The sequence below is a fragment of the Haloleucobacter ellipsoideus genome (genome assembly GCF_052491725.1).
Genome location: NZ_JBQWAR010000018.1, coordinates 394,312 through 449,360, shown reverse-complemented (window position 1 = coordinate 449,360; position 55,049 = coordinate 394,312). Strand labels below are relative to the sequence as shown.

The following is a 55,049-nucleotide window of genomic DNA, read 5'->3' as shown; positions in this document are numbered from 1 at the left end:
GCACCGGAACTGACACTGATATGGGCAAGATCCAGCGCGATCACCAGTGTTTCCGCCCGCACATTCTCGAAAGCGATGAGTGTTGTATTCGCCAGCCGCTCCGCATCATGGCCGATGACATGAGAGCCGGATACGGTTTCAAGAATAGCACGTTCCAGCCGGTCACGCAGCGAGCACAAGCGCGCAGCCTCACTCTCCCGGCTTTCAAGCGCCCGTTTTGCCGCCGCGCCGAAAGCGGCGATCGCGGGCACATTCTCGGTGCCGCCGCGCCGCCCCCTCTCCTGCCCGCCACCGGCCAGAAGCGCCGGCAGACGGTGGGTGGCCTCGGCAGAAACAAGCGCGCCCGCCCCCTGCAATCCGCCAATCTTGTGGGCCGAGAGCGCCAGAAAATCGACATCCAGCGCCTTGATGTCCAGATTCACGCGACCGGCAGCCTGCACCGCATCACACAGCACCACCGCACCATGCCGGTGCGCCAGCCGGGCGGCCTCGGCCACGGGCTGGAGAACCCCGGTTTCATTGTTCGCGGCCATAATGGCAACCAGAGCCCGCCGGCCTGCCGCCGCATGGCGCTCCAATGCCTCTTCAAGCGCATCGGGAACCAGCCGGCCCGAAGCATCGACCTCAATGGTTTCCATGTCCGCAAAACGATGGCCGCGCAACACGGCTGGATGCTCCACCGCGCTGGCCAGCAATATATCACAGTGAACCGGCTTCCCCGCCAGCTCCATATCCGGCTGAAGGGCCAGCGCCAGCGCCTCGGTTGCGCCGGAGGTGAACACGACATTGCGACCCGGCGCACCCACGAGCCGGGCAACTTCACCGCGGGCCTTCTCCACCACAGCGCGCGCGGCACGGCCCTGGGCATGGATGGAGGAGGCATTGCACGGCCCATCCATACAGGCCAGCGCGGCGGCGCGCGCCTGCGGATGCAAGGGCGCGGTTGCATTATGATCCAGATATACCCGCCTGCGGCCGGACCCGTCCTTGTCTTGAAGATCCATGCGCTTCAGATCCAAACCCGCCGGCCGCACAGGCCATGCCGGCAAGACGCCAGATGCCACCGGCCCCAGCCGGGCAGATGAGGCGCGGCCCCCTCATGCGGCCGGAAAACCGGCTTTTGCTTGCATTTGCCTTGAATAAAAGGCATATGTGACATTCCACCTATTTCCGTTACGCAACGTAACTTGCCTTCACATGCCTGCCGGAAACATCATGCAATATATCGTTGAGCGATAGGTTGCACCTGTCTTGAAGTCAAGGCATGGCCGGGTTCAGCAGAGTGTATCGGTCAGGCTGAACGTTGCGTCGGCACCGGCGTTTCTTTTGTCAGATCAGCTGTAAGACCGGCAAGATCTTTCTTCATCGCCCGTGGCATTGCTACACAGAGGTTGCGGATTCTCATGCCTGAAGTCATTTTTCCTGGAGAAAAAGGGCGGCTCGAAGGCCGTTACCAGCCCGCCAAGACCCGCAATGCACCTATCGCCATCATTCTTCATCCGCATCCGCAGTTTGGCGGCACGATGAACAATCCGGTGGTCTATAATCTGTACTACCAGTTTGTGAACCGCGGCTTTTCGGTGCTTCGTTTCAACTTCCGTGGCGTGGGTCGCTCGCAGGGCTCCTTCGACCATGGAACGGGCGAGCTCTCCGATGCCGCCGCCGCGCTGGACTGGGCGCAGTCCATCAATCCCGATGCCCGTGCCTGCTGGATCGCCGGCTTCTCCTTTGGCGCATGGATCGGCATGCAGCTGCTGATGCGCCGGCCGGAGGTGGAGGGCTTCATCTCCGTGGCCGCGCCCGCGAACCTGTATGACTTCTCCTTCCTTGCCCCCTGCCCTTCCTCCGGCATTTTCGTGCATGGGGACAAGGACTCGGTGGTGCCCACCTCGGCCGTCGCCACGCTTGTGGAGAAGCTGAAGACACAAAAGGGCATCGTCATCGAGCAGCAGGTTGTTGAAGGGGCCAACCACTTCTTCGATGGCCGCACGGATGAGCTGATGGGTGTCATCGGCACCTATCTGGACAAGCGCCTGCCCGGCTCCCGCAAGGTCGATGCCGAGGGGTGAGTGTCGAAGGCTGATCCCTGCCGGGAGAATGCCTGACAGCATCAAGGGCCGGAGCTTTTCCGGCCCTTTTTCATGCCCTGCCCCTCCAGTGGAGAAGAAGTGATGCCGCTCATCCGTCAGGCCGCGCTGGAAGATCTGGAGGCCCTTGTCCCGCTTCTGGATGCCTATCGCCAGTTTTATGGGCAACCGGGCGACCTGGCCGGTGCGCGCGCCTTTTTGAAGGCCCGGTTCGAGCATGGCCAGTCCGTGCTGTTTCTGGCCGAAGAGAAGGGCGAGACCGTCGGCTTCACCCAGCTTTTCCCCACCTTCTCATCCGTACTGATGCGGCGCGTCTTTGTGCTGAATGACCTGTTCGTGGCACCACAGGCCCGCCGCACCGGAACGGGACGCGCTTTGCTGGAAGCTGCCGCGCGCCATGCCCGCACACTGGGCGCGGCAAGGCTCTCACTTATCACGGCGGTTGATAATCTGCCCGGGCAGGCCCTCTATGAAAGCTGTGGCTGGGTGCGGGAGCAAAAGTTTTTCACCTATCACCTGCACCTCGACAACTGAGCTATGGACGGAAGCAGACCCCGCCACTGAGCGGTTCCGGCACGCCTGTTGTGCTGGGGAAAGTCAGCGGCAGACCGCGCAGGCTGCGTGCGGCCAGAAAGCCGAAAGCGTGCGCCTCCAGCGCATCCGCAGACCAGCCGACGCTTTCGGCCGGCTCCACCTTCACCCCCAGCCGCGTGCCCAGCATGGCGCACAAGGTGGGATTGCGGGCGCCACCGCCGGCAATGATCCAGCGCCGAGGCGCCTGTGGCAGATGATCCACAAACCGTGCAACCGTTGCGGCGGTCAGCGCCGTCAGCGTCGCCGCGCCATCTTCCAGCGAGAGGTGGTCCGTGCTTCCACGGCTGGCAATGAATGCACGAAACGCATTGCGATCCAGCGATTTCGGCGCGCCCTGGCCAAAGAAGGAGTGGTCCAGCCACAGCGCCAGCAAGGCTTCATCCACCTGCCCGCGCGCAGCCATTGCGCCATCTTCATCATAGGGACGGCCCGTGCGGGCCATCATGAAATCATCCAGCAGCGCATTGCCGGGGCCGGTATCACAGGCCACCGGCGATGTATCCGGGGAAAGAACGGTGACATTCGCCACCCCGCCAACATTCAGCACCGCCAGGGGCCAGCGCCCCTCGCCTCCCAACGCCGCTGCCAGCGCGGCATGGAACACCGGCACCAGCGGCGCGCCCTGCCCACCTGCCGCGACATCCGCCGCACGGAAATCCGCCACCACCGGCACGCCAAGAGCGGAAGCCAGCCTCTGGCCCTCACCGATCTGGACCGTCAGGCGCACATCCGGGCGGTGAATCACCGTCTGGCCATGGAAGCCCACGGCATCGATATCGGCGGGGGAAAGGCGCAGTGAGGCCAGCAAGGCCCGCACGGCCTCCTCATGCACATCGGTCATGCGCTGCTCGGCTCCGGCCAGCGCCCCGGGCCTGCTGGTGCGCTCGTTCACGCCCTGTGCATCCTCCATGGCCTGTACAAGCAAAGCGCGGGTTTGCGCATCATAAGGCAGGGTGATGGAAGGGCCGAGCCAGAACACCGCTTCACCATCCGTATCGATCAGCGCCGCATCCACCCCATCCATGGAGGTGCCGCTCATGAGCCCGATGACACGCATTTCTCCGCCCCGCTTCTTGGCCGATGCATTCTTGTGCATGACCTGATAAACCAGCACATCTTTCCGCTTTACAACCCACCCGCTGCACGGCCGAAAAGAGAACGATGACCTCTCCTGCCTTCCGCTCAGAATTCATGCGCACGCTCCATGAGCGCGGCTATATTCACCAGTGCTCGGACCTTGAGGCACTCGACGCCAAGGCAGCGGCCGGCCCGATCACCGCCTATATCGGCTTTGATGCCACCGCTTCCAGCCTGCATGCCGGCCATCTGCTCTCCATCATGATGCTGCGCACCCTGCAGCGCACGGGGCATAACCCCATTGCACTCATGGGCGGCGGCACCACCAAGATCGGCGATCCTTCCGGCAAGGATGAAGCGCGCAAGATGCTCACCGAAGAGCAGATCAACGCCAATATCGCCTCCATCCGCCGGGTGTTTGAAACCTTCCTTGATTTCAATGCCGGCGCCCAGCTCGTCAACAATGCCGATTGGCTGGACGAGTTGAAATATATCGCCATGCTGCGCGAGGTGGGGCCGCATTTCACCATCAACCGCATGCTCACCTTCGATTCCGTGAAGCTGCGGCTGGAGCGTGAGCAGCCGCTCACCTTCCTCGAATTCAACTACATGATCCTTCAGGCCTATGATTTCGTGGAGCTGAACAAGCGCCATGGCTGCGTGCTGCAGATGGGCGGATCGGACCAGTGGGGCAACATCATCAACGGGCTGGAGCTGGGCCGGCGCATGCATGGGCTGGAGCTGTATGGCCTCACCACCCCGCTGCTCACCACCTCTTCCGGCGCGAAAATGGGCAAGACCGCTGGCGGGGCGGTGTGGCTGGATGCTGACCTGCTCGCCCCATATGAATACTGGCAGTATTTCCGCAATACGGGTGATGCCGATGTGGAGCGCTTCCTCAAGCTCTTCACCGAGCTGCCGCTGGATGAGATTGCCCGCCTTGCAGCCCTTCAGGGGCAAGAGATCAATGCGGCCAAGGAGGTTCTGGCCACCGAGGCGACCGCCATTCTGCACGGACGCGCGGCTGCCGAGCAGGCCCGGGAAACCGCCCGCACCACCTTTGCGGAAGGGGCTCTGGCCGTGAACCTGCCCACCATCGAGGTGCCGCAGGCCGAGCTTGAGGCTGGCCTTGGTGTGGCCAATGCCTTTGTGCTGGCATCCCTTGTCGCCTCCACCAGCGAGGCGCGCCGGCAGATCAAGGGCGGCGGGCTGAAGGTGAATGATGCAACCGTGAGCGATGAAAAGGCCCAGCTTTCTGCCCGCGACCTGACAGCGGAAGGCGTCATCAAGCTCTCCCTGGGCAAGAAGAAGCACGTCCTTCTCAAGCCCGTGTGAGGCGCGGACACGATTTGCGGGAAAGCCGGCCTCAATGGGCCGGCTTTTCCGCCCGGCCATCCCTGCACCGGGCCTGCACTGCACAGTGCCCATGTTCAGGCATGGACTGACAGAAAAATTGCCAGAACGGAAACCGGATATGCGCTCCAGCCGGGACCAGAAACCTGAATCTTATGAGTATCTCATCAGCCTCGGGCAATTCTGCGTGACCCGCTACCAGATCACACGGCATCTGGAATCCCTGCACATCCGGCCGCCCGGCACCTTCCTGTTTGACTGGCAGGTCACCCCGCCGGAAGCGTTGCTCACCTATTTCCGAGAGGATTTCCGCGGCGTTTTCGAGCTGGAGGATCTGGAAATCGGCCCGGAGGGCTGTGCCCGTCACAAGCATCTGCTCACCTCGCACCCGCACCAGTTCGGTGAGCATGTCTATGATCTGACACCCGAAAGAATGGTGGAGCTTTACCCCATCGCCCGCCAGCGGTTCGATTATCTCGCCGGGAAGTTTCGCACCCAGTTGCGCACCCGCAACATGCCCACCCTCTATGTCATCTCCCGTTTTCTGGATGATGACCAGACCGAGCGGCTGGTGCAGGCACTGGGCCGCTACCACCGGCAATGGCATGTGGCGATGATCTCCCCGGAAGGGGAGCCGCCCTCCCCCCGCCCGGAGATCACCACCATCGCGATCGACCCGGATATTCCCGGCGGCTGGCGCTGGGAAGGGCATGATGCGGAATGGACACGCGCCCTTTCCCGCTTCCCCGTCAAAAGCCCGCCCAAGCGCTCCGGTCTCGGGCGATGGTTCCACAGGGTGCGGAACCGGGTGCGCTGAAAACGGCCATCAACGGGTCTGGTTGCCGGAATTGTCGCGGAACTCGAACAGTTTGCGCAAGAAGCCCGGCGCCACCGCGGAAATGGGGTTGATGCGCAAGGTCGGCCCGCGGCTCATGGAGCCGACGACCTCGAAGGTCACCCCCAGCAGCCCCTCATTTGGCCCGCCCCCCAGAAACATGCCCAGAACCGGCACCTTCGAGAAAATATTGTTGAGCGCATAGGCCGGCACGAATGTACCGCGAATGGCAATCTGGTCTGTTGCGAAATTCAGGCTGCCATCAAAAGTCGCGCCAACCGAAGGCCCCCAGATCGCACCATCGCTGATCGCCAGCTTGCCCGGCGAGCGCACGAAACTGGCCTGCGCCTTTTCGAAAGGTGCGGTACCGCCGACAATATTGCCGGAAGCATCGCGCGCCGCCGTGGAGAGCTGCTGAAGGGCCGGCTCATCCTGAATGGCGAAATTGCGCACATTGATGATGCCCCCCTGCGGACGATTATCACTGCGCGGGGGGTCGACGACAAGCTCCGCCTCACCACCGCGCACCTTCGCATAAAGATCCAGAAAGCGCATGATGGCGCCGGCATCGGCGGTGGAAACCTCAAGCACCTTCCGGCGATCGGGGAGAGTGCGCATGCCGCCGCTCAGCGCGGAATCGCGCCCCACCCGCGCCTTCAGGCGAAAATCGGTCACCGCCACACCGCGCCGCGCCACGAACAGGCTGAACTGGCGTAGGATTTCCCCATGGTTCCCCGTCAGCGCGCCGATCTGGGCATCCAGATCGACATCCAGCATCTTCTGGCTGCCGCCCCCTGAATCACTGGGAGAGCCCATCAGGCTGTCGAGGATGCGACGGGCATCCATCACCTCCCCGTTGATCTGGATCTTGAGCACGCTGCCGCTCTTGTCCGCCTTCAGCGTGGCCTTGTCGCCATCGGAGAGCTGGAAGACAGGGAAGGAGGCGTTGAGCAGGTCTCCGCCATCGGTCATTTCCACATTGCCACGCAGCAGAATACCCGAGCCTTCCACCACCAGATCCTTCAGGCGGACATTCGGGCCGGAATCATCCATGGTGAAGCGCGCCTTGAGCGGACGCCCAACCCGCTTGCTCAGGCCGGGCAGCAGGTCTGTCAGCCCGGCATTGGTCAGGTCCAGCTCGGTCTGCGCCTTCGTGTCCTTGTTGTTGGTGGTGCCCACAAGGCTCACTCCCACCACGCCGGAAAGGCCGGGGATAGACATGCCCAGCCGCTTGCGCGCGGCTTCATCCAGCCTTGCATTCACACTGATGCTGGCGTCAGCGACCTCTTTCTTCTTGTCATAGTCAAAGGCCAGGGGCGCACCCGCCAGCCGCCCGTCTCCACGCAGGACAATGCCGGCGGGCGAGGCGAAGGCCTTCACTGTCGCCCCCTCCAGACGCTGCTGCTTGAAGACATTGGCCACGCCAAAATCGGTCAGCGTGGCTTCCAGCGAATAGTCCAGATCCTCCGGACGCATGATCTTGCGAAAGATGACATTGAGCTGCAGCAGCGCGGAGAAATGCCCCTGCGTGGTGGAGGGATCAAAGGCCGCCCCTGTCGGGCCCTTCAAGGGCTCCATCCCCAGAATCTCGACCGCGCCATCGGCAGGGCCGTCAAATTTCACGCTGATCTGCGCGGCTGGCTCACGCGGGAAATAATCAGGCATGAACATCACGCCATCCCGCACGGCAATGCGCTGGTTGCGGGGGGTCACCATCGTGCCTTCCGGCATGTCGATCCGCACGGTGCGGCCGGTGACGAGAATATTCAGCCTTGAATCCACCACCGGCGGCAGGCCCTTCACCGGGCGCAGGCTCACCCCCTCGCCACGGATGGTGAAGCGCACCGCATCCTCCGGCAGGGGCACATCCTTCTGGCCGATGAGATTGAGCGGGATGTTCACGGCCAGCGTGATGCCATCTGCCGTACCGCCGGAAACATTCTGGATGGTGAAATCACGTGCACCCGGGGCGATGTTCACCGGCCAGATGCGCTTCACCGTGGCAACCGGCATGGGAGAGGCCACCCCATCCAGCTTCAGATAGGGCACCTGCGCCCCGAAATCGATGAACAGCGTGAAATCGAAGCTGCCTGTGTCACTGCCCAGAAAGCCGTTCTGGACCATGAGCTGCCTGGTGAGCGGGTTGAAATCCCCCGCCATGCGGAAGCGGTTGATATGCAGGGGCGGCTCTTCCATCTCATCGCCCTGAAACACCACTTCCATGGGCGAGAGTTCGAACTTCCACGGGTCCCGCGCCTGGGCCGGCACCTGAATTTGCCCCCGCAGCTCCACCTTGTTCTGGTTTTTCTGCGCAATCAGCGGGGAAACCATGATGACCCGCTTTTCAGGATCAAGACGCGCCCCCAGACGCGCATAATCGATGACGAACCGCTCCTGCTTGTGCTCGCCATTGCCGAAGGAGCCGGCACCAAGGTCCACCTGTGCCGTGGCTTCCTTCACCTCTCCTGCGGGGCCAATGCGGGCCCTGAGCGCCGCATTGAGCGGGGTATCCATGTAGAAGCGGCGGTGATCCTTGGTGAAAGCCTGCACCAGATCCCGCGTGGAAACATCACGTATGGTGAGCTTCACCTCACGCTCACCCTCCCGCATCGGCCCGATCTGGGCAAGCGCCGTCGCCACCCCATGCGGGCCCTGCGAGGTGAAGGTCAGGTCTGCCCCACCGCCGACCGGGCGGGCCAGGCGCATGCTGATATGCCGGAAGATGATGCGACGCCCGGAGCTTTCATTCTCGACAATGAGGGTGCCATTGCGCAGCCCCACATCCGCCAGCGCATTGCCGTCAAAGCCGGCCTTGTCCATGGCATCCGCCCAGTGGGCCAGCGCGGTGAGATGGAGCGGGTCCGCCGCGCCGATGGCCTCGGCGATCGGTGCGGGGATCAGGGAACCGGACCCCTCCGGCTCGTGGCGCTCCACCTCAAGCGGAGGCTCGGCGCTGTTGTCCTCGATGGCGGCAGGCGGGGTGCTGGCGGTGCCGGCGGCAACCTCCACATGGCCTGACGCGCTGATCCGGATGATCATTTCCGCGCCGATCAGATCCACCCGCCGCGCCTTGGGCATGGGCGAAAGCAGAGAGCCATCCAGCTCCACGGCCGCGCTGGGCGCATTGACGATGAGCTGCCCATCGGGCCCGGTCACGCGGATATCGTGCACCACCACCGCGAAGGCGCCATCCTTCGAGGTTTCGAGCGAGGTTTCGCCAATGGTGACCTTGTGCCCCTTGCCGATCCGCTCGGCCAAAGCCTGCTCGATATATGGCGTGGCGATATTGGCCGTGACAGCGCCGGAGGCGATGAGACCGTAAAGGATGAGAGCGGCCAGGGAGCCCAGGGCGATCAGGCTGAGACAGATGCCGACAAAGACCCGGCCCGCACGCCCACGCGGCACCATGGCGCCCATGATTCCGCGCACGCGCGCGCGGCGTGGTTCACGAGGCATCGGTGCCGGATTCGGCGTCCCCTGCTGCATGCCGGCCATTTCCTCCCGCAAAGACGCGTACGGCCTGAACGCGCTCCTACATGTCGCCCCGGTAATCAGGGATGCGATTCGCTACCATGGCACACTGCCCATGCTGCACCCGCGGCGTAAAGATGCGGGAAAGACCATTTTGCGGGATACCACATGTCTTGCAGACGGGCGTATCCTGCATCCCCGGTCCGGCCCGGCGCGCGCCGAAAGGCAGCGCCTGTGCCACAGGGTATTCACGGCCCGTGAGCACCCCCATACTCATCACTCCGTTAAGCCCTATGACGCGGAACACGTCGAAAGGAAGGCGAATGACGAATATTCCCGAAACTGGCACGAAAGCACCCCCCTTTCGCCTCAAGCGGGATGGAGAGGGCGAGGTTGCGCTGTCGGACTTCGCAGGGCGCAAGCTGGTGCTTTATTTCTACCCCAAGGCCAGCACCCCCGGCTGCACACAGGAGGCCATTGCCTTCAATGGCCTGCGCGCGCAGTTCGAGGCGGCGGATACGGCCATTCTCGGCGTCTCGGCCGACCCTGTGAAGGCCCAGGACAAGTTCCGCGACAAGAACGCGCTGGCATTCCCCCTCGGCTCGGATGAAAGCCACGAGATGCTGGAAGCCTATGGGGTGTGGGGTGAAAAAAGCCTGTATGGGCGCAAGTTCATGGGGATCACCCGCACGACTTTCCTCATCGACCGCGAAGGACATATCGCTCAGGTCTGGCCCAAAGTGAAAGTGGCCGGGCATGCCGAAGCCGTGCTGAAAGCTGCACAGGAGCTGCCCTGAACCGGCCAATGAAAGGGGCGAGCGGATAATCCGGGCCGCCCCTTTCCTGTCTCTCCGGCCTCAGGCGGGGCCGGACGGATGGCGGATATTCTGGGGCAGCACATAGGGCCCGGCCGGGGGCACCCCCACGCGTACGGATACACCGAATGCCCGCTCGATCACCTCATCACAGATGACGTCCTCGACCGTGCCATCCGCCACGATCTCTCCCCTGGCCAGAACGACGATCCGGTCTGCAACCATCGCCGCAAGATTGAGATCATGCAGCACGGCCAGAACCCCGCCGCCCTTGTCCGCATGCGCACGCGCAAGGCGCAGCACCACGAACTGATGGGCGAGATCCAGACTGGCTGTCGGCTCATCCAGAAACAGATAGCTCGGCTTGTCGGCATGGCCGCATTCCAGCTGCGCCAGAACGCGGGCAAGCTGCACCCGCTGGCGCTCGCCACCGGAAAGGCTGTCATAACGCCGCCCGGCAAAGCCGGGCAGATCCACCGCGTCCAGAAGGCGCGTCACCCGCGCGCTCTCCCGCTTGCCGGCCCCCATGACCCCCACGGTGATGACCTCGGCCACCGTAAAGGCAAAGGCCACCTCCACGGACTGGGGCAGAACGGCCCGTCGCCGCGCCATATCCATCGGCGAGAGATCGGATATGGATATGCCATCGAGGCTCACACGCCCGCCGGCAAGCCTGTGCTCCCCGGAAAGCGCCTTGAGCAGCGTGGACTTGCCCGCCCCGTTCGGCCCGACCAGAACCGTGATCTGTCCCTCGCGAAGCTGAAGATCCACGCCATTCAGCAGGGTGCGGCCATTCATGACCACGCGAACATCTTTTCCTTCGTACATCATCACCCCACGAAGGCTCGGCGGCGCAGAAGCAGCCACAGGAAGAAGGGCGCACCCACCAGCGCGGTGACGATGCCGATCGGAACCTCGGCCGGGGGAGCCGCCATGCGCGCGAATATATCCGCACTCAGCAGCACCGCCGCCCCCAGAAGCGCGGAGGCCGGCAACAGGGCGCGATGGGATGGCCCAAGCGCAAGACGGGCCAGATGCGGCACCATGAGGCCGATGAAGCCCACCACGCCCGCGGCCGCGACAGAAGCGCCAACACCTGCCGCAACGCCAATAATGGCCACCCATTTCAGCTTCTGCACCGGAATGCCCACATGGAAGGCTTCCGCCTCGCCCAGTGCCATCGCATCCAGCCCCCGCGCCATGAAGGGGGCAAGCACCAGAAGCGCGAGAACAAGAGGCGCCGCGATGGCAACCTTGATCCAGGTGGCGCCGGCAAGGCTGCCCATGGTCCAGAACAGCAGCTCACGGGTTTGCTGCTCGGTGGCGATGAAGACCAGAATGCCGGTTCCTGCCGCCGCCATCGCGCCGATGGCCAGACCGGCGAACAGCAGCGTGGCAACCGAGGTCCGCCCATCCTTGGTCGCCAGACGGCTGATCACAAGGGTGGTGACAAGGCCGCCCAGAAAGGCCGCGATCGGCAGGCCCATCACCTGAAAGAAATCCGGCAGATGCACAAGATAGGATGAGCCGATCACCATCCACGCCACAGCGGCAAGCCCGGCCCCCGGCGCAACGCCGATAAGGCCCGGATCTGCCAGAGGATTGCGGAAAATGCCCTGCATGATGGCCCCGGCAACCGCGGTGCCCGCCCCCACCAGAATGCCGAGAACCGCACGCGGAAAACGCACATCCATCACCACCACACGTTCACGCAGCATGGCGCTCGTATGGGTTTCAACCCCGTTCCACGCTTCCCACATCACCGCCAGAATGCGGCTGGGGGGAATCGAAAACGGGCCGATCGCCAGCGCACAGACAAAGGCCACGACAGCCAGAACCCCGAACAGGACCAGCCCCGCCAGCACCGGGCGGGCCGCATCTCGCTCAGCCGTCAGCGGCAGCGAGGAGTTTTCAACACTCATTGAGCCAGCTCCGTATGCCACGGACGCGCGGGCAATTCGGGAATCTCCAGGCCGGGATGCAGGGCCACCGCCAGATCACGCACCGCAAAAGGCGCGCGCGGGCCAAAGCCCAGAAGATAGGAGCCGGGATAGGTCAGCAGCTTGCGGTCCCGTGCCGCAGGCGTACCCATAAAGGTGGGAAGCGCGAAAATGGTATCGGCATCCAGCTTCTGCCCGCCATCGCGCATCACAATCACGGCGTCGGGCTCGGAGATCATCGCCGCCTCGTCCTGCGCCGGCTTGTACCCCTTGATGGCGGACATCGCATTGGTAACCCGTGCCAGACGGAACATGGCATCCGCACTGGTATCCGAGCCACCCACGACCGCCGCGCCGCCGGAGGCGGACATGACGAAGACCGCGCGCGGCTCATCCTTCACCTGCTCCAGCGCCTTGGCCACCACCTCGAAATCTGCCCGGACAGCTTCAGCGAGAGCACGTCCCTTTTCAGGCTCGCCGACAGCCGCCGCGATCAGCTCGATCTTGCGCACCACGCCATCGGCATCATGCGCCTCGGGAATCATGACAACGGGAATCGAGGCGTGCTCCAGCACATCAATAGTGGTGCGCGGGCCGGCCCCGTCGGTGGCGAGAATCAGGCTGGGCCCGACCGAAAGGACGCCCTCCGGCGAAAGGGTGCGCGCATAGCCGACATCAGGCTTGGCCTTCACCTCAAGGGGGAAGGTGCTGGTCTGGTCCACCGCGATGACCCGGTCACCCAGCCCCATCGCATAGAGAATCTCTGTCACCGCACCGCCAATGGAGGCAATGCGGGATGCATCGGTGATCACAACCTCCCGGTTACGGGCATCGGTCACCTTGTAAGATGCGGCAGGGGTTTTCGCTGATTGTGTCTCCGCAGCCATGGCGGCACCCGCCACACCGTATAGCCCGGCGGCATACGTGATGGAGAGAGCAAGGAGCAGGCTCTTGATCACTTTAAAACAGCTCCATCTTTGAATATCTCCAAACAACCCTGTTAAAATGGCGCATGAATCAAGCAAATCAAATGCCTTGATGCCCATTCCCGGGGGCGTATTTTCGAGATACAGTTTTGAATAGCTCCACTTCCGGGGAGCGTATTGACGATTACTTGACTATATGTAGGCAGAACGATAGTCAAACTGCGGCAGGCTTGAGGCGCCTGCGGCACGCCACGTCCATTTTCTGGGCGGTAGCCAGCCTGATCGATCTGGAGATGGTTATGGCTCAACGGCGGTTTTTCTCGTCTTTTTCAATGCATTTTCAGGACACCCTTTTGCGTGGTGTAGCGGTTGGCGCGCTGGTTATTGCATCCAGTTCGGCGGTTTTCGCCCAGACCCAACCTCCGGCCCAGAGGCAGGCCCAAGGACAGGCCCCAGCCAGCGATACGGCCCGCGCCGCATCATCCGGCACGGATGAGATTGCACTTGATACCATGACAGTTGTCGCCACCCGCAGCCAGGCCGAGCGCGCTGTCGATGCGCTGGCCGGCGTGAGCGTGGTGACCCAGCGCGAATTGCATGACTATATGCCCTCCACGGTGCAGGAGGTGTTCTTCGGAATGCCCGGCACCACCGTGCTGCAGAATGGCAATTCCACCCAGGCCTCGATCAATATCCGTGGCCTGCAGGATTTCGGCCGTGTTGCCGTGACGATTGACGGCGCGCGCCAGAACTTTACGCAGATCGGCCATAATGATGGCGCCGGCTCCTTCTTCCTTGAGCCCTCCCTGCTGACGAATGTCGAGGTCATCCGCGGCCCGGTCGCCAATATCTATGGCTCGGGCGCCATCGGTGGCGTGGTCAACTTCCGCACCAAGGATGCCAGCGACCTGCTGAAGGACAGCCAGCTCTGGGCCATGGAGGCCAATGGCGAATTCGGATCGAATGGCCCGGAAGGGTTCGGCTCCCTGTTTGGCGCGGCGCGGGTTGGCCAGAATGTGGACCTGTTCCTCGGCTTCACCAAGCGGGCCCGGTCCAATTATGAGGATGGTGATGGCAATGTCGTCCCCAACACCAACAATGAGACTTGGACCGGCATCGCAAAGGCCACGTTCCGCCCTGCCGAATTCCACGAGATCAAGCTCGAAGGCCTGAACTTCGACAGCACATACACCACCTATAACAGCGCCCTTGTCGATGGCCAGATCCCGGCATCGGCCACGCAGTACCAGACGGATGTCACCAACCGTACCGCGACCATCAGCTACAATTACAGCAATCCGGACAACAACCTGATCGACTGGCGCTCCAGCGCCTACTGGAACCAGGTCAAGCAGGATCAGGTGAAGGTGGCCGGCACCTGCAACACCACCACAGGCTGCCTTGGCGACCCGCGACAGTTCAAGATCGACACGCTCGGCTTTGATATCAACAACAGCTCGCGCTTCAATGTCGGGTCGATCAGCAATGTCATCACGCTGGGTGGCGACTATTTCCATGATGACGTGAAGAACGAGGACAATTTCGGCTTCGGCGCCGGCTACAACCCTTCGGGCAAGCGCTCGGTGGGCGGCGCCTTCGCCCAGTGGAAGGGCAACTGGACCAGCTGGCTCGAAACCATCGCCGCGGTGCGCTGGGACAGCTATGACCTGAAGGGTGAATATACGGACGGCACCAGCGGGGATCGCATCTCCCCCAAGATCACCGTCGCGATCACCCCGGTGGAATGGCTGACGGTCTATGGCACCTATGCCGAAGGCTATCGCGCGCCTTCCGTGACTGAATCCCTGGTGGATGGCGAGCACCCCCGTGTCAGCCCCTTCTTCTCCTTCGGCTTCCTGCCCAACCCCGACCTGAAGGCGGAAATCGGCAAGAACAAGGAAATCGGCGTCAATCTGAAGTATGATGACCTGTTCACCGGCGGCGACAAGATCCGTGCGAAGGCCAACTACTATCGCAATGATGTCGATGACTTCATCAATACGGTCTATATGACCGGCTCGAGCCCCATCTGCCGCGCCACCGGCTGGATGATGTGCTATCAGTACCAGAATGTGTCATCCGCCAAGCTCGAGGGTTTCGAGTTCGAGGGCATGTATGACGCCGGCCAGTGGTTCATCGGCTTCAACGCCACCGTCTCTTCCGGCAAGAACAAGGAAGACAACGAGCCGCTGACCACGGTGATGCCCAACACCGTGGCCACTACCATCGGCACGCGCCTGTTCGACAGCCGGCTGACGGCCTCCGTGCGCTGGCAGTGGGTTGCCGCCAAGACCGCAAGCGACCTGCCCTCCGACCTTTCCGCCAGCTCCCTGGCCGCCCTGGAGACAGACAGCTTCAACCTTGTGAACGCCTATCTCTCCTATCAGGCGAATGAGTGGGTCACCGCCTCCTTCGCACTGGAGAACCTGCTGAACGAGCAGTATACTCAGTATCAGCAGTTCCTCCCCAGCGCGGGGCTCACCTTCAAGGCGGGCCTGCGGGTAACCCTTGGGGGCGATGTGATCGCAGCCGCGGCCCCCTCCCCCTATATCAAGTGATGTCCTGAGGGACAGAGCAGTTCAAACGGAGTGAAACCCATGTTCATTGCCACCAACCGTTTCAAGGTAAAACACGGTTCGGAAGCCGAATTCGAGCGCGTCTGGCGCGAGCGCGACAGCTATATCGCCGAAGTGCCGGGCTTTGTGGAATTCGATCTGTGCAAGGGTCCCGTCCGCGAGGATCACACGCTCTATATCTCCCACACCATCTGGAAGGAGAAGGCGGATTTCGAGGCCTGGACAAAGTCCGAGGCTTTCCGCCAGGCGCACAAGGATGCGGGGGCCAACAGCAACCGCGTCAATTATATTGGCGGCCCGGAATTCGAAGGCTTCGAGTCCGTGCTCTCGCTCCGGCTGGACAACAAGGCGGCCTGAGTTTCAGGCGTCCGTTTCTGACGCCATATGTTTGACCTCCTCGCACCCCGGCGCAGTCCTGCGTCGGGGCTTTTTTATGGGTGTCACCGGGAGTTCTGCTTTTTCCTGCCCTGTTGAGGACTTAGCCTGATCGCTCCGGCCCCTCGCGATTCCCGTACAGGATACAGCCATGACCGCCTATGCCGATTTGAGCGCGCATTTTGCCCGCGCTTCCGCTCTTTCCAATGCCATCGGCATTCTGCACTGGGATGTGGAAACCATGATGCCGAAAGGGGCGGCAGGAAGCCGCGCCGAAAGCATTGCACTGCTGCGCGTGCTGCACCACGACATGGTGACCGACACCCGGATCGGGGAATGGCTCGCCGCGGCGGACAGTGATGGGAATCTGGGAGAATGGGAGCGCGCCAACCTGCGCGAGATCCGTCGCTTGTGGACGGCTGAAACCGCTTTGCCTGCGGATCTTGTGGAGGCTTTCAGCCGGGCTGTTTCCAATAGCGAGATAGCCTGGCGACAGGCCCGGGCCGATGCCGATTTCGCCGCCCTGCGCCCGGCCCTCGAAGAGGTTCTGCGCCTGAAACGCGAGATGGGAGTGGCGAAAGGAGAGAAGCTGGGGCTTTCTCCCTATGATGCCCTGCTGAACGACTATGAGCCCGGCGGCAGCTCGGAACGCATTGATGTGCTGTTCGATGATCTGGCCGCTTTTCTGCCCGCCTTCACGGTGGAGGTTCTGGAAAAACAGGCCCGTCGCCCGCAGACTCCAGCCCCCGAGGGGCCTTTTCCGGTGGAGCGGCAACGGGCACTGGGTCTGGAGATGATGAAGGTGCTGGGCTTCGATTTTAATCGCGGCCGCCTCGATATCTCCACCCACCCCTTCTGCGGCGGTGCAGACCATGATGTGCGGATCACGACCCGCTATGATGAAAGCGACTTTTCCAGCGCTCTGATGGGTGTGCTGCATGAAACCGGCCATGCCTTGTATGAACAGGGCCGCCCTTCCGCCTGTTTTGAACAGCCTGTGGGGCAGGCCCGCTCCATGAGCATTCATGAGAGCCAGTCCCTGCTCATGGAGATGCAGGCATGCAGAAGCCGCCAGTTCCTGACCTTCGCCGCGCCCCGGATGCGCGAGACATTTGGCGGCTCCGGCCCGGCATGGGCGGAAGATGCCATGTGGCGGAGCTATACCCGCGTCTCCCGCGGTTTCATCCGGGTCGATGCGGATGAGGTGACCTATCCGGCCCATGTCATTCTGCGCTACCGGCTGGAAAAGGCGATGATTGCCGGGGATTTGCCCCTCGCCGAACTGCCGGAGGCATGGGCCCGGCAGATGGATGCCCTGCTCGGCATCACACCGCCGGATGACCGGCTGGGCTGCCTTCAGGATATTCACTGGCCCAGCGGCGGCTGGGGCTATTTCCCCACCTATACATTGGGCGCCATGACCGCCGCGCAGCTTTTCGATGCCGCATGCCGCGCGGATGCAGACATTCTGCCGGGCATTGCGCGCGGAGATTTCCAGCCATTGCTCCTCTGGCTGCGCGCCCATATCCACGCCAAGGGCAGCCTGCTGGAAACGGATGAGCTGGTGCGGCAGGCAAGCGGACAGCCGCTCAATGCCGCTATCTTCAAGGCGCATCTCAAGCGGCGCTATCTGGAAGAGACCCACTGACAGAGGCAGGACAAGGACAGGCGGGGCCAGCCCCGTTTCATTCTTCCGCTTCCCGCATATGCGCCCGCACCAGCATCATGGCGGCATGTCCTGCTGCCGCCATGTAGCCCGGGTCGCGATGCAGGAGGACAACCGAGAAACACCCGTCCAGCAGCACCATGATCTGTTGTGCCAGAAGACGGGCTTGTACCGTGTCTCCCGCTTCTTCCAGCATGCCGGCGAACCAGTTCTCAACGCGCTTCTTGTGCTCCCGCCCGCGCACCAGAGCCGGGTGGCCGGGTAGGTTTATCAGCTCCACCGATGTCCGCAGGAAGCCGCACCCCTTCCATTCCGGTTTCCGGGCCCGTTCCGCAAGCTTGAGAAAGATCGCCCCGACCTTATCGGCGACATCCCCCGGCGCAGCCTCGAACCAGCGCTGGAACGCGGCAAGGTTGGGCAGATCACGCCTCTCCAGATAGGCGGCGATCAGATCATCCTTGCTGCGGAAATGGTAATAGAGAGTGCGCTTGGTCACCCCTGCGCGGGCGGCCACGGCATCCATGCTCACGGCACGAATGCCTTCCGCGTGAAACAGCCCGCTGGCAGCCTCAACAATGCGCTCGGATGTGGAAGGCTGGGGCTTGTCCATGGGTTCATATATACTGACCAGTGAATATACATGAGCATGATATGTGCTTATCTTCAAGCCATGAAACCGGCTGCTTCACACCCCCCGCATGAAGATGCGCACATCACCCTCACCTGCCACGATGGTGTGATGCTGGGCGCACAGCTTTTTCCCGCCACGGGCCAGCCCCTGAAGGGAAAGGTCATCATCAATCCCGCCACGGGCGTTCTGGCAAGATACTACCACAGATATGCCCGTTTTCTGGCGCGCCACGGCTTCGAGGTGCTGACCTATGACTATCGCGGCATCGGCCAGTCTCGCCCCGCGCGTCTGCGCGGATGCGGCTATCGGTGGCGGGATTGGGGGGAAAGGGATTTTGAGGCCGCGCTGCGCTTCATGAAGCAGCATCCGGGCAAGGCGCCTCTCATGGTTATCGGGCACAGCATTGGCGGCTTTCTGCCGGGGCTGGCCGAAAGCTGCGGTGATATCGACCGCATGCTGACCATGGGCGCGCAATATGCATGGTGTGGAGATTATGCCCGCGAACGTCGCCTGCGCCTTTTGCTGAAATGGCATGTGGCCATGCCCATGGCGACAGCGTTGTGGGGCTATTTTCCTGGGCGCAAATTCGGATGGCTGGAAGACCTGCCCGCCGGGGTGGCCCATGAGTGGAGCTTCCGCAGGAAGCGCTTTGAACTCAGCCACCCGGAGCCGGAGAGAGAAAAGGTGCTGGCCGGAATGTCCTCATTCCGCGCCCCCATTCTGGCTGTAGCCATGTCGGATGACGAACTGGGAACGGTGCGCGCCATCCGTCGCACCCTGTCCTATTATGCACAGGCGCCGCGGACAGCCGTTCTTCTTCACCCCGGGGATTATGGGCGGGAGCAGATCGGCCACTTCAACCTGTTCCATGCCAGCCATGAAAGCGGTTTCTGGACAGACACGCTCAGCTGGCTGGCAGAGGGACGCAATCCCTGGCCGGACCATATACTGGGCTGAGACATGCTCGCCCGGCGCACCATAGGCCGACGCGCCGGGCCCCGCATCACTCATGCAGGCAAAGCATGTTCCATGCGCTCTTCCACCGCTTCCACGGCCGCCTCATCTTCCTCTGCCGCACGCTGGCGGTTCCAGAGGTCCGCATACAATCCGCCACGGGCCAGAAGCTGCGCATGGGTGCCCCGCTCCGCCACCTGCCCGGCAGCCAGAACGAGAATCTCATCGGCATTCACCACCGTTGAGAGGCGATGCGCGATGACCAGCGTTGTCCGTCCTGCACTGACCTGATCCAAGGCGCCCTGAATTTCCCGCTCGGTATGGCTGTCGAGTGCAGAGGTCGCCTCATCCAGAACCAGAATGGGTGGCGCCTTCAGAATGGTGCGTGCAATGGCGACGCGCTGCTTCTCACCCCCCGAAAGCTTCAGGCCGCGCTCTCCCACCTGTGTCTTGTATCCATCCGGGGTGGAGCGAATAAAACTGTCGATCTGCGCCAGACGTGCGGCTTCCTCAACTTCGGCATCGCTCGCATCCATCCGGCCATAGCGGATATTATAGGCGATCGTGTCGTTGAACAGCACAGTATCCTGCGGCACCATACCAATAACAGCGCGCAGGGATTCCTGCGTCACATCACGGATATCCTGACCGTCGATCAGGATGCGACCGGAACTGACATCATAAAAGCGGAAAAGCAGACGCGACAATGTCGACTTTCCTGCCCCCGAAGCGCCGACAATGGCGAGGGTGCGCCCGGCCGGAACCTCGAAGGAAACGCCCTTCAGAATTTCCCGCCCGCCAGCATCATAGGAAAAGCGCACATTCTCAAACCGCACCTCCCCTCCTGAAACCACCAGATTGCGGGCATCGGCGCGGTCTGTGATTTCAGGCTTCTGCGCCAGAATGCCAAACATCGTCTCGATATCCAGCATGGCCTGCTTGATCTCGCGATAGATGAAACCGAGAAAATTGAGCGGCACATAAAGCTGGATCATCATGGCATTCACCATGACAAAAGACCCCACGGTCTGCCGTCCGGCCCGGATATCGAACACACACATGACCATGATGGCTGTAAGGCCAATCGTATAAATGACCGCCTGTCCCGCATTCAGCCATGCCAGAGAGGTGAAGGTGGTCACCGTCGCCTTCTCATAGCGCGCCATGGAGCGGTCATAGCGCTGGTTTTCCCAGTTATCGGCATTGAAATACTTGACCGTCTCATAATTGAGAAGACTATCAACGGCCTTCGTATTGGCATCCGTATCGCTGTCATTCATTTCCTTGCGAACGGAAAGACGATACTCGCTCATCTTGTATGTAAAGAGAGCATAGGCGGCCACCGTTATCACCACCACCGCCACATAGCGCCAGTCGAAGGCGAACAGCAGCACGCCGAGCACCATGATGAACTCGACAATGGTGGGGGCGAGTTGCAGCAACAGCATGCGGACGATGGTTTCAATACCATTGCGCGCCCGCTCCAGCACACGTGTCAGCCCGCCCGTCTTGCGTTCCAGATGAAAGCGCAGCGAGAGCATGTGCATGTGCCGGAAGGTCTGGATCGCCAGTTTGCGCACTGCATGTAGCGCCACCTTGGCAAAAATGCCGTCACGCACCTGCGTCACAGCCGCCATGATGATGCGCGCGCCACCATAGGCCAGTGTCAAAAGCACCGGAATGGCAAGGATATAGCCCCAGTTCTCATCCAGGCGCGACATCGCGTCGGGCTGGCCGGCCAGCGCATCTGTCGCCCATTTGAACACGAAGGGGACCACCATGGTCGCGCCCTTCGAGGCAAACAGGAGAACCATGGTGATGATGACGCGCATGCGCAGATCCGCGCGATCATGGGGCCACAGATAGGGCCACAGGGCCGCCATCGTCGCTCCCATATTGCCGGGTTCACGCGTACGGGAAGCGGGGGCGCCAGTTGCGGGAGGCGCGCTCGCGGAGGTCTTCGATGTGGAGGACATGAAAGCCTGACTGCCTGTTCTATTCACTCTGCCCGTCTGTCGGCTCAAGCTCGGCAAAGAGGGCGTCCATTTCTGCGCGCAATGTCAAAATGGCATCGCGATCAATCTGATAATGTGTGCGCTGGCCTTCCGGCGCGCATTTCAGCAGCCCGGCCTCAACAAGCACCTTGAGATGCTGGGAAACCGTGGACTGCGCTTTCGGCAAATCGCGCACGATCTCGCCACAGGGGCAGCGCTCCCGGCGGGCGAGGCGCACCAGCACCTTCAGGCGCACGGCGTGCGACAAGGCCCGCAGGCGCTCGGCCAGATCATCATAATCCAGCTCATCCGGCCCGATCGGGGACATGGTGCAGGGGGAATTCTTACTCATCGTTCATCGTCGATATACGATGATGATGACAGGATCAAGGCACCCGCCGGATGGGCCACGCCTGCCTTTTCGATTATGAAAGAAGGGCATGCAGCCTGCCCTCGACACCCCCAACTGATTGAGAGGTCGTAATTCCTTCACGCCCGCAGTATCCAATTCGCCCGAAAATGCTCTAAGGAAACAGCATGGCAAGAATCAGAAATGTCTGCGTCTATTGCGGCTCTTCCCCCGGCACCGATCCTGTCTTTGTGCAGGAGGCCCGGCGTTTTGGCGCATTGCTGGCCTACCATGGCGTCCGCCTCGTCTATGGTGGCGGCGGCATCGGGCTGATGGGAGAAGTGGCGAGCGCGTCCGCGATGGCCGGCGGGGCTGTCACCGGCATCATCCCGGATTTCCTGCGTGTGCGCGAGCGCGAATTCGCCCATGAAGCCGAGATCATCGTGGTCGAGGACATGCATGAGCGCAAACGGCTCATGTTCGAGCATGCGGATGCTTTCGTCGCCCTTCCCGGTGGCGTTGGCACGCTGGAGGAGCTGGTCGAGCAGCTCACCTGGGCGCAGCTTGGCCAGCACCGCAAGCCCATTCTCCTCGCCAATATTGCCGGCTTCTGGGACCCGTTTCTGACCCTGATGGAGCATATGCGGGCCACAGGCTTCATCCGCTCCCATTACCCGGTGGATTTCCTCACGGCGGATCGGGCGGAGGATATCCTGCCAGCTCTTCAGGCGGCGGCGGATGACATGCAGCATCTGGAAACCGCGGATGCCGACCTTGTGAACCGGATGTGAGAATGCGCCATGAACGGGGGCTCAGGCCCCCGTATATTCCGCCACGGACATGGGGGTCTCATATACCCGCACCGCCGCAAGCATGGGCATGCCGGGCTTGAGGCGATCCCATATCCAGATGGCGATCAATTCGGCTGTCGGGTTTTCCAGCCCCTCGACCTCATTCAGGCAATGATGGTCCAGCCGCTCCATCAGCGGGGCGAAGGCCGCTTCCAGATCGAAGAAGTCCACCACGAATCCGGTTTTCGGGTCCACGGGCCCCTCAAGGGTCAGGTCGACCCGATAGGAATGGCCATGCATGCGGCGGCACCGATGGGTTTCGGGCACATGGGGAAGGAAATGGGCTGCCTCGAAGGTGAAGCCCTGCGTAATCCGCACATTGGTCATGGAATACCGATCACTTTATGGGTCTGGAGAGAGAGCCGCCATTGCGGGTGCTCCAGACAGTAATTCACAACGGCCTCTGTATTGCCCAGTCGATCCGGCCCGTCCATAGGCTGGAGAAAGAAGTGGGTAAAATCCAGATGAGCCAGCCCGGCCGGGTCCAGCTCCACCTGCGGATAAACCAGCTTCAGCTCCTGCCCGCTGCGCTGCACGAGGGGGGCTGAGCCCTTGGGGCTCACTGTCAGCCAGTCGATTCCGGGGGGGGCTGCAAGGGTGCCATTGGTTTCCACCGAGATCTCGAAGCCGCGCGCATGAACTTCATCAATCAGGGCAGGATCAAGCTGAAGCAGGGGCTCGCCGCCGGTAAACACCACGAAACGCCGGGCCCGCTCAGGCCCCCAGACCCGCTCAAGGGCATCAACCAGCGCCTCAGGGCTGGCAAAGCGCCCGCCGCCCGGGCCATCCATGCCCACGAAATCGGTATCGCAGAAGCGGCACACCGCTCCTGCCCGGTCGGCTTCGCGACCAGTCCACAAATTGCAGCCGGCAAACCGGCAGAACACCGCGGCACGCCCCGCCTGGGCACCTTCGCCCTGGAGGGTCCGGAACATTTCTTTAACAGCATAGGCCATGATGGAAATGCTTTAGACTGAAGACGTACAGCAGGGAAGCATTACAAATGCAGAGCTGCCCGCCGTCCTCTGCGAAATGCGGGGGTGGATGGCCTGCGCACGGGCGCGGCGGTGCGGATTTCGCTCTTGCGAAACATTCCTATAATGCACCAATGTGCCCGTGTTTTTCAGTGGACCCGACATTTCATGAGCAACATTGATCTGGACATATGTTTTGATGCCCGCGAATTGCGCAATGCCCTTGGTCGGTTCGCCACAGGTATTGCCGTTGTCATGGCCCAGGATGAAGAGGGCCTTCTTGGTGTCACCGTCAATTCCTTTTCCGCCGTTTCGCTGGATCCGCCGCTGGTCTCCTTCTGCATGGCGCGGACCCTGTCCTCCCTGCGCCGGCTGGAAGCGGCAACCTCCTATTCCGTGAACATCCTGCTGGAGCACCAGAGCGAGATTTCCCACCGCTTCTCACGCCCGGGCACAGACAAGTTTGCCAATATCGCATGGGAGATCGGCCCTTCCGGCGCGCCCCGCCTCAAACATATCCATGCCTGTTTCGAGTGCGTGCCCTATGCGCATTATGACGGGGGGGATCATGTGATCTTTGTCGGCCGTGTCGTCCATCTGCTTGCGGAGGGGGATGACAGGCCCCTGCTGTTCTATCGCGGCCGCTATCACCGCCTTCACCCCACGCCTCCCTGAGATATACAGCCATTGCGCGCAGGCGCCGCACCGGTTCTCCTGTTCCGGGGCGCGGAGCTGACTTAGAGTAAGGCTACGATTCGACAGGCCGCCTGTCACGCATGTCGCGAGGAAAACCATGGTGCAGAATATCAAGAGCGTGCTGATCGGCATGACCGAGGAAGGGCTGGACGAGCCCTCCTCGGCCCTGGGCTATGGCATATCCCTCGCCCGCCAGGCGAATGCGCATGCAACCATTCAGGCATCATCCCTCAAGGTGGTCATGGGCAGCGCCTTTGTCAGCGGCGTTGCAAGAGGCCTGCTGAACGACCACAACCGCCGCCTGCGCCAGCTCGCCGAGGAATGGGCGGAACGGGCGCGCGGGGATGCAGAAGCTGCCGGCGTCACCTGTTCGACCGAGACACCGCATCTGGCCTATAGCGATCTCATCAATGCGTTCGTCACACAGGCACGGGTGCATGACCTTTCCGTGCTCGACGCCGAGACGGCAACCATCAATGCGGACCGCGGCCTCATCGAGGCTCTGGTGTTCAACAGCGGTCGCCCGGTCATCGTGGTGCCGCCGGAAGTGGACACATTCCGCTGCGAGCACATCATCATTGCCTGGGATGCCGGCGCCCGTGCGGCGCGCGCCGTGAACGATGCCCTGCCCCTGCTCAAGGCTGCGCGAACAGTGGAGATCATCTCCGTCGGCAATGAGCAGGATCTGGAAAGCCAGATTCCGGGGGCCGAGCTTGCACCGCACCTGGCCCGCCATGGGGTCAATGTTTCCGTGAAGAATCTGGTGGTGCGCGAGGGCGGAATTGCCGGAACCCTTCAGGAGCAGGCCATGATGACCAATACCGATCTCATCGTCATGGGCGCATTCAACCGCTCCATCCTGCGTGAATGGATACTGGGCGGCGTCACCCAGTCCTTCCTGCGCGAGAGCAAGGTGCCGCTGTTCATGTCCTACTGAACGGGCTTTGGGATCAGGAAAGGTCTCGGGCGGCCCTTCCTGATCCGCAACGGTTGCGACCGCAAAGCAGAGCTCCTGCCGTTACGGAATGGCCTAGCTGACGGCCTGCCACTTGCCATCGGCACCCTGGCAGGCCATGCCCCGCGCAATCTGCGGGCGGCCGGACACATAGATGGTGTGCGAATAGTCGCGGCAGTTCTGGAAACCCGCCCGCCTGTAGGCTGGCCCGGCAATCACCGTGCCACGCGGCCCGCCTTCCACACTCCAGCCCACGGGATAGCCGGGGCTGCCATTGTCCAGAGCCGAAACTTCGGCATCATATGCCTTCTGGCGCTCCTCCGCGCTCAGCCCCTGCCCCATATTGCCGGAGATGAAACCGCCGGAAACCGCGCGCGGTTGAGCGAGCGAACCTGCATCCGGGCCAGACATGCCTGTGCTGACACACCCGGACACGCCTCCCCCGAGGAAGACCGCCACCATCAGGGATGCTGGTTTCATACGCACGAACATTGACCCGAACTCTCGACGCAATTGCCTTGAGGGCGTGAAACTGTGACAGAAAGGCCACTCTAGAACAGGGGTAGCCGAACTTCTCTTATACCATCGGCCCTGCGCTTCAACTGGTCTTGGGGGCCATACAGAGAATGACACGGAAACAGTGCTATAACCGCCACAGAGACAGGCCTCAGCCGGGCCCTGCATCCCGTCCGGCCCGCACGGCGGCGATCTGCGCCATCTCCCCCTGCCGAGCCAGCAGGTAGAGCGCGACCGATACGGCCAGCACCGCCAGAGCCATCACCCATCCGGGAATATCCCCCGCCAGCATGAAGAGATGGGAGAGGCGCGATGAGGCGGCCTGCATCTGGTCCATGATGCCAATGAGCGCTGCCGGAACGCCCAGAGACATGGCCAGCATGCGCGTTGCCGCCGATGTCCGCGCCACCACATCGCCTTCCTGCCGCAGCGTGCGGGCCGAGAGGGTGGCGCGCGCCGCATTCACCGGCCGCGGGCCTGCTGTCGCCAGCCGTGCCGCCACAGTCCCATCCAGAACCCCGGTGACCGGCAGCCCCACGGTCGCCTGAAAAGCAGAAATGCCGGCAATGGTGCGCGGACCCCAAATGCCATCCACCCGTCCGGTCTCTGCATAACCCAGATCCCGCAGACGCTGCTGGACAGAACGGATTTCAGCCGCGGAAAGACCATCGGCAACATTCACCGCGGCAAGCCCCGCCGGTGGATCGAAGGTGAGAGTTGAATCCAGTTCCAGCAGGCGTTTCATCAGCGGTGCAATGCCAAGCTGCCGGTCAATCGTGGTCGCCGACCATTTTCCATCCGCAACATATTTGCCCCGGACATATTGGTCAGATCCGCTCCACAGATAGGCACTGGCCACCCCACGCATGCGATATCCGAACCCGTTGAAGCGCTCCCCTTCATACAGACATCGGATGATGGACCAGACAGGCGCGCCGGGGCGGAACCCCTTGAGGGCAAGCGCATCACATGCGGCCTCTTCCCATGTGGCGAACGGTCCGCGTCCCTTCGGCACCAGCCCAGTCTTGCGCCCGGTGCCGAGTATCTTCTCCCCGTTATGGAGGACGCCCCTGAAATCGCAGGCACTTTCGCGATAATGCAGAACACCGATAAAAGCCCATGGCACGCCGGTCATGGCCTCCACCTTCCGGTAGAGTGCCTTTCCGCCCATGATCCGGCGCGCGGCGCTGTCGATGGCGGCGCGTTTGGCGTCGTGAATGCGCATTCCGTTCCAGCGCTGCACATAATCGGCCTGTATCCGCTCAAAAGCGAAGCGGGTCATCCCTCTCTCCTTCCAGACAAAAGAAAAGCCCGGAAAGCTTGAGCTCTCCGGGCATCATGGCGCCAAGGCGCATCAGCAGCGCATCGCTTCAGAATGAGAACATCCGGCTGGGTGTCTGCGGGCGGATCTCATCCGCCCCGAAATCGGGTGCCGTTTCGTCCAGCCCCCACCACAGCAGGTTGATGTGCCAGCCGGGCAATGCCGTGCGGGGGCTATCCTCACCCGCATCCTCCGGCATCGGCGCATGAATGATGCCCACCTCATCAAGGTCAAAACGTTCGCCCTGCCATGTGCCCATGGTGGGCAGAAGGCCGCCATCTTCCATCACCCCATGCCCCAGCACCGCCTGAAGCCGGGCAAGTGCGGCCGGACGCCCGGCAAACCGCAGATAGATCGTCCTCATGCCCATGTCCTTGCCTGCTCCTGAATCGCCGCCGCAGAGCCCTTCACCGGCCAGATCACCAGTTCGTCGATATGCGTGACTCCGCTTGAGCTGAACCCGTGCGGCTGCGGAATATCGCTTCCCGCCTGGGAAGATCTGGCCGCATGGCCGTTCTGCGAGAGGGTGCGCTCACGTCCGCTCCACCCGAAGCACACGGCAAATTCATCATCAGGAGTGGAGACATCCGGCACCAGAACAGGGCTCTGGTTCATGAAAACATGATTGGAGCCTGCCCTCGTCCGCCCCAGAACACCCGGCGCGATGACATCGGGATTCAGCGTTTCGGCGCTGCGGAACCGCAGGGCGATGGTGACGGGGCCGGCAGAAGAGACAAGCGCCCTTGCAGCCGCACTCCATGCCAGCTGATCCGCCACCCGTGTCACGGCCGAAGCCCCGGTTGCGATATAGGAAGAGGGATATGTCCCCACCTCCATCTGCGCGCCATGATGGATATAGAGTCCACCCGCGCCATCCCCCGCGAATGCATTGCCGGCGACAGGATCGCGCACCCAGACGGTCATCCGCGTACTGCCGCTCACATCCGCTGCCGTGCGCGCGCAGATCCAGCAGCGCCAGATACCCCCGCCAACAGGCTCCATTCCCGCCGTGATGCCCGGGCCCATGCCACTCACCTGTCCCGAGGCCAGATCATAGATGGCAATGGGCTGGAGGCCGGCTTCCCATTGGGTGACCACTCCGGCAAGCGAGAGACGGGCCTGTGCATACTCCCCCGCTCTCAGAAAGATGCTGGCGACATAGGAGGTGGCGGCGGAAATGGGGATGAAGCTCCCCGGCTGCGCATAATGCATGGTATTTGTCGTACCCGGCACCATCTTGAAGGCCGCCCCTTCAGGCGTGATGGACACATCCTGCATGGCCCAGCCTGTGAAGCCGGCAGAATGCAGCATGAGATTGGTTGCCGCCCCTTCCACCAGAAGCCGCCGCCGTCCGCCATTCTGCTCGAAGGCGAGCCGGTTCCCCGGCACCGTGCCCAGTTCCCCGTTCACGCCCGCAACCTGCTTTGCCCCACCTGAGCGGACAAACAGGTCCTGCGCGGTGCGATACTCTCCATTCAGCACATAGCGCTCGCGCGAAAGGTCTGCCGCAAGAACCGGCATATGGCCATCCAGAAGAAAGGAAGGCCCGCGCCACCACAGCTCATCCCCGGTGGAAACACCGGCGACCGGACACAGGAAATAATGGATGGCGACCCGCACCAGCCCGCCCGAAAAGGCTCCGCCATTGGCGCTCAGGCGCACGGGCGTGGGGGAATAATAGGCTGTGGGGCCGATGACACCCTCATTTGAAGAGCCACGCCCGATACCGAGCATTCCGCCAAACTTGCTCCGCTCACCCGGCACGCCGCAATCATAGGAGGAAGCCCCCGTGACTGCGGTCAGCGTGCGGGTGGAAACCGCAAAGACAATGGCGCGGGCCGGGATGACGCATTGCGTTTGCGTATAATCCCCGCTGAGGGGAACATCCTCCTCCACAACATGGGCCTCGATCGCGGCCCGGTTCCGGGTGGCCGCGAGGGGTGAAACCCAGCCCTGCCCGTCAAACACCCCCACCCGCCACTCATCCCGGATGAAGGCCAGGCAACCGACGGGAACCGGCAGGAATTCGAGACTTCCAGCCTCGAAACTGGCCAGTTGTCCGTCATGGCCCGAGAACACGCCGGTTGCGCCCGCTGGGACGAACCAGCACGCGCCCTCCGCAGGTTCGGCGGGCGGCTCCGCCGCACGCACGCTTTCGAGTGTGAGCTGCACCAGCGCATCCAGCCTGCGCAGGCTTTCATTATGCGTCACATGTTTCTGCGCCTGGGCCGCTGCCAGATAAGGCAGCCCCAGCCGCGCCGAGCTTTCGGACATCTGATTTTCCTGCTTGAAAGAGAAGGCTCACACCAGCACGCTGGCAAACAGGGCATCACCTGCCCCAACACTCTGGGAGAGCTGCATCACACGAAAGGACAGGCGGCGCCGGGGGCTGCCGAAATCGGCCACTTCATCTTCCGCCCGATACAGGAAGAAGGGTGTATCGCTCTCCAGCACCCGCACCACCGTCTCACCGTGCAGAATATCCAGCCGGTAGCGCTCCTGTGCCTCGCCGAGCGGCACCTCCAGTGCATCCCAGCCATCCCCGTCCACCCGCGTGCGCCGAATGAAGGAAACCGCAACACCATTCGTCCCGCGCCGCGCACGCAGATGCACGGGAGAAAGCGGACGCAAGGCCCGCCCTCCCACATCAGCCCGGCGTTCCGTCACATTCTCCCCGCCATGGTCCTCCCGCACCGGACCGACGCGATAGACATAGCTGCACCCCAGTTCACCCACTCCGCGCGCCACGGGCAGAAGGCTGGCATCCAGCCGCACCAGTCTGGTGCCCTCCGGCCATGGCTGCCCACCCGCGGCCTCTGTCCCGCCCACGCCCCGCAACAGGCCGGAGAGGCGGTAGCTGCGCGCATCCACCAGTTCCGCCTCGGTGAACTGGATGATTTCCGCCTCACGCCCCGCAGCCAGCAGCGCCAGTGCATTGGCGCCGGCCAGAACCTCCGCGAGGCTGGCGGAATGCAGGGCGGAACGCTCCAGCTGCACCAGCAGGGTGTTGAAACTGTCGAAACGCCACAGGGGGCCGGGCTTCAGCGGTTCCATCAGCGTGCCGAAAACCGCGCTGCTGGTGATGGGGGCCACGGCCTCAAAACTGCCCCCATCAAGAGAGCGCCACACCGCCAATGTCCCCGGCCAGGGCGAAACCGCTGCGGCCACATATTGCAGCGGCACCGGCTCTTGCGCCGTCAGGGCCGGCAGGTCCAGCACCTCCACCTCCGGCGGGCCAAGATCCTGCGGCAGCATCGGCTTGCCACCCTCCATCGGCGCCAGAGGCGCATCGAACACTTCCGGCTCGATGCTCCGGGCGGAAATGATGCGCGCCTCGGCCTCCTCCACGCGGGTGATTTCCAGCAGGCGCCCCCTTCCATCTGCCGACAGGCGCAGCACATCTCCCGGTGTGAGCGCGAGAGAGGAAGGCGGCAGGGTGAACTGCACATTCTCGCGCCCGGCCCACAGATCCTGAAGCCACACATCGGCCGCGCGCGCCATCACATTGGCCGGCGCCACAACGGCAAGGGCGGCATGGGCCGCATGGTGGCTTCCCCCGGCCAGCCGCCGCGAGGACACGCTGGCCTGCCGGTAATCCTGCAAGGGGTCGATGAAGCTGACACTCACCTGTGCCGGCAGTTCGCTCTCCTGCGCGCGGGTCATGCTGAGCAGGGGCTCGCCATCCACCTGCACAAGACCGGCTTCCGCAATCTCCACCACCGCACCCGTGCCGCGCGGACGAAAAGCCATCCGGCCATCTTCCTCATTGGCCTCGAAGGCGAAGGCCCGTGCCAGCGGCTCCAGCGCCGCGCGGGCTGTCATGGGCTCCTGCACCACATAGCCCTCGACAACGCCCTCCAGCATGGAACTCTCGACATCCGGAACACCGAAATCAGCGCACAGGGTCTCCACCAGCCCATCCAGCGGGGCGGAGCCCAGCCGGCCATTCAGCCAATGGCCGGTATGCCAGTTCGCGCTATCGCCCCACACATCCTCCAGCAGGGGAAACTGCGGATAGGGGCGCGCATCCCATGTCCACAGATAGACACAGCCTTCCTCCACCATGCGCCCGCCATAGAGCGGGGCGGGTGGATTATCCTGCTCATCCGCTCCGGCGGCCGGGTCGAATGTTGCCAGAATAGCCTCATTGCAGCGACGCAGAACGGTGTCGTCCCGCAGGCCGCTGGAGAAGGGCGGCAAGGCGTTTTCAGATGATTTCGGGTCCGGAAAGGCACTGGGGCGGTTGGGCCCCTTGTCCACGGCGGCGCATCCTGCCTCCATCAGGCGGATGGGCTTGGACCCGGGCCTGTAGGCGGTCGGCGCATCGTCCCGCACCCCGGCGCGGCGCGGATGATGCGCCATGGCCCACCATGACCATATATCCTTCTGCCGGTAGAGCCATGGCTCGCCATGGGCACCATCGGTAATCGGCAGGCGCTGCTGCGCGGCGCGGGCGGCCTCATCGGCATAATACCAGTCATATGCCTCGCCGGCCCGTGTGCGGCTCTTCAGATAGGCCGGATCATGCAGCACGCGCGCCAGTTCCAGATCGAGATGGTTCACCCCATCGCGCCAGTCCGAAAGCGGCGGATAATAATCGATGCCGATGAAATCCACCGCGGGGCTGGCCCACAACTCATCCAGCGGAAAGGCGACATCCCCATTCCCGAAGCTCTGCGCCCCATATTCCGTCCAGTCCGCCCCATAGGAAACGCGCACATCCGGGCCAACAATGGCCTTTACGTCAGCAGCCAGACGCGCCAGCTCCTCTGCCGCCGGGAAGCGCCCCTCCTCATCGCGCAGACGCGTCAACGCGACCATTTCAGAGCCAATGAGAATGGATTCCACCCCGCCCGCAACCACAGCCAGATGCGCATAATGCAGCACCATGCGGCGCAGGCTCCATTCGGCGGGGCCGTAATAGAGCACCATCTGACCCATGCGCATGAAATGCGCGCCCTGCGCCTTGCCGAACAGCGCCTGGACCTGCGCCCGGCATTGCGCCGTGCCATCCACGGTTCCCGGCCTGCCCGGCGCAGGGTCACACACAATACGCCCCCGCCAGGGATAGGGCGGCTGGCGGTCGGCCCCCGTCCATGGGTCGGGGTGCGCATTCTCCTCATGGATATCCATCATCACGAAGGGGTTGAGCGCCACCTTCAGCCCTGCCGCATTCATCCGCCGGACAGCCTGAATGATGCTGAGATCAGATGGCGTGCCGCCATAGGCCGCCCGGCCGCCATGCTGTGAAACAGCCGGCACCGCAAGGCGCGTGAGCCCGCCCACGGACCATTCCAGCGGCACGGTCGCCCTGAAAAGCTTCTCGCAACGCGGCTGCACCTTGCAATGCCCGGCGCGCAGATCATCGCCGAACCATGACACCACCAGAGACACCCGCTCCACATTGGGGCAGGTGGCGCGCAACTGGTCGAGCGCGGCATTGAAATCGCTGGAAGCGTTCGTCACATGCCGGTTTTCGGCGCCATAGCTGGCCGGGCCATAAAGCTGGCTCACCGTTTGCGTGGCATAGCCGAACTCGGTCGAGCCGGGGATCATGGTCACCGCCCGCACCTGCCGCTCGAGCCGGCCCACTGCCCGCTCCACCTCCACGGTAATCTGCGGCAGGCGATTGCCGAAGCGGGTAAGATCGAGATTTTCAAACATCACATAGGCAATGCCGCGATAGGCCGGCGCACCCTCGCCGCCCTGCCGGGCCTCGATCAGCGGATCGGGCATCTGGTCCGGCCCACCCAAATGGAAACGCACCATGTTCTGCCGCGTATCCAGCAGCTTGCCATCCGCCCAGATGCGGCCGATGCGCGAGATGGGGCCCTCGCACAGAGCCACGGCGAAATTGGCATAATAGCTATAGGTGACACTGCTGGCCTTCGCGGCCATGCTGCTGCCCTTGCCGCCGACAGACTGGGTCTGTGTCGTGGCCACTTCCCTCAGCCTCGTCGCCCAGATGACCTGCCCGGAAAGCCGCGCCCGACCATACAGGCGGGGAATACCGGCCCCCTCGGTGGAGGCCATAACATCCAGATCGGACACACGCGGGCCATGGCTGGTGCTGGTGCGGCTTGCGCCAAACAGGGTCTGGTCCACCACCGCGCCACCCAGCGCACCAAGAGCGCGCCCGGCCACCGCGCCGATGGGGCCGAACAATGCGCCACCCACCAGCCCGCCAGCCGTGCCCAGAAGCAAGGTCGCCATGGAAATCCTCACACAATCAGAGAAATGAACGGCCCCGGGGCGTCGCTACACGTGCCCCACACCGGGAAAGGCGAAGGCGGCAACGGTACGCCTTCGCCACCAGGGGCCCAGATGCCCCTCGCACACGCTCACGCCGTCATAGGCATGTATGATGCGCATATCTTCCGCCAGAATGGCCACATGCTTGGCCGGTAGATGCGCGCGAAAACGAAACAGCAGCACATCTCCCGGCAGGGCCTGTGCAACCGGCACCTCCCGCAGATACTTTGCGGCCGTTTCCGCCAGCGTTTCCCGTCGCCCGGCCTCTGCCCAGTCCGGGGCATAGGGGGCAAGCGGCTCCGGCTCCGGCCCAATGAGCGCGCGCCACACGCCCCGCACCAGCCCCAGACAATCGGCCCCCTGTCCCTTCAGCGAAGCGCGATGGCAATATGGTGTGCCGATCCAGCTGCGCGCCTCGTCCAGAATGGCCGCACGGGAAAGAGCAGGGCCTTGCCGCTGCGCCATCATCTCAGGCTCCCGTCATATCCGCCCTCGCCCGGCACGGCGACGGAGATGATGGCATCATTGCCCGGCATGTGCGGAAAACCACGAAAATTGAGAGCATTGCGGAAACGGTCGCGACAGGTGGAGAAGCGCTTGTCACATCCCGCGCTCACCCGCACCCGTTCACCTTCCTGCACATGCATTGGCGGGCGCTGCCACAGGCGCACAATGGCGCTTTCCCCCGCCCGTTCGTGGGCCTTCACCTCGGTGACGAAACCGGCATTGGCCCCGCCCAGAAACTCCAGCCGGCCGCGCGCGAACGTCTCGGCGGGGAACGCCTCCAGCCCCTCGATGCGCAGCCGCAAGGCTCCCTCTATCGCGCGCACGATCCCCTCGCCCGAAAAGGATGCCTGATCGAGCCGCACACCACAGCGCGCATCCCCCAGCGTCGCATCGCAGCCTGCGCTGAAGATGCGGCCATGTGTCTGGTTCAGCGCATCGCTCAAGGCGCGGATTTCGGCGGTGAAGGTGCCATCGGCGCAGCGCACCTCGCCAATCACGCCCTTGCGCAGCAACACATGCTGTTCGGGGGCCGCCCAGTTGATGAGGAACAGCTCAATATCCGCCCCGTCATAAAGCCCGGCGGCCAGATCATCCGTGCCCAGCGCATCGTGGGAAAGCGCCCCGGAAAGCTCTGCGCCTGTCACGGCCAGCCCCTGCGCACTGGCATGTTCGGAACCGGAGATGCCGGATGCCGCCTTCAGCACCACATGTTGGAGCACCAGGTCGCGGTCATGGTCTGTAAAGCCCATCACCACGCCATCACGCCGCACCAGTCGCCAGCCATGGCACAAGGTGGTGACGCCGCCGGCAAGATGCGCCGCCAGCGCTTCATCGATCTTTCGCATGGATCTGTCCTTGCAGCTTTCAGGGGCGGATTTCGATCAGCGGAATGCGCGGAATGTCACCGGCCGCGAATGCCGAGAGGTTCACCTCAAGAAAATCCGTATCGAACCGCACCGGCACATCGAACATGAACCCTGCGGTGACCATGGCCCCCTCCGGCGGGGCGCGCTCTTCGGCAAACAGCACCGTGCCTGTCGTGTAATCCACGGTGAAATCGGTTCCGGCCACCTGCTCCACCTCTTCCACGGCAATACGGACAGAGCCCTGCACCGGCTTGGAAATGGGCCGCACATAGGGGGCATGCATGCCGCCATAGGTCTTGCTCAGCGAAAAGCTGCGCCGTGCGCCATCCCCATGGCCAATATGCTGGTCGCGCGGTGAAATCTGCACGGCAGGTGGAGCCGAGGAATGATCGAGCCTGTCCCGCCAGCGAAAACCATATAAACGTCCGCGCCTTTCCTCAAAGAATGCAACCACTTCGGAGAGTGCGGCAAGGTTTTTCACGCCATATCCCGCATCCCATCTGCGTCGTGAATCCGCCAGCCTGGTATTGCGTTCCTCCCGGCCGGAAGCCGTTGTCACCACCTGCGTTACCCGCTCCGGCCCGCCGGCAGCACCCAAAGCAATATCGAGAGGAAATAAAATCTCATGGAATGCAGACATATGGCCTCCATTGCCCCTGTTGCTCCAACAAACCAGTAGAAACCATGTTGACTTCAATGAAAGGGATGTTTTCACTTCCCTCATCTGTGATGTGGAGGGAGTGATGACATGCCCGCGAAGCCCGCTCGAACAGCCGCCGGCAAGACAAAAGCCAGGCGCCCCGACAGCGCCCACCCTCTCATCAAGGCGGAAGCGGCCAGCAGCACCCGCCCGAAGGCAGCCTCATCCAAGGCCGCACACGCCGGGATGAGCGGTTCTGGCGCCGGGGCGAAAAGCCCGGCGCGACATGGCTCGCCGGCATGCATGCGCACAAAGGCAGAGGCTGTGGCCCTGTCCCGCCCCAAGGCGGCATCATGGAAAGCCATCCGCGCCACTGCTCGGGCATGACGCACCACCCGGAACACCCGGAGCGCCGGGCTTTCAACCGCTCAAGGGGCTCCGCCAGCCAGCGGAATATCCATGGAAAACGGTCCTAGCCGCTCCTTCGCGCGCGCATCACGGCCCGCCCCACAAGCCCGGAAAGATAAGCCTCGGAGCGGTGGAATGCCGCCAGATCGGGCGTGCTCACATTCACGGTTACCTGGGCCGCGCCTGCACCGGCCATGCGCACCCCCAGATTGCCGTCACTGCCCCGGGCAAGCGGCATGATGGCTTCCGCCCCCTTCTCTCCCATCAGGCCAATACTGGCCCCGCCCCCACTCATGGGAAAATAGGTGGGGGCCGCCACCACACCGCCACGGGCGAAGGGCTGCACCTGCCCATTCTGGAACACCCCGCCATGGGCAAAGGCCTGCCCACCCGTGAAGCCGGACAACAGTGAAGACAAGCCGCTCTCCAGAGGTTTCAGCGCGGCTGTCAGGGCAAGATTGGAGAGGCGGCCGGCCAGTTGCTGGATCACGCTGGAAAAATCCTTCCCCTGCACCACCAGCCCGGTAAAGGCAGAGGACATGGCCCGCGCCACGCCCTGTGTGGAAACCTCCATGTCCTCAAGAGCCGCCATGGCCTGCCGCGTATCCACGGCGATGGCGATATCAACTGTCTCGGTCATCGGGAAAACGCTCCATCAGCTTTTCAAGCCCGCTTCTGCGCAGGGCGAGGTCCGGAGCCGGCGCATATGCTCCAAGCGCACAAGCCAGCTCGCGCGGGGTCATGCGCCAGAACTGTTCGGGGGGCAGCCGCAAAAGGCCAAGACCCGCCGCCATCGCGGCATCCCACGGAAAGGCAGGAGGCGATGGCGCGGCCTGTGTCAGTCCTTCTGCGGCAGTTCCGGGGGGCGCGGCGCCGTCTCCCCTGTAGGGGCGGCGAATGTTGCGCCCAGAAGATCCGTGACGATGCGGGCGAAGCCGGCTGCCCCGCCATCCGCCCGCATGCGCTCCACCTCTTCCAGTGTCACATCCGCTCCCGCCCCCCGCAGACCGGCATGGATGATGCGCGCGGCATCCCGGGCCGAAAGCCGCCCGCGTCCAAACCGCTCGGCCAGCGCCATCAGGTCATCCGCACCGAATGCGCTTTCCAGTTCCGCCAGCGCGCCCAATGTCAGCACCAGTGTGCGTGTCTGCCCATCCAGCACCGCGCCGATCTCACCGCGCCGCGCATTCACGCTGCCCTGCCCCATCACAGCACCTCGAACAGCAGTTCGCCCGCACTTTCCAGCGTCAGGTCAAAGGTCACCTCCCGGTCATGATCCGCGCCAATCTCCAGCGCGGTGATCTGGAACGGGCCGCTCACCATGCCGAAATCCGGGATGATGACCTGCATGCGCACCAGAGCGCCGGCAAAGAATGCCTGGCGCATCAGCGCATCGGATTGCGCATCCTTGAAGATGCCCGAGCCGGAGATGGAGGCGCGCTTGACGCCTGCTCCTTCCAGCAGCTCACGCCAGCGGCCGGCGGATTCAGAGTGGGTCACATCCACGCTCTGGGCATTGAAGGAGAGGGTGCGTGCGCGCAGGCCCGCCACCGTCACCAGCCCCGCGCCGGAATCCATTTTCAACAGCAGGTCACGGCCCTTCTGCGCACTCATGTCTTTCTCCATGCTTTCAGGATGTTGAGGCCACTTCCGTTACGGCGCGAAACCGCACGAGGGCATGAAAGGTGCGCCCGTCCTTCTCGCGCACCACCTCCGATGTCGTGGCCCGCAGATTGGCGAGGCGATGGCCGGAAAGCTCCAGTGGCGCGTCATGCAGCGCCTGATGCACACAGGCCGCCAGCGCGAACGCCTCTGCCCGCCCGCCGCTGCGGGAGAAGATGTGCAGGGTCAGGGCATGTTCCGTGCCCGCCTCCGTAGCGGTGGACCAGTCACTCACCACCGCCTCGCCAAGCGCAACATAGGGAAAGGCGGCATTATTGGGCGGCACATCATAAATGCGCGGGCCGCCCAGAAGCGCCAGCAAGGCCGCATCCTGCGTCAGCGCGGCATGAAGTGCCCGCCGCAGGCTCAGCACCGGGCTGTTCAGGGCCATGGTCATGCGCCAGCCCTCCGCTTGCGACGCTGGAAATCCATGCGGATGCGATCCAGAACCGGGTCTGCCTCCACCCCGGCCTCTCCGCGCATGCGGGCCAGAAGTTCCTCATCCCGCACCTGCACGATCGGGCGTGCGGCAGCCCCGCTGATCTGCGCCCGTGTCCCGGTTTCATCCGCAATCATCTGTCCCAGCTCCTGCGCGCCCTGCGTGGCGGCGGCTTCCACTGCCGGTGTCAGGGCGGCCACGCGCAGCCGTCGCGCCAGCCCGGAAAGGCTGCGCGTGGATATGTTCACCCTCATGGCTGTTCCTCCCGGCACCGGCAGCGCTGGAAGCGCCCCCAGCCATCGCCCTCGTTCACGGCCTCCACATGGAAGATCCGCCCGCTTGCCAACAGCCTGTCACCCGGCGTGATGGCCGATGGCGCGCGCACGGTGATGCGCCAGAGATGGCTGGCCCGCGCGCGCTCTTCGGCAATGGCATGGTCTGCCGAAACATGATCGAGCCGCCCCCAAAGGCGCCCCACATCCACATAGTGTCGCGCCACGCCGCCCGCGCCATCGGGCACATCCACGAATGTCTGGTGAACCAGCCGGCGGCGCAGCGTGCCCAGGGCAATCACCTGCGCGCTCACAGCCGCACCAGCCGGTAAGGCGCCAGCAGCGTCCTCACCACCTCCGGCAGGCGGGTTGCATCTCCCGCCCCTTCGCGATGTTCATAGAAATGCGCCGCCAGCAGGCGCACGGCCTGCACCAGATCCGCCGGCACATCGGCGGCATCGGCGCCATAGCCGGCCTCCACAATGATGGAAACGGCATCGCGTCCCATGGCCTGTGGCACATGCAAGAGGTTCACATGGATCAGCCCGCCGCCGCCGCGCCCCACCATCAGCGCCTCTTCCGGCACCGCAATGTCCTGCCCATCCAGCCCGCGCACCTGCGCCGCCAGAATGGCGCGCACCGGAGCCACGGGGGAAACCAGCACCCCGCTGCCCGGCCAGCCATCCCGGGTCAGCCTCCAGCTCTGGGCCATCAGCACCCGGCCTGTATGGGCTTCCACAAACCGGCGGGCCGCGCTGATGAGCGCATCAACCAGCCCATCCTCATCATCATGGTCGATCCGCAGGAAGTCCTTCACCTGCGCGCGCGTCAGCGGCTCGGCCACAGGGCCGGCAACAAGTTCTGCCATCACAAGGCTCCATTCGGGAATAGGCCGCCGCAGGGGCGGAGGAACGGGCAGGGTCATGCCTGCCGGGGGGGGGGGGGTCAGCCATACCGCCACACAGGGGCATGGCCATGCCTTCCTTGCCGCGCCCTGCCCGCCGCCACAGCCTCGGGAAGGGCGTTGCGGACACGGCGCAGGAATATCCACCATGGGTGTCAGTCAGTGGATTGACGTGTCTTCAAGGCAGCGGCACAACCAAGGGCATGAAGCGCTCCTGCACCCTTGCCGCCGCACTGGCCCTTGCCGCCGGCCTCGCCCTGTCCAGCCCCGCACAGGCCATTGTTGGCGGGCGGGCGGCTTCGGCCGAGATTGCGGCACACAGCGTGCTCATCGTCTCCACACGCGGCGCCTCCTGCACCGGCACGGTTCTCGCGCCAGACCTGCTGCTCACGGCAGCCCATTGCGTGGGGCCGGCGGCGGATTATGCCGTGGCGCTGGTGGATGAAAACCCGCCACGCCTCATTCCGGCCACCCGCATAGCCCTGCACCCGCGCTTTGATCCCGGCCAGTTCCGCAGCCGGACACCGACGCCGGATCTGGCTCTGGTGAAGCTGGCGGAGCCTCTGCCCGCGCGCCTGCGCCCGGCGCGGCTCGCATCAGATGGCATTCCGCCCAAGGGCTCCTCCCTGCTCCTTGCCGGCTATGGCATGACAAGTGATGGCGCGGAGCAGACAGCCGGCCAGTTGCGCGCTGTTTCCCTGCCCTCCATTGGCACAACGGGCGGCATCATGGTGCGCCTGTCCAAGGGGGGCGGCGCGGGGGCCTGCACGGGGGATTCCGGCGGCCCCGCCTTTCGCAATGGCGCGCTCGCCGGGGTCACCAGCTGGGTGACAGCCGCAGGCGGAAAGCGCGGATGCGGCGGGGTCACGGGTGTCACACTCGTTTCACTGCATCGGGACTGGATTACAAGCACGGCCCGCAATCTCGGCAGTCCGATCGGAGAATGATCCATGGCCAACGGCTTGCTCCTCTTTTTCAGATCAGCGCGCCGGGCCATGACAGCCTTGGCGCTTGGCGCCACATGCCTGGCCGGCGCGGCCTTCACCAGCCCGGCCGCAGCGCAGAAGGATGAGGGCTTCGACCACGCCATCTGCCGCCTCATCGATGAGGCTGCCAAAAAGGAGGGGCTGCCCACACCCTTCTTCACCCGCCTCATCTGGCGGGAAAGTTCATTTCGTCCGCATGTGGTGAGCCATGCCGGGGCGCAGGGCATCGCCCAGTTCATGCCCGCCACCGCCAGGGCGCGCGGGCTGGACAATCCGTTTGATCCGGCCAGCGCCATTCCCGCATCCGCCGCCCTGCTGGCAGACCATCTGAAGGAATTCGGCAATCTCGGCCTTGCCGCGGCCGCCTACAATGCCGGGCCAGGCCGGGTGAACCGCTTTCTCGCCGGCAGCGGTCTGCCGCAGGAAACGCGGGATTATGTGCGCTTCATCACCGGCCGCAGCGCCGAGCAATGGGGCGCGCTGAAGCGGCGGGAACTGGTCTCCCTCGCAACACCGGAAGATCTGGGAGAAGCCGCGCCCCGGAAAGGCGCGGCGGAGGAAAGCCCCCCTCCCCTTGTGGCAGACCCGACGGGGGCGGCCCTGTTTCCCGCGGAATCCTGCATGGTCACACTGGCCTCCATCCGCAAGGGTCATCCCGGCCCGGATGATGAGATGAGCCAGCTTTTCGCCCCCTGGGGGGTGCAGGTCTCGGGCAATCACTCCCGGTCAGTCGCGCTTGCATCCTATCGTCGCGTGGCGGCCCGCCATCGCGCCGTGCTGGGAGATCAGCGCCCCATGATCATCGCAACCCGCCTTGGCGGACGCGGAAACCGCACTTTCTATCGGGTTCGCCTGCCGGCGGAAACGCGCGCGCAAGCCAATGCCCTGTGCAATCGCTTGCGCAATGCGGGCGGTGCCTGCATCGTCATGCCGAACTGAGGGCCATCCGCGCCCATCCCTCCACGCCCGGCCATATCATGCAGAAGCATGCTGCCGAACCACAACATGGCCCGGCAGAGCTTCATGGATTGTCCCCACGAGCAACCGCATGGACATATGGAACTTCTTTCACCGCGTCATCTCGCGATGGGGCACCACGGAGCAGCCCTTCCTGCCCGGCATGATCTGGATTTTCACCCTGCTTCTCGGGCTGGCCTATCTGGACAAGGAGAATATCGGCCTGCTCCTCATCCCGCCCTTTGCCGCAAGCATGACCGTCATTCTCTATCTTCCGCAATCTCCAACCGCCCAGCCCTTCGCGGTGGTGTTCGGCGCCACCATCGGCACCATGATCGGAACCGCGGCCTGCCAGATATTCGGCACCGGCCCCCTCATTGCCGCCGCATCGGCCTTCGTGGCGCTCACAGCCCTGCCCAAGATGCGGGCCTATCATCCGCCCGGTGTGGCTCTTGCGCTGTTTCCGCCGCTTTTTCACACCAGCATCTGGTTCCCCATCACCATCGTCCTGCCTTTCACGCTGGTGGTCGTCATCTCGGCCAGCGTGCTCAGCCGGCTTGTCCCATCCTGGCCGCAATATCCGCGCCCGCTGGAGTGAGAGAGGGGGAAAGGCCCGCCGGGCGGCAGCTTCTGCCACCGCCCGGTATCCTGTCCTGATCCGTGCGCCGCATGGGTCATCCTCGCGGCGCGCACGCCTCAGGCCGCGCTGAACTTCATCAGCTTCACCGCATCAAAGTCCTGCACGCCGCCACCCACGCGCTTGGTGGTGTAGAACAGCACATAGGGCTTGGCGGAGAAGGGATCGCGCAGCACATTCACCCCGGCCCGGTCCACCACCAGATAGAAGCGGCGGAAATCGCCAAAGGCGATGGCGCAGGCATCGGCCGCGATGTCCGGCATGTCCTCGCATTCCACGAGGGCAAAGCCCATCAGGCTGGCGGGCTGTCCTGCGGCGGAAGGGGGCGACCAGAGATAGTTGCCGTTCTCATCCTTCAGCTTGCGCACGGCAGCCTGCGTGCGGCGGTTCATCACGAAGGTTGCATTGTGACGATAACCGCCCTTGAGGGCATAGACGAGATCCAGCAGGCCATCAGCGGGGCTGGAGGCCGCAAAGCCTCCATCGGCCTTGCTCGGCACATGGCCCACCTTGCCCCATGTCCATGCGCTTTCCGCAACCGTGTCATAGGTCAGGAAGCCGCGCGGCCGGGCCACCCCGTCGCCATGGACGAAGGCGGCCCCCTCCTGTGCGGCAAAGGCGGCATCCACCTCTTCCGCCAGCCAGTCCTCCACATTCATCTGGGCATCATCCAGCAGGGCCTGGGTGGCCGCCGGCTGTGCGTACAGCTCCATGGCCGGGAAGGTCAGCTCCGCCAGAACCGGCGTATCGGTCTGCGGGCGGGCCGCCGTTTCCGCCGCCCAGCCGGCCATCGGCCCGGAGGTCATGAAAGGCTTGCGCAGCGTGCCGGCCCCGGTGGTGCGAACCGTGGCGAGGGCGCGGATGGGGGAAAGCGCGGCCAGACGGCGACCGATCTCGCTCTCGATCGCGGAGGGCACGAGAAACCCGCCATTTGCGCCTGCACCAGCCGCGAGCGCCTTGCCCTCCAGCATTTTCAGCCCGCCCATCTCGCCATGGCGCACATAGGCATCAAAGGCCGCGCCATGCTCATGGCTTGCCGGCATGCCCGCGGCCTCGCCCCTGCGCCCCTCAAGTGCCGGGCGCCGCGCCTTGGTCGCCAGCGCATCGAGACGGGCCTGTTGCAGGTCCAGCGCGGCATCAATGCGCGAAAGCTTGTCGCGGGTCAGCACATCGGCACTGCGCCGTTCCATTTCAGCAAGACGCGCATCATTGGCGGCCTTGTATGCCTCGAAAGCGGAGAGAAAATCCGCCATGGCGGCACGCGTTTCGGCAGTATTGGCCTCAACCATGGCCACCTTCTTCTCCGGCGCACCCATCATATTCGACATGATATATTTCCCTGTGACATGAAAACAGCACGGCCCATCCACCGGGCACACCCGGCGGAAACCGATGAGGAAAAACAAAAAAGGGACAGTCAGTGCCCGCACAGGCTCGCGCGCAGGCGGGTGGTGGCCGAGGCCAGCGCCAAAGCGGGCGGCGGGGCCAGAACGGGTGGTGCGGACACCGGGTGGCGGGCGATGCGCGCCCCCGGCTGCATGGGAAAAGTGACGATGGAGATTTCCCACAGATCAATGCGGGAGAGCTGACGCACGCGGCTGCGCGGGTCCTTGCGCGCCTCCACGGCCCTGAAGCCGATGGAGAGCCCATCCAGCGCCCCTTCCGCCACCAGCGCGGCACATTCGCGCGCACGCGCCACCCCGCAGGAGAGACGCCCACGCACATAAAGGCCCCGCGCATCCTCCTCCATATGGGTCCAGATGCCGATGGGCTCGGCCGGATCATGCTGATACAGCATCCGCACCCCGCCCGCCCCCAGCCGTGCAAGGCTGTGGGTGAAGGCGCCCGGCAGCACCATGTCGCGCCCCAGATCCGTGACGCCAAACAGGCAGGCATAGCCTTCCACCTGAAAGGAGGGGCTGGCCTCATTCTCCATGTACGACACGCTCAACCCTCCGCGCCGGTGGGGCCGGCCTTGTGGCGGCGCACCTTGTCCAGCCGTTCAAGCGTCGCCACGAAATCGCGGAACACCTGACCGGGAGCAGCCTTGCCGCGGCCTTTGGCGGCGGCGGATCCGGGCATGGTGGCACATGGGCGGGCGGGCGTATCCAGCGCACGAATGCGCGGCGCCGCCGCCTTCCGGGAAGGAGCAGGCATGGAAGCTCTCCATTTTATCAAATCAATAAGGATGAAATAGAAAAGTGGCGCCCATCATGTGAACGCCCCTCATTCGCCATAGCCACGCCTCAAAAGACGGGTGAAATACTCACACTTTCATCGTGAGGCATCCCCGCCATGGCCCATCCCCTGCCATATCTTCTGCTTGCCGCAGTTCTTCTTGTGCCTTTTGCTGCGTATTCAGAATCGGAAGCAAAGAAGGGTGGCCCGGTACATCTGGCGAATCCGGCCACTGAATACTGTGTCACCAAGGGCGGAAGTCTTGAGATCCGCGAGAGTGATCATGGCCGGGTGGGTTATTGCCATCTGCCCGATGGGCGGGTCGTGGAAGAATGGGCGCTCTTCCGTGCGGAAAACACGCTGACGCCCAAGAAGCCCGAGAATGCGGATGCCAGCGCGAGCACCGAACAGCCCGCAAAGTGATTTCCGCGCTCACATGTCATCGCCATAATGGGCATTGAAACGCGCCAGCTCGCGGATGAAGTCATCCAGCCGCGAGCTGGCCTGCGAGAGGGCCTGCAGCGCGCGCCAGCATGCGGCCGAGGCCGCCAGCGCCCATAACAGCAGCGCCAGATGCGCCAGATCACCCCGCTCCGCAAAGGCACGGACAAGCGGCTCCATCGCATCCCTCCTCTTCCGGCTTCTGAAAGCCCGCAGCACGCGCCTCGCCCTCAGGCGCCATAGCCCACGGCGGCCCGCTTTTCCTCCTCGCTCAGGAAGTCCGCGGCGCCCACCCGCGCCCACAATTCCGTTCGCTCGCCGGAAAGCGCCTCCACCTGGTCCAGATCCGGCACCAGCCGCAAATCCGCGCCATAGGCCGGCCCCAGCCAGCAGGAAAGCCCCTCCGCCACGCGCTTCACCAGCGGCAGCACGCTTTGGCGCCACAAGGCACGGTTGGCTTCGGCATAATTGGAATAGGTGCTGTCACCGGGAATCCCCAGCAGCAGCGGCGGCACGCCCACGGCCAGTGCAATCTCGCGCGCGGCGGAGTTTCGCGCCGCCTCGAAATCCATGTCCTTGGGCGAGAGGGAGAGCGGGCGCCAGTCGAGTCCCCCTTCCAACAATAGCGGACGTCCGGCATTGGTCGCGCCCTGAAATGAGGTTTCAAGCTCGCCCTTGAGCCGCTCGAACTGCTCATCACTGAGAACCCCGGCCCCGCCATAGACCAGCGCACCGGAAGGGCGCGCGGCATTGTCAATCAGCGCCTTGTTCCAGGCGCTGGCGGAATTGTGCAGGTCCAGCGCCTGGGCTGCCGCCTCCAGCGGGGCGAAACCATAATGGTCATCCAGCGGGTTGAAGGCGGTGAGGTGCAGAATGGGCGGCACATCCGCCGCCTCCACCAGGCTGGCCTGGCAGATGCGCTGCGTGCGCCCGGCCAGCGTATAGTCATAAGCCTCCGGCCAGCCATCCGGCCCGGGCACGACACGCATCCTGTCCGGCCGCAGCACATGCAGCTCCCGCAGGCGCCCATCCACGGCCACGGCCTCCACATAGGCATTGCCCGCCACCAGCAGATAGCTCACCACCGCCTCGATCAGGGATGTGCCGGTGAGGCGCGGATTGGGTCGCGCCAGAAGGGACAGGAGCGGATGCTCATCCAGTTCCCGCGCGCCTTCCATCAGCACCAGCGGCACCGAGGCTGCCGCCTCTCCGATCATCCGCACGGCACGATAGGCAATGGCATTGCGCGCATATCCCTCGCGCGAGAGGCTGGCGAAGTCACGCCCGCTCCAGCGCGCATGTCCGCCGCCCAGCAGGGCCACAAGCGCCGCCGTTCGGCTGGCTTTCACCTCCTGCGGCTTCGGTGCGCGCCGCAGGGGCGCCAGAAGAGAAGAGAGCATGACAAACCCCGAAAACAGAAAGGCCGCCCAAAGGCGGCCAGAATGAATGATGAATGCACCTTATCGGCAGCATGCGGCCCCACCGGCCCGCATACGGGCACAAGAGGCCCGCACTTCCCGGGGACAGGAGCGCGCCCTAAAGCCCCCGCACCCGTGGCGGCGGGGCCTGTGGTTGCAGCGCCAGTGCGGTCAGAGCCCAGACCAACGCATCCACCCTGTCCGGCGAGCGGCCGGAGGAAAGGCCCTGTGGCCCGAAATCGCACATCTCGTCCTCCAGCGCGGGAAAGGTGCCGCAATGATGCACACGGCCCTGCTCATAAAGTGCGGCTACCGGCTCGGCCCGCAGGAACTTGCCGCGTGTCGCGCGCACCTGTTCCACCGGCACGCCGGCATCCACTTCGGCCAGAACAGCGCGCACCATCTCCCCACCCTGATTGACCTCGGCAACGATGAGATCCGCCTCGAAACGCCGATACAGCGCCACCGCTTTGCCCGCCCACTGGGCCGGTCGCAGGCCCTGGGCGCTTTCATCGGCCAGCACATGCACAGTGCCCGTCGCATCCATGCCGGCACAGATAATGCCGCACGCATCCGCCCCCGCGCGTGAGGAGGCCGGCGGGTCCACCGCCACCACAATGCGCTGGAGGGGCGGCGCGACCTCGATACGCGCGGCCTCCAGCGCCGCACGGGTCCACAGGGCATCGGGCCTGTCCTCGATCAGTTCGCCGTCCAGCTCCTGCCGTCCCAGTCTTGTGCCGCCATAGCGCTTCAACACATGGGTAAGAAAGCCGGGGGCCAGATGCAACGCATTGTCCGCCGTCCTCGCCCGCGTCACCGCCACATGCGGATCATTCAGCAGGCGGCGCAGAATTGGCGCGGCACGCGGGGTCGTCGTCACCATCTGGCGGGGCTGGTCTCCCAGACGCAGGCCGAACTGCAGCATGTCGAAGGCATCGTCCGCCCGTTTCCATTTCGCCAGCTCATCCAGCCATGCCGCAGCGAATTGCGGGCCGCGCAGGCTTTCCGGGTCTTCAGCCGAAAAGCCTTGCGCCACCGCGCCATTGGGCCACTCCAGCCGCCGCCGCGTGGGCTCCCATTTCGGTCTCTCGCGGCGTGGATGGATGGCGAGAATGCCGGAAACGCCCTCCACCATCACCTCACGCAGATCGGCCATGGTCTCGGCCACCAGGGCGATACGTGTCACCGGGCGGTGGGCAAAGGGAGGGCGACCCAGCGCCAGCCCGCGCACCCATTCCGCTCCCGCGCGGGTCTTTCCCGCACCCCGCCCGCCCAGCACCAGCCATGTGTTCCACGGCCCGCCACCCTGCGCCTGCAAAGGCGGCAACTGGTCTTCCCGCGCCCACATGGCCCAGTCTGTCAGCAGCCTTTGTGCCTCGGCCTCATTCAGGCTCGCCAGAAAGCGCTGGACCAGCCCCTCCACCTGCGCACAATCGCTCAAGGCGGTGCGCAAGTTCACGGCGGAATTCGTCGAGATCGCGCACATGGTCATCCTCGCCTGTTGCCGCATGGGTGCGGATGGCCTCATCCTCGGCCGCCGTCAGCTCGCGCAAGGTGCGCGCGATCAGGGCCAGGGCACGGGCATCCTTCTCACTGTCCGCCGCGCTGCGCACAAGGTCTGCGCCGTCATCGCCCATATTGAGCGATGCGCGCATGCGGCCCTCAATCTCGGCAACCTGCCGCTCCGCCGTCCGCCACAATCGCTCCAGCAGCCGCTGGCGGGGATGCGGCCTTGCGCTACCCCCTCCGGATGTGCGGGCGGCACGCGGCGGAAGGCGGGAAGCCCGCCTTGCCGGCGCTTTCCGGTTGCGCGCCCTTTCCGCCCCCGCATCTTCTGCCGGCGCCTCCGCGCAAGCTCCTGAACCGGCCTGTTCCCGTGCCGATGAGATAGGCCCGGGCTGAGCGCGCCCCGCCACACGGGCGGAGCGCGGCTGCACCCGGCCCCGCCTGCGCCCCCCAGTCTGGCGGCGCGGCATGGGGTTGAGCGTGACTGTTCCATCCGCACCAATCTCCCGGTCTGCCCAGTAATAGACAGAATGTGAGGTCAGCCCGGTTTTCCGGATGATTTCAGCAAGCGGCACTCCATTTTCATAAAGCGCGCGGGCAAGCCGCGCCGTCTCCGGCTGCACTTTTGCAAGTGCTTGCCGCGGCAGCTCTTTTTCAGGCATGGCATGTCCAGAATGAAATATGCCGGCACAGCGGCGCACGGGCATGCGCTTCAAAAGCCCAGTGCGAAAAGCTCATGCCGGATATGAAAAACCAGAGCCGCCGCACAGCGCCTTCGTGGCGGGCGCAACTCTGGAACATGCACAAACACTACCCGTCGAGCGCATCGCTGTCAAGGACAATTTTCCTAAAAAGGAATTTTTACCTAGGAGAAGAGCGGCAGCTCATCGTCCTCCTCAATCTGCACCCGGTTCCGCCCGGCCATCTTGGCGCTGTAGAGCGCCTTGTCGGCGCGCCCGTAAATGCTGCTGAAAGTATCGTCCGGACGCACGGCCGCCACCCCGCCGGAAAAGCTGTAGGAGAAGTCCGGCCGCCCCTTCAGGGGGCGCGATGTCCGCACCATGTGCAGCATCCGTTCAAGAATGCGCACCGCATCCTCGCGCGAGGTATCCGGCAGCACCAGCACGAACTCCTCGCCCCCCACCCGGCCGAAACAGTCCGAGCGGCGCACCTGGGCATTGATGCGGGCGGCAAAGTCCCGGAGAATCGCATCGCCGGCCTGATGGCCATAGCGGTCATTGATATATTTGAAGTTGTCGAGATCGAGCAGGCACACGCAGCCGCTGGTATCGGCGCCAAGGCCCATGCCCTTTCGCGCCAGCATGTCCTCCACCCGCGCAATCACGAAACGCCTGTTGGCCACGCCCGTCAGCTCATCCGTATGCGAGGCCTGGATCGCCCTGTCGCGCGCCATGCGCAGCGTGCGGGCATCATCCCGCAGATTGGAGATGTCACACTCGATGGAAAGCAGCCAGCCATCATCGCCCACGCTTTCGGTTGCCAGCATCCATCGTCCGTCATGCAGCGGATGTTCCATGGTGCGCACCGGGGTCTTGCCCCGTCTGGAAAGGGCGGAAACCAGCCACTCCTCGAAATCGGGAGCGCTGATCACCTTTCCACGCCCGAGTGCGAAATTGCGGCGCACCAGCTCTGTCCAGAGCGGGCTTTCGCCCGGCTCCACCCCATAGGCCTCCCGGTAGGCGGCATTGGCATAGCGCAACCGGTCATCACCATCATAAGCCGCCATGAGGACAGGGCTGGTTTCATGAAGGCGACGAAACTGGTCTCCACAATCATCCATGTCGCAATCGATCCGGAAAAAAGCCGCATGCGGAAGTGCAGCGAAGAGGAACGGAATCCTCCCCACTCAATGCAGCAAATATGAGACGATTTACCAATAGAACGCATGCCCCTGCGCATGAGGCATAACTGCCTTACACACGCCCCTCTTGCAACTCTAGCACAAGACCGCCAAAAAGCTCGGCTTTTGGAGGGTGTGATGGTCGCATGCGGTCTGGACTTCGGAACATCGAACACGACGCTCGGCCTCAATCATCCCGGTGGGCCGCGTCTGTGCAGGCTTGAAGGCACGCATGAAACCGTGCCCAGCGCCATCTTCTTCGGTGCGGATGGCAGCAGCTGCATTGGACGCGCCGCCATTTCCGCTTATATTGAAGGGACGGAAGGTCGCCTCATGCGCGCCCTCAAATCCGTTCTCGGCAGCGCCCTTCTGGAAGAAACCACCCGAATCGGGCGTGATCGCGCGCCCTTCCGGGAGGTCATCGCCCGTTTCATTGCCGCCGTGAAGGCCCGTGCGGAAGAACAGGCGGATGGCGAGATCACGGCTGTGGTCCATGGCCGCCCGGTGCATTTCGTGGATGGCGATGCCGAAGGCGACCGCGCCGCCGAGAATGCCCTGCGCGAGATCGCCCATGGTATCGGCTTTCGCGATATCCTGTTCCAGTATGAGCCCATCGCCGCCGCGCTGGATTATGAACAGCAGATCGCCGGCGAGGAAATCGCCCTCATTGCCGATATTGGCGGCGGCACATCGGATTTCTCCATCGTCCGCATCAGCCCGGAGCGGCGCAATCTGGCTGATCGCTCCTCCGATATTCTGGCCAATGATGGCGTGCGCATTGGCGGCACGGATTTCGACCGGCTGCTGAGCCTTGCCACCCTCATGCCCCTGCTGGGTTATGGCACGCCCATGAAACGGGCCGGCCTCGATGTGCCCTCCAGCTATTTTCATGATCTGGCGAGCTGGCACTCCATCAATCGCCTCTATGAACCCAAGGTCCTGCGCGAGATCCGCGAGGTGCGCCGCGAGGCGCAGGCGCCCGAGCGGCTGGAACGGCTGATGCAGGTTATCGAGGAGCGGCGCGGCCACGCACTGGCCGGCGTGGTGGAGGCCGCCAAGATTGATCTGGCCGCCGGGCCGCAGACCCGCATTCCCCTGGAGTGGATGGAACCGGGCCTTGCCCTGGGCATCACCCAGCCGGAACTGGCCTCCATCACCGCGCTTCTGGCCGATCGCATCGCCGCGCGGATCGACATGCTGCTCAAGGATGCCGGCCTGCGGCGCTCGGATGTGGACGCCCTGTTCCTGACAGGCGGCTCCACCCGCCTTGCCCATGTGCGCGAGGCGATCGTGCAGGCGGTGGGAGAAGGCCGGGTGGTGGAGGGAGACACCTTCGGCTCTGTCGGCGTCGGTCTCACCATCGAGGCAAAACGCCATTTCGGGCCATAGCGGGCCTGAATGTCTGCGCCTGCCCCTCTATTCATCCCCCATATGCTTTGACGCTTGAATAGAGAGTGCCTGCATATGGGTTGATGTTGCAGTGAATATTGTATTCCTGCGGAACACCACATAGCCTCCTCCCATCATGTCCGGAGGACAGCTCATGCTGGGAAGACGCACGTTTCTCACCGCGTTCGGTGCAACGGTCATACTGGCCAGTGCACCGGCATCCGCCCGGCAGTCCGCCAGCGCCGCCGGGCAAGGCGCGCAAACACCCCCCGCCCCTGCTGAAACCGGCTGGAATGATGGCCTCGCCCACCCCATTCCCTATGCGCCACATCTGGGCGCGGGCAAGGCGCGCGGGCTGGTTCTGGGTGGCGGCGGCATTTATCTGGCCTCCTGGATGGCGGGTTATTTCCGGACATTGAAAGCCAATGGCATCGATATCGCCAATACAGATATTGCGGTCGGCACCTCGGCCGGCTCGCTTGTGGGCGCCGTGCTTCTGGGCGGGCGGCTGGAAGCTTTTGCCACCGAGCTGGAAACCCTCGGCAAATCTCCCGAGCTGTTTGCCAGACTCATTCCCGCCCTTCCCCCCAATCCCAGCCAGTTGCGCGCCCGCGCGGCGGCAGATAATGCCACACAGGCCACGTCGGAGGTGATCCAGAGCATCGGCCGCGCCGCCATGGCCGCGCGCAATCCCGCTGGCCCGGCCAATTATTTCGCCCATGTTCAGGAATTGCTGGGTGAAACAGGCTGGCCCTCCCCCAGGCTGCACACCACCGCGAATGATTGTTATAGCGGCCAGCGCCTTGTGGTGTCAGAAGCCTCGGGCATTCCCATCAGCCATGCCTGCGCCGCAAGCTCCTCCCTGCCCGGCTCCATGGGGCCCACCTGGCTCGATAACCGCCTGTGCATGGATGGCGGCATCTGCCAGACCAGCACCCATTGCGATGTGGTGGCGGGGGTGAAGAAAGCCCTCGTCGTCTCCCTGTCGGACGGCGGGGCGGAGGCGGTGAAAGTGGGCCTGCGCACATCCGGCCTGCCCAATACGCTCCAGCAGGAAATCAAGACCCTGGAGCAGCAGGGCACGCAGGTGATCCTCAAGGTGGTGGGCCTCATCCCCGGCGCAACCCATGTCGACAGCATCATGGACCCGAAATGGATCACCCCCTGCCTGGCCAATGGCCATGAACGCGCCCTGGCAGATGTGGCCGACATGCGCGCATTCTGGAATGGCTGAGCAGGCTGCAAGGGCTCCGAACAGAAAAGGCCGGGATGTTTCCCGGCCTTTATTCATTTCAGATCAGGTCACTATATTTGCGCAAGGCCCACAAAAACTCATAAACAATCGCCAATGCGGCAAAAGTAATGTGGAACTTCCGGCTCTGCACGAACATGGCGACAAGGCTCAGCAAGATGAACATGACCGCACGGGCGTGATACTCAACCCCCAGAGCCGACAGATGCTGCGCACCCTTCAGGAAGGAATCGAAATAATCCAAAATCATGAATGAGATGAATATGGAGAAGAACCATATTCTGCGAGACATGAAATAGTCTCCATACCCATCATACTCGTGCAATGAGTCCGGAAACAGAAGGGTGCAGAGAAAGTAAAGCGTACTGGCATACAGGATGATGAAGCAGAACTTCACATAATCCCATTTTACGGTGGAAAGATTGAACTCCCACCACCAGAACTGAACGATGAACAGAAACGTAAAGGCAACCCAGAGAATATGAACCGCACTCACCCGCTTGCGGCTGGGATGCTGCACGAATGCGGCGAGCCCGCTCAACAGGCGCCCAAGGCTCAAGGCCACAATAATGCCGATGAGCATGCGCACATGAACAAAAAGATTGGGATCAACCACGGCCATCTGCTGCATCATGCGCCTTTATTGACAGATCCATCCCGAAGCACGCTTCAATGAAGCATTAGCATGGATCTGCCACAAAACCGCCATGGCTTTTTCTGTCTTCACGCCCTTTTTCAAAAGCAGGGCGGAAGTGTTCAGCCATGAGGGAAAGTCCTCAGCCTGAACACCCTCTACATATCCGGGCAGGCCGGAAGAGCCCGGCCCGCACTCAGGCCGCAGCGCCAGCCTGAAGCAGTTTCCATGTGATGGCGTCGATCAGGGCCTCAAACGAGGCGTCGATCACATTGGTGGAAACCCCCACCGTGCCCCAGCGTTCGCCATTCTCATCCGTGCTTTCAATCAGCACCCGGGTCACCGCCTCGGTGCCGCCATTCAGCACGCGCACGCGGTAATCCGTCAGGCGCATGCCGACGATGAGCGGCTGATATTTTCCCAGATCCTTGCGCAGGGCCACATCCAGCGCATTCACCGGGCCATTGCCCTCGGCGGCGGAGATGAACACATCGCCATCCACCTCCACCTTCACCACCGCCTCGGCCACGGAAACCTGCTCGCCCCGGGCATTGTAGCGGCGCTCCACATTCACGCTGAAGCGCTCCACATGGAAGAAATCCGGCACGGAACCCAGAGCCCGGCGCGCCAGCAGCGCGAAGGAGGCATCGGCCGCCTCATAGCTGTAGCCCTGCGCCTCGCGCTGCTTCACCTCCTCCAGCAGGCGGGCGAGGCGCGGGTCATCCTTCTCCACCGCAATGCCAAAGCGCTCCAGCTCCGCCAGCACATTGGATTTTCCGGCCTGATCCGACACCAGCAGCTTGCGGGCATTGCCCACCGCTTCCGGCGGCACATGCTCATAGGTGGAGGGATCCTTCAGAATGGCCGAGGCATGGATGCCCGCCTTGGTGGCAAACGCGCTTTCGCCCACATAGGGCGCATGGCGGTTGGGCGCGCGGTTCAGCATCTCGTCCAGCGTGCGCGAGAGGGTGGACAGCTCCGTCAGCGCGCTCTTTGAAACGCCAATGTCAAAACGCGCCGCATAATCCTGCTTCAGCAACAGCGTGGGGATGATGGAACACAGATTGGCATTGCCGCAGCGCTCGCCCAGCCCGTTCAGCGTGCCCTGAATCTGCCGCGCACCGGCCCGCACCGCCGCCAGCGAATTGGCCACCGCCTGTTCGGTATCATTATGGGCATGGATGCCCAGATGATCCCCCGGCACCACCCGCGCCACATCGGCCACAATCTCTTCCACCTCATGGGGCAGCGTGCCGCCATTGGTGTCGCACAGCACCACCCAGCGCGCGCCGGCATCATAGGCGGCCTTCACACAGGAGAGGGCGTAATCGCGGTCTTCCTTGTAACCGTCGAAAAAGTGTTCGCAATCCACCATCGCCTCGCGTCCGGCGGCAATGGCTGCCTTCACGCTGTCGCGGATGCCCTCCAGATTGTCCTCCGGTTCCGCGCCCAGCGCCACCTTCACCTGCCAGGCGGAGGATTTGGCCACGAAACAGACGGTATCCGCCTGCGCCTCCAGCAAGGCCGCGACGCCGGGATCATTGGAGGCGGAGCGGCCGGGCCGCTTGGTCATGCCAAAGGCGGAAAGGCGCGCGCGCAGGTCATGCCGCTGTGAGAACAGCTCGGTATCGGAAGGGTTCGCGCCGGGATAGCCCCCTTCCACATAATCCACGCCCAGCTTGTCCAGCATGGACATGACCTTGACCTTGTCGGCCTGGGTGAAATCGACCCCATTGGTCTGCGCACCGTCACGCAGCGTGGTGTCATACAGAAAAAGGCGCTCTTTCAGGGCCATGGTTCATACCTCCCCGCCTGGCATACAGCTACCGCGATGCAGGTCTTGACTGTTCCGCACTTTGCCCCCGCCTCGTGCTGTGCGGGGCCGGCTTTCCCGGCGGCCTATTGCATCCGCGCCTCTGCGCCCAGCGGCTTCTTCATGCTGGTATTGGCCAGCCACACATCCCCGAGGGAAACGGAATTGCGCTGCTGGGGCGCATAGCCACGCTGCTGGAAGAAGCCGAGGGCGCTGTCGCTGGCATCCACGCTCATGGCCTTGGCCCCGCGCGCGCGCGCCAGTGTCTCCGCCGCCTCGCACAGCGCGGCGCCAACCCCCATGCCGGCAGCCTGGGGATGCACATAGAGCATCTCGATATGCTCATTGTCCTTCAGCGAGACGAAGCCGGCCACCTGCCCCTCATGGGTGGCAATGAGAGTGAGAAGGCCGGCGAGCCTTTCGCCAAAGGCCGCCTCGTCATCTGCCGCCGCGGCCCATGCCTCCTGCTGGTCCACATCATAGTCGTCGCCCGTCAGCTCCTCGATGGAGGTGCGGAACAGGGCGGCCAGAACCGCTGTATCGGCGGGCAGGAACGGGCGCAGGGCGATGCGCCGCGCCTTCACACCCATGCTCATCGCGCCACCTCCCAGCTTGTCGTTCCGTCCTTGTTGTCCATGAGCACGATCCCCTGCGCGGCCAGCTCCTCGCGGATCTGGTCGGCGCGCCTGAAATCGCGGGCCTTGCGGGCAGAAAGGCGCTGCTCCACCAGATCGGCGATCACCTTCTCATCCAGCGCCACGGCCTGCCGCGCCCGTGCCCGCCATGCACTGTCGCTCTCGCCCAGAAGGCCCAGCAGATTGGCGGCCCCCTTCAGGCGACGGCGCAGGGCGGTGGAGCTTTCCTCATGCTCGGCCACATCGGCCAGATGATGGAGATGGGCGATGGCGGAGGGGCTGTTGAGATCATCGCTCAGCCGTTCGGCAATCTCGTGCTCGAAGGGATTGTCCAGCCCGGTTTCGGCCTCCACATCACCGATCACCCGATACCATTTGTCGAGCGTGCGTGCGGCAGCGCCCAGCCCCTGGCGGGTCCAGTTGATCGGCTGGCGAT

At 63.6% G+C, this 55,049-nt stretch carries 57 protein-coding genes (2 of these 57 only partly in view); 18 read left to right on the top strand and 39 right to left on the bottom strand.

All coding sequences use genetic code 11. The features are described 5' to 3' along the window. A protein-coding gene (locus ACT6QG_RS09370; protein ID WP_444977302.1) for a cysteine desulfurase family protein crosses the window boundary here: on the bottom strand, positions 1-1,004 show its 5' portion. It extends 190 nt beyond the left edge of the window; only the first 1,004 of its 1,194 coding nucleotides appear in the window; it begins with the start codon at positions 1,002-1,004; its stop codon lies off the left edge, out of view. A 399-nt stretch (positions 1,005-1,403) separates the two neighbouring features. Here ACT6QG_RS09370 and ACT6QG_RS09365 point away from each other — a divergent pair, with 399 nt between their 5' ends. Beyond that, on the top strand, positions 1,404-2,069 hold the full coding sequence (locus ACT6QG_RS09365; RefSeq protein WP_444977301.1) for an alpha/beta hydrolase: 666 nt from the start codon (positions 1,404-1,406) through the stop codon (positions 2,067-2,069). 102 nt (positions 2,070-2,171) lie between these two features. Further along, positions 2,172-2,621 (top strand): GNAT family N-acetyltransferase, encoded by a 450-nt coding sequence (locus ACT6QG_RS09360; RefSeq protein ID WP_444977300.1) that lies wholly within the window; start codon positions 2,172-2,174, stop codon positions 2,619-2,621. 1 nt (position 2,622) lies between these two features. On the opposite strand, the gene ACT6QG_RS09355 is transcribed toward ACT6QG_RS09360, so the two are convergent. Beyond that, positions 2,623-3,738 (bottom strand): anhydro-N-acetylmuramic acid kinase, encoded by a 1,116-nt coding sequence (locus ACT6QG_RS09355; RefSeq protein ID WP_444977442.1) that lies wholly within the window; start codon positions 3,736-3,738, stop codon positions 2,623-2,625. 104 nt (positions 3,739-3,842) lie between these two features. On the opposite strand from ACT6QG_RS09355, the gene tyrS reads away from it, so the two are divergent. Beyond that, on the top strand, positions 3,843-5,093 hold the full coding sequence (gene tyrS / locus ACT6QG_RS09350) for a tyrosine--tRNA ligase (protein ID WP_444977299.1): 1,251 nt from the start codon (positions 3,843-3,845) through the stop codon (positions 5,091-5,093). Between the two features lie 139 nt (positions 5,094-5,232). Next, complete coding sequence (locus ACT6QG_RS09345; protein WP_444977298.1) at positions 5,233-5,928, top strand: hypothetical protein; 696 nt, start codon at positions 5,233-5,235, stop codon at positions 5,926-5,928. 9 nt (positions 5,929-5,937) lie between these two features. On the opposite strand, the gene ACT6QG_RS09340 is transcribed toward ACT6QG_RS09345, so the two are convergent. Continuing rightward, a complete protein-coding gene (locus ACT6QG_RS09340) occupies positions 5,938-9,402 on the bottom strand; it encodes a hypothetical protein (RefSeq protein ID WP_444977297.1) in 3,465 nt (1,154 codons plus the stop codon). A gap of 176 nt (positions 9,403-9,578) precedes the next feature. On the opposite strand from ACT6QG_RS09340, the gene bcp reads away from it, so the two are divergent. Then, a complete protein-coding gene (gene bcp, locus ACT6QG_RS09335) occupies positions 9,579-10,214 on the top strand; it encodes a thioredoxin-dependent thiol peroxidase (RefSeq protein ID WP_444977441.1) in 636 nt (211 codons plus the stop codon). A gap of 60 nt (positions 10,215-10,274) precedes the next feature. On the opposite strand, the gene ACT6QG_RS09330 is transcribed toward bcp, so the two are convergent. The 3 genes from ACT6QG_RS09330 to ACT6QG_RS09320 are packed head-to-tail and all read right to left on the bottom strand — an operon-like array spanning position 10,275 to position 13,131. Continuing rightward, positions 10,275-11,060, bottom strand: coding sequence for a heme ABC transporter ATP-binding protein (locus tag ACT6QG_RS09330; RefSeq protein ID WP_444977296.1), 786 nt, complete (start codon positions 11,058-11,060; stop codon positions 10,275-10,277). Positions 11,061-11,062: 2 nt separating this feature from the next. Continuing rightward, positions 11,063-12,154: a FecCD family ABC transporter permease gene (locus ACT6QG_RS09325; RefSeq protein ID WP_444977295.1), complete on the bottom strand. Its 1,092-nt coding sequence runs from the start codon at positions 12,152-12,154 to the stop codon at positions 11,063-11,065. Then, a complete protein-coding gene (locus ACT6QG_RS09320) occupies positions 12,151-13,131 on the bottom strand; it encodes a heme/hemin ABC transporter substrate-binding protein (protein ID WP_444977294.1) in 981 nt (326 codons plus the stop codon). Before ACT6QG_RS09320 ends, ACT6QG_RS09325 begins: the two co-directional genes overlap by 4 nt. Positions 13,132-13,451: 320 nt before the next feature. Between ACT6QG_RS09320 and ACT6QG_RS09315 the strand changes: the two genes are divergently transcribed. The 3 genes from ACT6QG_RS09315 (at position 13,452) to ACT6QG_RS09305 (ending at position 17,697) form a co-directional block, all read left to right on the top strand. Further along, positions 13,452-15,656, top strand: a complete 2,205-nt coding sequence (locus tag ACT6QG_RS09315; RefSeq protein ID WP_444977293.1) for a TonB-dependent hemoglobin/transferrin/lactoferrin family receptor — start codon at positions 13,452-13,454, stop codon at positions 15,654-15,656. 39 nt (positions 15,657-15,695) lie between these two features. Continuing rightward, entirely contained in the window at positions 15,696-16,031 is a 336-nt protein-coding gene (gene hmuQ, locus ACT6QG_RS09310; protein WP_444977292.1) for a heme-degrading protein HmuQ, read from the top strand. Between the two features lie 169 nt (positions 16,032-16,200). After that, positions 16,201-17,697, top strand: coding sequence for a carboxypeptidase M32 (locus tag ACT6QG_RS09305; RefSeq protein WP_444977291.1), 1,497 nt, complete (start codon positions 16,201-16,203; stop codon positions 17,695-17,697). Between the two features lie 37 nt (positions 17,698-17,734). Here the strand turns inward: ACT6QG_RS09305 and ACT6QG_RS09300 are convergent, their stop codons facing one another. Next, entirely contained in the window at positions 17,735-18,325 is a 591-nt protein-coding gene (locus ACT6QG_RS09300; RefSeq protein WP_444977290.1) for a TetR/AcrR family transcriptional regulator, read from the bottom strand. 60 nt (positions 18,326-18,385) lie between these two features. Between ACT6QG_RS09300 and ACT6QG_RS09295 the strand changes: the two genes are divergently transcribed. Next, positions 18,386-19,303, top strand: coding sequence for an alpha/beta hydrolase family protein (locus ACT6QG_RS09295; RefSeq protein WP_444977289.1), 918 nt, complete (start codon positions 18,386-18,388; stop codon positions 19,301-19,303). Between the two features lie 50 nt (positions 19,304-19,353). On the opposite strand, the gene ACT6QG_RS09290 is transcribed toward ACT6QG_RS09295, so the two are convergent. After that, on the bottom strand, positions 19,354-21,276 hold the full coding sequence (locus ACT6QG_RS09290) for an ABCB family ABC transporter ATP-binding protein/permease (RefSeq protein ID WP_444977288.1): 1,923 nt from the start codon (positions 21,274-21,276) through the stop codon (positions 19,354-19,356). Positions 21,277-21,295: 19 nt separating this feature from the next. Beyond that, complete coding sequence (locus tag ACT6QG_RS09285) at positions 21,296-21,646, bottom strand: ArsR/SmtB family transcription factor (RefSeq protein WP_444977287.1); 351 nt, start codon at positions 21,644-21,646, stop codon at positions 21,296-21,298. 185 nt (positions 21,647-21,831) lie between these two features. On the opposite strand from ACT6QG_RS09285, the gene ACT6QG_RS09280 reads away from it, so the two are divergent. Next, positions 21,832-22,434 carry an LOG family protein gene (locus ACT6QG_RS09280; RefSeq protein ID WP_444977286.1) on the top strand — a complete coding sequence of 201 codons (603 nt, stop codon included), beginning with the start codon at positions 21,832-21,834 and terminating at the stop codon, positions 22,432-22,434. A gap of 21 nt (positions 22,435-22,455) precedes the next feature. Here the strand turns inward: ACT6QG_RS09280 and queD are convergent, their stop codons facing one another. Continuing rightward, a complete protein-coding gene (queD, locus tag ACT6QG_RS09275; RefSeq protein WP_444977440.1) occupies positions 22,456-22,812 on the bottom strand; it encodes a 6-carboxytetrahydropterin synthase QueD in 357 nt (118 codons plus the stop codon). A gap of 5 nt (positions 22,813-22,817) precedes the next feature. Beyond that, entirely contained in the window at positions 22,818-23,450 is a 633-nt protein-coding gene (gene queE / locus ACT6QG_RS09270) for a 7-carboxy-7-deazaguanine synthase (protein ID WP_444977285.1), read from the bottom strand. Between the two features lie 186 nt (positions 23,451-23,636). Here queE and ACT6QG_RS09265 point away from each other — a divergent pair, with 186 nt between their 5' ends. Together ACT6QG_RS09265 and ACT6QG_RS09260 are read left to right on the top strand one after the other, a co-directional pair. Then, positions 23,637-24,143 (top strand): flavin reductase family protein, encoded by a 507-nt coding sequence (locus ACT6QG_RS09265; protein ID WP_444977284.1) that lies wholly within the window; start codon positions 23,637-23,639, stop codon positions 24,141-24,143. Positions 24,144-24,261: 118 nt separating this feature from the next. After that, positions 24,262-25,101, top strand: a complete 840-nt coding sequence (locus tag ACT6QG_RS09260; protein ID WP_444977283.1) for a universal stress protein — start codon at positions 24,262-24,264, stop codon at positions 25,099-25,101. A gap of 93 nt (positions 25,102-25,194) precedes the next feature. Here ACT6QG_RS09260 and ACT6QG_RS09255 read toward each other — a convergent pair whose 3' ends face one another. The 16 genes from ACT6QG_RS09255 to ACT6QG_RS09180 form a co-directional block, all read right to left on the bottom strand. After that, positions 25,195-25,599 (bottom strand): RT0821/Lpp0805 family surface protein, encoded by a 405-nt coding sequence (locus tag ACT6QG_RS09255; RefSeq protein ID WP_444977282.1) that lies wholly within the window; start codon positions 25,597-25,599, stop codon positions 25,195-25,197. Positions 25,600-25,786: 187 nt separating this feature from the next. Continuing rightward, entirely contained in the window at positions 25,787-26,917 is a 1,131-nt protein-coding gene (locus ACT6QG_RS09250; RefSeq protein ID WP_444977281.1) for a peptidoglycan-binding protein, read from the bottom strand. Between the two features lie 88 nt (positions 26,918-27,005). Then, a complete protein-coding gene (locus ACT6QG_RS09245; RefSeq protein WP_444977280.1) occupies positions 27,006-27,320 on the bottom strand; it encodes a hypothetical protein in 315 nt (104 codons plus the stop codon). After that, a complete protein-coding gene (locus tag ACT6QG_RS09240) occupies positions 27,317-29,230 on the bottom strand; it encodes a DUF2793 domain-containing protein (protein ID WP_444977279.1) in 1,914 nt (637 codons plus the stop codon). Before ACT6QG_RS09240 ends, ACT6QG_RS09245 begins: the two co-directional genes overlap by 4 nt. Positions 29,231-29,257: 27 nt before the next feature. Then, a complete protein-coding gene (locus ACT6QG_RS09235; RefSeq protein ID WP_444977278.1) occupies positions 29,258-33,169 on the bottom strand; it encodes a baseplate multidomain protein megatron in 3,912 nt (1,303 codons plus the stop codon). A gap of 45 nt (positions 33,170-33,214) precedes the next feature. Continuing rightward, positions 33,215-33,676, bottom strand: a complete 462-nt coding sequence (locus tag ACT6QG_RS09230) for an NlpC/P60 family protein (protein ID WP_444977277.1) — start codon at positions 33,674-33,676, stop codon at positions 33,215-33,217. Beyond that, positions 33,673-34,560, bottom strand: a complete 888-nt coding sequence (locus tag ACT6QG_RS09225; protein ID WP_444977276.1) for a phage/gene transfer agent baseplate hub protein — start codon at positions 34,558-34,560, stop codon at positions 33,673-33,675. The genes ACT6QG_RS09230 and ACT6QG_RS09225 overlap by 4 nt, the downstream gene beginning before the upstream one ends. A 19-nt stretch (positions 34,561-34,579) precedes the next feature. After that, positions 34,580-35,221, bottom strand: a complete 642-nt coding sequence (locus ACT6QG_RS09220) for a phage distal tail protein, Rcc01695 family (RefSeq protein ID WP_444977275.1) — start codon at positions 35,219-35,221, stop codon at positions 34,580-34,582. 472 nt (positions 35,222-35,693) lie between these two features. Continuing rightward, positions 35,694-36,269 (bottom strand): phage tail tape measure protein, encoded by a 576-nt coding sequence (locus tag ACT6QG_RS09215; RefSeq protein WP_444977274.1) that lies wholly within the window; start codon positions 36,267-36,269, stop codon positions 35,694-35,696. Continuing rightward, positions 36,253-36,423, bottom strand: a complete 171-nt coding sequence (locus ACT6QG_RS09210; protein ID WP_444977273.1) for a rcc01693 family protein — start codon at positions 36,421-36,423, stop codon at positions 36,253-36,255. The genes ACT6QG_RS09215 and ACT6QG_RS09210 overlap by 17 nt, the downstream gene beginning before the upstream one ends. A gap of 44 nt (positions 36,424-36,467) precedes the next feature. Further along, positions 36,468-36,836 (bottom strand): gene transfer agent family protein, encoded by a 369-nt coding sequence (locus tag ACT6QG_RS09205; RefSeq protein WP_444977272.1) that lies wholly within the window; start codon positions 36,834-36,836, stop codon positions 36,468-36,470. After that, entirely contained in the window at positions 36,836-37,243 is a 408-nt protein-coding gene (locus ACT6QG_RS09200; protein ID WP_444977271.1) for a phage major tail protein, TP901-1 family, read from the bottom strand. Before ACT6QG_RS09200 ends, ACT6QG_RS09205 begins: the two co-directional genes overlap by 1 nt. A gap of 16 nt (positions 37,244-37,259) precedes the next feature. Further along, positions 37,260-37,688, bottom strand: coding sequence for a DUF3168 domain-containing protein (locus ACT6QG_RS09195; protein WP_444977270.1), 429 nt, complete (start codon positions 37,686-37,688; stop codon positions 37,260-37,262). Continuing rightward, entirely contained in the window at positions 37,685-37,984 is a 300-nt protein-coding gene (locus ACT6QG_RS09190) for a hypothetical protein (protein WP_444977269.1), read from the bottom strand. Before ACT6QG_RS09190 ends, ACT6QG_RS09195 begins: the two co-directional genes overlap by 4 nt. Next, positions 37,981-38,316 (bottom strand): head-tail adaptor protein, encoded by a 336-nt coding sequence (locus ACT6QG_RS09185; protein WP_444977268.1) that lies wholly within the window; start codon positions 38,314-38,316, stop codon positions 37,981-37,983. The genes ACT6QG_RS09190 and ACT6QG_RS09185 overlap by 4 nt, the downstream gene beginning before the upstream one ends. Then, on the bottom strand, positions 38,313-38,870 hold the full coding sequence (locus tag ACT6QG_RS09180) for a head-tail connector protein (RefSeq protein WP_444977267.1): 558 nt from the start codon (positions 38,868-38,870) through the stop codon (positions 38,313-38,315). Before ACT6QG_RS09180 ends, ACT6QG_RS09185 begins: the two co-directional genes overlap by 4 nt. Positions 38,871-39,109: 239 nt before the next feature. On the opposite strand from ACT6QG_RS09180, the gene ACT6QG_RS09175 reads away from it, so the two are divergent. The 3 genes from ACT6QG_RS09175 to ACT6QG_RS09165 all read left to right on the top strand — a co-directional run bounded on the left by ACT6QG_RS09175 (position 39,110) and on the right by ACT6QG_RS09165 (position 41,447). Beyond that, a complete protein-coding gene (locus ACT6QG_RS09175; RefSeq protein ID WP_444977266.1) occupies positions 39,110-39,853 on the top strand; it encodes a S1 family peptidase in 744 nt (247 codons plus the stop codon). Between the two features lie 48 nt (positions 39,854-39,901). After that, entirely contained in the window at positions 39,902-40,831 is a 930-nt protein-coding gene (locus ACT6QG_RS09170) for a lytic transglycosylase domain-containing protein (protein ID WP_444977265.1), read from the top strand. Positions 40,832-40,940: 109 nt separating this feature from the next. Further along, entirely contained in the window at positions 40,941-41,447 is a 507-nt protein-coding gene (locus ACT6QG_RS09165; RefSeq protein ID WP_444977264.1) for an HPP family protein, read from the top strand. A 98-nt stretch (positions 41,448-41,545) separates the two neighbouring features. Here ACT6QG_RS09165 and ACT6QG_RS09160 read toward each other — a convergent pair whose 3' ends face one another. The 3 genes from ACT6QG_RS09160 to ACT6QG_RS09150 all read right to left on the bottom strand — a co-directional run bounded on the left by ACT6QG_RS09160 (position 41,546) and on the right by ACT6QG_RS09150 (position 43,643). Further along, positions 41,546-42,814, bottom strand: coding sequence for a phage major capsid protein (locus ACT6QG_RS09160; RefSeq protein ID WP_444977263.1), 1,269 nt, complete (start codon positions 42,812-42,814; stop codon positions 41,546-41,548). 89 nt (positions 42,815-42,903) lie between these two features. Further along, positions 42,904-43,422 carry an HK97 family phage prohead protease gene (locus tag ACT6QG_RS09155; RefSeq protein WP_444977439.1) on the bottom strand — a complete coding sequence of 173 codons (519 nt, stop codon included), beginning with the start codon at positions 43,420-43,422 and terminating at the stop codon, positions 42,904-42,906. An 11-nt stretch (positions 43,423-43,433) separates the two neighbouring features. Beyond that, positions 43,434-43,643 (bottom strand): hypothetical protein, encoded by a 210-nt coding sequence (locus ACT6QG_RS09150; protein ID WP_444977262.1) that lies wholly within the window; start codon positions 43,641-43,643, stop codon positions 43,434-43,436. 138 nt (positions 43,644-43,781) lie between these two features. On the opposite strand from ACT6QG_RS09150, the gene ACT6QG_RS09145 reads away from it, so the two are divergent. Beyond that, on the top strand, positions 43,782-44,087 hold the full coding sequence (locus ACT6QG_RS09145; RefSeq protein WP_444977261.1) for a putative hemolysin: 306 nt from the start codon (positions 43,782-43,784) through the stop codon (positions 44,085-44,087). A 9-nt stretch (positions 44,088-44,096) separates the two neighbouring features. On the opposite strand, the gene ACT6QG_RS09140 is transcribed toward ACT6QG_RS09145, so the two are convergent. The 5 genes from ACT6QG_RS09140 to ACT6QG_RS09120 form a co-directional block, all read right to left on the bottom strand. Further along, positions 44,097-44,285: a hypothetical protein gene (locus tag ACT6QG_RS09140; protein WP_444977260.1), complete on the bottom strand. Its 189-nt coding sequence runs from the start codon at positions 44,283-44,285 to the stop codon at positions 44,097-44,099. 50 nt (positions 44,286-44,335) lie between these two features. Then, a complete protein-coding gene (locus tag ACT6QG_RS09135; protein ID WP_444977259.1) occupies positions 44,336-45,505 on the bottom strand; it encodes a phage portal protein in 1,170 nt (389 codons plus the stop codon). A 136-nt stretch (positions 45,506-45,641) separates the two neighbouring features. Then, positions 45,642-46,913, bottom strand: a complete 1,272-nt coding sequence (locus tag ACT6QG_RS09130) for a DNA-packaging protein (RefSeq protein WP_444977438.1) — start codon at positions 46,911-46,913, stop codon at positions 45,642-45,644. After that, a complete protein-coding gene (locus ACT6QG_RS09125) occupies positions 46,906-47,178 on the bottom strand; it encodes a hypothetical protein (protein ID WP_444977258.1) in 273 nt (90 codons plus the stop codon). The genes ACT6QG_RS09130 and ACT6QG_RS09125 overlap by 8 nt, the downstream gene beginning before the upstream one ends. Before the next feature lie 716 nt (positions 47,179-47,894). Further along, positions 47,895-48,830 (bottom strand): GGDEF domain-containing protein, encoded by a 936-nt coding sequence (locus ACT6QG_RS09120; RefSeq protein ID WP_444977257.1) that lies wholly within the window; start codon positions 48,828-48,830, stop codon positions 47,895-47,897. A gap of 198 nt (positions 48,831-49,028) precedes the next feature. On the opposite strand from ACT6QG_RS09120, the gene ACT6QG_RS09115 reads away from it, so the two are divergent. Further along, complete coding sequence (locus ACT6QG_RS09115; protein ID WP_444977256.1) at positions 49,029-50,279, top strand: Hsp70 family protein; 1,251 nt, start codon at positions 49,029-49,031, stop codon at positions 50,277-50,279. A 154-nt stretch (positions 50,280-50,433) separates the two neighbouring features. Further along, positions 50,434-51,513 (top strand): patatin-like phospholipase family protein, encoded by a 1,080-nt coding sequence (locus ACT6QG_RS09110; RefSeq protein ID WP_444977255.1) that lies wholly within the window; start codon positions 50,434-50,436, stop codon positions 51,511-51,513. A gap of 58 nt (positions 51,514-51,571) precedes the next feature. Here the strand turns inward: ACT6QG_RS09110 and ACT6QG_RS09105 are convergent, their stop codons facing one another. The 4 genes from ACT6QG_RS09105 to cysS all read right to left on the bottom strand — a co-directional run. Further along, the gene (locus ACT6QG_RS09105) at positions 51,572-52,153 is read right to left on the bottom strand and encodes a hypothetical protein (protein WP_444977254.1); all 582 of its coding nucleotides are present in this window, start codon (positions 52,151-52,153) and stop codon (positions 51,572-51,574) included. Between the two features lie 208 nt (positions 52,154-52,361). Beyond that, the gene (cimA, locus tag ACT6QG_RS09100; RefSeq protein WP_444977253.1) at positions 52,362-53,960 is read right to left on the bottom strand and encodes a citramalate synthase; all 1,599 of its coding nucleotides are present in this window, start codon (positions 53,958-53,960) and stop codon (positions 52,362-52,364) included. Between the two features lie 104 nt (positions 53,961-54,064). Further along, entirely contained in the window at positions 54,065-54,568 is a 504-nt protein-coding gene (locus ACT6QG_RS09095; RefSeq protein ID WP_444977437.1) for a GNAT family N-acetyltransferase, read from the bottom strand. 2 nt (positions 54,569-54,570) lie between these two features. Next, positions 54,571-55,049, bottom strand: the 3' portion of a protein-coding gene (gene cysS / locus ACT6QG_RS09090; protein WP_444977252.1) for a cysteine--tRNA ligase. The gene runs 910 nt beyond the window's last position; only the last 479 of its 1,389 coding nucleotides appear in the window; its start codon lies off the right edge, out of view; it ends in the stop codon at positions 54,571-54,573.

Excerpts from the sequence above, each read along its gene's own strand:
- ACT6QG_RS09365 (WP_444977301.1), top strand. The coding sequence starts at position 1,404 with ATGCCTGAAGTCATTTTTCCTGGAGAAAAAGGGCGGCTCGAAGGCCGT.
- ACT6QG_RS09360 (WP_444977300.1), top strand. The coding sequence starts at position 2,172 with ATGCCGCTCATCCGTCAGGCCGCGCTGGAAGATCTGGAGGCCCTTGTC.
- ACT6QG_RS09355 (WP_444977442.1), bottom strand. The coding sequence starts at position 3,738 with ATGCGTGTCATCGGGCTCATGAGCGGCACCTCCATGGATGGGGTGGAT.
- tyrS (WP_444977299.1), top strand. The coding sequence starts at position 3,843 with ATGACCTCTCCTGCCTTCCGCTCAGAATTCATGCGCACGCTCCATGAG.
- ACT6QG_RS09345 (WP_444977298.1), top strand. The coding sequence starts at position 5,233 with ATGCGCTCCAGCCGGGACCAGAAACCTGAATCTTATGAGTATCTCATC.
- ACT6QG_RS09340 (WP_444977297.1), bottom strand. The coding sequence starts at position 9,402 with ATGCCTCGTGAACCACGCCGCGCGCGCGTGCGCGGAATCATGGGCGCC.
- ACT6QG_RS09330 (WP_444977296.1), bottom strand. The coding sequence starts at position 11,060 with ATGTACGAAGGAAAAGATGTTCGCGTGGTCATGAATGGCCGCACCCTG.
- ACT6QG_RS09325 (WP_444977295.1), bottom strand. The coding sequence starts at position 12,154 with ATGAGTGTTGAAAACTCCTCGCTGCCGCTGACGGCTGAGCGAGATGCG.
- hmuQ (WP_444977292.1), top strand. The coding sequence starts at position 15,696 with ATGTTCATTGCCACCAACCGTTTCAAGGTAAAACACGGTTCGGAAGCC.
- ACT6QG_RS09305 (WP_444977291.1), top strand. The coding sequence starts at position 16,201 with ATGACCGCCTATGCCGATTTGAGCGCGCATTTTGCCCGCGCTTCCGCT.
- ACT6QG_RS09300 (WP_444977290.1), bottom strand. The coding sequence starts at position 18,325 with ATGGACAAGCCCCAGCCTTCCACATCCGAGCGCATTGTTGAGGCTGCC.
- ACT6QG_RS09295 (WP_444977289.1), top strand. The coding sequence starts at position 18,386 with ATGAAACCGGCTGCTTCACACCCCCCGCATGAAGATGCGCACATCACC.
- ACT6QG_RS09290 (WP_444977288.1), bottom strand. The coding sequence starts at position 21,276 with ATGTCCTCCACATCGAAGACCTCCGCGAGCGCGCCTCCCGCAACTGGC.
- ACT6QG_RS09285 (WP_444977287.1), bottom strand. The coding sequence starts at position 21,646 with ATGAGTAAGAATTCCCCCTGCACCATGTCCCCGATCGGGCCGGATGAG.
- ACT6QG_RS09280 (WP_444977286.1), top strand. The coding sequence starts at position 21,832 with ATGGCAAGAATCAGAAATGTCTGCGTCTATTGCGGCTCTTCCCCCGGC.
- queE (WP_444977285.1), bottom strand. The coding sequence starts at position 23,450 with ATGGCCTATGCTGTTAAAGAAATGTTCCGGACCCTCCAGGGCGAAGGT.
- ACT6QG_RS09265 (WP_444977284.1), top strand. The coding sequence starts at position 23,637 with ATGAGCAACATTGATCTGGACATATGTTTTGATGCCCGCGAATTGCGC.
- ACT6QG_RS09260 (WP_444977283.1), top strand. The coding sequence starts at position 24,262 with ATGGTGCAGAATATCAAGAGCGTGCTGATCGGCATGACCGAGGAAGGG.
- ACT6QG_RS09255 (WP_444977282.1), bottom strand. The coding sequence starts at position 25,599 with ATGAAACCAGCATCCCTGATGGTGGCGGTCTTCCTCGGGGGAGGCGTG.
- ACT6QG_RS09250 (WP_444977281.1), bottom strand. The coding sequence starts at position 26,917 with ATGACCCGCTTCGCTTTTGAGCGGATACAGGCCGATTATGTGCAGCGC.
- ACT6QG_RS09245 (WP_444977280.1), bottom strand. The coding sequence starts at position 27,320 with ATGAGGACGATCTATCTGCGGTTTGCCGGGCGTCCGGCCGCACTTGCC.
- ACT6QG_RS09240 (WP_444977279.1), bottom strand. The coding sequence starts at position 29,230 with ATGTCCGAAAGCTCGGCGCGGCTGGGGCTGCCTTATCTGGCAGCGGCC.
- ACT6QG_RS09235 (WP_444977278.1), bottom strand. The coding sequence starts at position 33,169 with ATGGCGACCTTGCTTCTGGGCACGGCTGGCGGGCTGGTGGGTGGCGCA.
- ACT6QG_RS09230 (WP_444977277.1), bottom strand. The coding sequence starts at position 33,676 with ATGATGGCGCAGCGGCAAGGCCCTGCTCTTTCCCGTGCGGCCATTCTG.
- ACT6QG_RS09225 (WP_444977276.1), bottom strand. The coding sequence starts at position 34,560 with ATGCGAAAGATCGATGAAGCGCTGGCGGCGCATCTTGCCGGCGGCGTC.
- ACT6QG_RS09220 (WP_444977275.1), bottom strand. The coding sequence starts at position 35,221 with ATGTCTGCATTCCATGAGATTTTATTTCCTCTCGATATTGCTTTGGGT.
- ACT6QG_RS09215 (WP_444977274.1), bottom strand. The coding sequence starts at position 36,269 with ATGACCGAGACAGTTGATATCGCCATCGCCGTGGATACGCGGCAGGCC.
- ACT6QG_RS09210 (WP_444977273.1), bottom strand. The coding sequence starts at position 36,423 with ATGGCGGCGGGTCTTGGCCTTTTGCGGCTGCCCCCCGAACAGTTCTGG.
- ACT6QG_RS09205 (WP_444977272.1), bottom strand. The coding sequence starts at position 36,836 with ATGGGGCAGGGCAGCGTGAATGCGCGGCGCGGTGAGATCGGCGCGGTG.
- ACT6QG_RS09200 (WP_444977271.1), bottom strand. The coding sequence starts at position 37,243 with ATGAGTGCGCAGAAGGGCCGTGACCTGCTGTTGAAAATGGATTCCGGC.
- ACT6QG_RS09195 (WP_444977270.1), bottom strand. The coding sequence starts at position 37,688 with ATGACCATGGCCCTGAACAGCCCGGTGCTGAGCCTGCGGCGGGCACTT.
- ACT6QG_RS09190 (WP_444977269.1), bottom strand. The coding sequence starts at position 37,984 with ATGAGGGTGAACATATCCACGCGCAGCCTTTCCGGGCTGGCGCGACGG.
- ACT6QG_RS09180 (WP_444977267.1), bottom strand. The coding sequence starts at position 38,870 with ATGGCAGAACTTGTTGCCGGCCCTGTGGCCGAGCCGCTGACGCGCGCG.
- ACT6QG_RS09175 (WP_444977266.1), top strand. The coding sequence starts at position 39,110 with ATGAAGCGCTCCTGCACCCTTGCCGCCGCACTGGCCCTTGCCGCCGGC.
- ACT6QG_RS09170 (WP_444977265.1), top strand. The coding sequence starts at position 39,902 with ATGACAGCCTTGGCGCTTGGCGCCACATGCCTGGCCGGCGCGGCCTTC.
- ACT6QG_RS09165 (WP_444977264.1), top strand. The coding sequence starts at position 40,941 with ATGGACATATGGAACTTCTTTCACCGCGTCATCTCGCGATGGGGCACC.
- ACT6QG_RS09160 (WP_444977263.1), bottom strand. The coding sequence starts at position 42,814 with ATGTCGAATATGATGGGTGCGCCGGAGAAGAAGGTGGCCATGGTTGAG.
- ACT6QG_RS09155 (WP_444977439.1), bottom strand. The coding sequence starts at position 43,422 with ATGGAGAATGAGGCCAGCCCCTCCTTTCAGGTGGAAGGCTATGCCTGC.
- ACT6QG_RS09150 (WP_444977262.1), bottom strand. The coding sequence starts at position 43,643 with ATGCCTGCTCCTTCCCGGAAGGCGGCGGCGCCGCGCATTCGTGCGCTG.
- ACT6QG_RS09145 (WP_444977261.1), top strand. The coding sequence starts at position 43,782 with ATGGCCCATCCCCTGCCATATCTTCTGCTTGCCGCAGTTCTTCTTGTG.
- ACT6QG_RS09140 (WP_444977260.1), bottom strand. The coding sequence starts at position 44,285 with ATGGAGCCGCTTGTCCGTGCCTTTGCGGAGCGGGGTGATCTGGCGCAT.
- ACT6QG_RS09135 (WP_444977259.1), bottom strand. The coding sequence starts at position 45,505 with ATGCTCTCTTCTCTTCTGGCGCCCCTGCGGCGCGCACCGAAGCCGCAG.
- ACT6QG_RS09125 (WP_444977258.1), bottom strand. The coding sequence starts at position 47,178 with ATGCGCGCATCGCTCAATATGGGCGATGACGGCGCAGACCTTGTGCGC.
- ACT6QG_RS09120 (WP_444977257.1), bottom strand. The coding sequence starts at position 48,830 with ATGGATGATTGTGGAGACCAGTTTCGTCGCCTTCATGAAACCAGCCCT.
- ACT6QG_RS09115 (WP_444977256.1), top strand. The coding sequence starts at position 49,029 with ATGGTCGCATGCGGTCTGGACTTCGGAACATCGAACACGACGCTCGGC.
- ACT6QG_RS09110 (WP_444977255.1), top strand. The coding sequence starts at position 50,434 with ATGCTGGGAAGACGCACGTTTCTCACCGCGTTCGGTGCAACGGTCATA.
- ACT6QG_RS09105 (WP_444977254.1), bottom strand. The coding sequence starts at position 52,153 with ATGGCCGTGGTTGATCCCAATCTTTTTGTTCATGTGCGCATGCTCATC.
- cimA (WP_444977253.1), bottom strand. The coding sequence starts at position 53,960 with ATGGCCCTGAAAGAGCGCCTTTTTCTGTATGACACCACGCTGCGTGAC.
- ACT6QG_RS09095 (WP_444977437.1), bottom strand. The coding sequence starts at position 54,568 with ATGGGTGTGAAGGCGCGGCGCATCGCCCTGCGCCCGTTCCTGCCCGCC.